Annotated in this window: 55 protein-coding genes (2 of these 55 cut by a window edge); 32 read left to right on the forward strand and 23 right to left on the reverse strand. The window is 55.0% G+C overall.

The window, feature by feature from the left end:
• A protein-coding gene (gene dpaA / locus NR302_RS04435) for a peptidoglycan meso-diaminopimelic acid protein amidase (protein WP_258144660.1) crosses the window boundary here: on the reverse strand, positions 1-143 show its start. It extends 601 nt beyond the left edge of the window; 143 of the gene's 744 nt are visible here — the first part of the coding sequence; the start codon lies at positions 141-143; the stop codon falls past the left edge of the window.
• 244 nt (positions 144-387) lie between these two features.
• Between dpaA and dinB the strand changes: the two genes are divergently transcribed.
• Positions 388-1443 carry a DNA polymerase IV gene (dinB, locus tag NR302_RS04440; RefSeq protein WP_258144661.1) on the forward strand — a complete coding sequence of 352 codons (1056 nt, stop codon included), beginning with the start codon at positions 388-390 and terminating at the stop codon, positions 1441-1443.
• A 107-nt stretch (positions 1444-1550) separates the two neighbouring features.
• On the opposite strand, the gene NR302_RS04445 is transcribed toward dinB, so the two are convergent.
• The 4 genes from NR302_RS04445 to pepD all read right to left on the reverse strand — a co-directional run bounded on the left by NR302_RS04445 (position 1551) and on the right by pepD (position 6935).
• Positions 1551-2615, reverse strand: a complete 1065-nt coding sequence (locus tag NR302_RS04445) for a sugar ABC transporter substrate-binding protein (protein WP_258144662.1) — start codon at positions 2613-2615, stop codon at positions 1551-1553.
• A 27-nt stretch (positions 2616-2642) separates the two neighbouring features.
• Entirely contained in the window at positions 2643-3641 is a 999-nt protein-coding gene (locus tag NR302_RS04450) for an ABC transporter permease (protein ID WP_256695713.1), read from the reverse strand.
• Positions 3638-5143 (reverse strand): sugar ABC transporter ATP-binding protein, encoded by a 1506-nt coding sequence (locus NR302_RS04455; protein ID WP_258144663.1) that lies wholly within the window; start codon positions 5141-5143, stop codon positions 3638-3640. Before NR302_RS04455 ends, NR302_RS04450 begins: the two co-directional genes overlap by 4 nt.
• Positions 5144-5474: 331 nt before the next feature.
• Positions 5475-6935 (reverse strand): beta-Ala-His dipeptidase, encoded by a 1461-nt coding sequence (gene pepD, locus NR302_RS04460; RefSeq protein WP_258145155.1) that lies wholly within the window; start codon positions 6933-6935, stop codon positions 5475-5477.
• Positions 6936-7190: 255 nt separating this feature from the next.
• On the opposite strand from pepD, the gene gpt reads away from it, so the two are divergent.
• From gpt to crl, 3 genes are all read left to right on the forward strand, one after another.
• Complete coding sequence (gpt, locus tag NR302_RS04465; RefSeq protein ID WP_008108942.1) at positions 7191-7652, forward strand: xanthine phosphoribosyltransferase; 462 nt, start codon at positions 7191-7193, stop codon at positions 7650-7652.
• 121 nt (positions 7653-7773) lie between these two features.
• Positions 7774-9021, forward strand: coding sequence for an esterase FrsA (gene frsA, locus NR302_RS04470; RefSeq protein ID WP_154191668.1), 1248 nt, complete (start codon positions 7774-7776; stop codon positions 9019-9021).
• Between the two features lie 103 nt (positions 9022-9124).
• Positions 9125-9526 (forward strand): sigma factor-binding protein Crl, encoded by a 402-nt coding sequence (gene crl, locus NR302_RS04475; protein WP_008108946.1) that lies wholly within the window; start codon positions 9125-9127, stop codon positions 9524-9526.
• 203 nt (positions 9527-9729) lie between these two features.
• Here the strand turns inward: crl and ompC are convergent, their stop codons facing one another.
• Positions 9730-10821 (reverse strand): porin OmpC, encoded by a 1092-nt coding sequence (ompC, locus tag NR302_RS04480; protein ID WP_008108948.1) that lies wholly within the window; start codon positions 10819-10821, stop codon positions 9730-9732.
• A 246-nt stretch (positions 10822-11067) separates the two neighbouring features.
• Between ompC and proB the strand changes: the two genes are divergently transcribed.
• From proB to NR302_RS04495, 3 genes are all read left to right on the forward strand, one after another.
• Positions 11068-12171 (forward strand): glutamate 5-kinase, encoded by a 1104-nt coding sequence (gene proB / locus NR302_RS04485; RefSeq protein ID WP_008108950.1) that lies wholly within the window; start codon positions 11068-11070, stop codon positions 12169-12171.
• Between the two features lie 10 nt (positions 12172-12181).
• A complete protein-coding gene (gene proA, locus NR302_RS04490; protein ID WP_258145156.1) occupies positions 12182-13435 on the forward strand; it encodes a glutamate-5-semialdehyde dehydrogenase in 1254 nt (417 codons plus the stop codon).
• A gap of 353 nt (positions 13436-13788) precedes the next feature.
• On the forward strand, positions 13789-14520 hold the full coding sequence (locus tag NR302_RS04495; protein WP_308713756.1) for a S24 family peptidase: 732 nt from the start codon (positions 13789-13791) through the stop codon (positions 14518-14520).
• 73 nt (positions 14521-14593) lie between these two features.
• On the opposite strand, the gene NR302_RS04500 is transcribed toward NR302_RS04495, so the two are convergent.
• The gene (locus NR302_RS04500) at positions 14594-14893 is read right to left on the reverse strand and encodes a hypothetical protein (protein WP_154153751.1); all 300 of its coding nucleotides are present in this window, start codon (positions 14891-14893) and stop codon (positions 14594-14596) included.
• A 42-nt stretch (positions 14894-14935) separates the two neighbouring features.
• On the opposite strand from NR302_RS04500, the gene NR302_RS04505 reads away from it, so the two are divergent.
• The 5 genes from NR302_RS04505 (at position 14936) to NR302_RS04525 (ending at position 18449) form a co-directional block, all read left to right on the forward strand.
• Positions 14936-15214, forward strand: coding sequence for a hypothetical protein (locus tag NR302_RS04505; RefSeq protein ID WP_258144665.1), 279 nt, complete (start codon positions 14936-14938; stop codon positions 15212-15214).
• A 182-nt stretch (positions 15215-15396) separates the two neighbouring features.
• Positions 15397-15864 carry a hypothetical protein gene (locus tag NR302_RS04510; RefSeq protein ID WP_061717525.1) on the forward strand — a complete coding sequence of 156 codons (468 nt, stop codon included), beginning with the start codon at positions 15397-15399 and terminating at the stop codon, positions 15862-15864.
• Positions 15861-16211, forward strand: a complete 351-nt coding sequence (locus tag NR302_RS04515; protein ID WP_008108960.1) for a hypothetical protein — start codon at positions 15861-15863, stop codon at positions 16209-16211. The genes NR302_RS04510 and NR302_RS04515 overlap by 4 nt, the downstream gene beginning before the upstream one ends.
• The gene (locus NR302_RS04520) at positions 16208-16501 is read left to right on the forward strand and encodes a hypothetical protein (protein WP_258144666.1); all 294 of its coding nucleotides are present in this window, start codon (positions 16208-16210) and stop codon (positions 16499-16501) included. Before NR302_RS04515 ends, NR302_RS04520 begins: the two co-directional genes overlap by 4 nt.
• A gap of 202 nt (positions 16502-16703) precedes the next feature.
• Entirely contained in the window at positions 16704-18449 is a 1746-nt protein-coding gene (locus NR302_RS04525) for a glycosyl hydrolase family 28-related protein (protein ID WP_258144667.1), read from the forward strand.
• 157 nt (positions 18450-18606) lie between these two features.
• Here the strand turns inward: NR302_RS04525 and NR302_RS04530 are convergent, their stop codons facing one another.
• The 5 genes from NR302_RS04530 to NR302_RS04550 all read right to left on the reverse strand — a co-directional run bounded on the left by NR302_RS04530 (position 18607) and on the right by NR302_RS04550 (position 25098).
• Positions 18607-19677, reverse strand: a complete 1071-nt coding sequence (locus tag NR302_RS04530; protein WP_258144668.1) for an ABC transporter ATP-binding protein — start codon at positions 19675-19677, stop codon at positions 18607-18609.
• Complete coding sequence (locus NR302_RS04535) at positions 19670-21439, reverse strand: iron ABC transporter permease (protein WP_154153740.1); 1770 nt, start codon at positions 21437-21439, stop codon at positions 19670-19672. Before NR302_RS04535 ends, NR302_RS04530 begins: the two co-directional genes overlap by 8 nt.
• A 74-nt stretch (positions 21440-21513) precedes the next feature.
• Entirely contained in the window at positions 21514-22602 is a 1089-nt protein-coding gene (locus NR302_RS04540; RefSeq protein ID WP_179451751.1) for an ABC transporter substrate-binding protein, read from the reverse strand.
• Between the two features lie 170 nt (positions 22603-22772).
• Positions 22773-23465, reverse strand: coding sequence for a response regulator (locus tag NR302_RS04545; protein WP_258144669.1), 693 nt, complete (start codon positions 23463-23465; stop codon positions 22773-22775).
• Entirely contained in the window at positions 23458-25098 is a 1641-nt protein-coding gene (locus NR302_RS04550; RefSeq protein ID WP_258144670.1) for a sensor histidine kinase, read from the reverse strand. Before NR302_RS04550 ends, NR302_RS04545 begins: the two co-directional genes overlap by 8 nt.
• Positions 25099-26123: 1025 nt before the next feature.
• Here NR302_RS04550 and NR302_RS04555 point away from each other — a divergent pair.
• The 4 genes from NR302_RS04555 to NR302_RS04570 all read left to right on the forward strand — a co-directional run bounded on the left by NR302_RS04555 (position 26124) and on the right by NR302_RS04570 (position 31088).
• The gene (locus NR302_RS04555) at positions 26124-27101 is read left to right on the forward strand and encodes a glycosyltransferase (RefSeq protein ID WP_258144671.1); all 978 of its coding nucleotides are present in this window, start codon (positions 26124-26126) and stop codon (positions 27099-27101) included.
• Positions 27102-27117: 16 nt separating this feature from the next.
• Entirely contained in the window at positions 27118-28425 is a 1308-nt protein-coding gene (locus NR302_RS04560; RefSeq protein WP_258144672.1) for an oligosaccharide flippase family protein, read from the forward strand.
• The gene (locus tag NR302_RS04565; RefSeq protein ID WP_008108972.1) at positions 28422-29417 is read left to right on the forward strand and encodes a glycosyltransferase family A protein; all 996 of its coding nucleotides are present in this window, start codon (positions 28422-28424) and stop codon (positions 29415-29417) included. The genes NR302_RS04560 and NR302_RS04565 overlap by 4 nt, the downstream gene beginning before the upstream one ends.
• A gap of 381 nt (positions 29418-29798) precedes the next feature.
• Positions 29799-31088, forward strand: coding sequence for an HAAAP family serine/threonine permease (locus NR302_RS04570; protein WP_258144673.1), 1290 nt, complete (start codon positions 29799-29801; stop codon positions 31086-31088).
• Positions 31089-31125: 37 nt separating this feature from the next.
• On the opposite strand, the gene NR302_RS04575 is transcribed toward NR302_RS04570, so the two are convergent.
• The 3 genes from NR302_RS04575 to dbpA form a co-directional block, all read right to left on the reverse strand.
• Positions 31126-32682, reverse strand: a complete 1557-nt coding sequence (locus tag NR302_RS04575; protein ID WP_008109601.1) for a methyl-accepting chemotaxis protein — start codon at positions 32680-32682, stop codon at positions 31126-31128.
• 844 nt (positions 32683-33526) lie between these two features.
• Complete coding sequence (locus NR302_RS04580) at positions 33527-34489, reverse strand: chemotaxis protein (RefSeq protein ID WP_008105989.1); 963 nt, start codon at positions 34487-34489, stop codon at positions 33527-33529.
• A 140-nt stretch (positions 34490-34629) separates the two neighbouring features.
• The gene (gene dbpA / locus NR302_RS04585; protein ID WP_008105991.1) at positions 34630-36009 is read right to left on the reverse strand and encodes an ATP-dependent RNA helicase DbpA; all 1380 of its coding nucleotides are present in this window, start codon (positions 36007-36009) and stop codon (positions 34630-34632) included.
• A 398-nt stretch (positions 36010-36407) separates the two neighbouring features.
• Between dbpA and NR302_RS04590 the strand changes: the two genes are divergently transcribed.
• Entirely contained in the window at positions 36408-36605 is a 198-nt protein-coding gene (locus NR302_RS04590; RefSeq protein WP_008105993.1) for a hypothetical protein, read from the forward strand.
• A 192-nt stretch (positions 36606-36797) separates the two neighbouring features.
• Here the strand turns inward: NR302_RS04590 and NR302_RS04595 are convergent, their stop codons facing one another.
• Together NR302_RS04595 and NR302_RS04600 are read right to left on the reverse strand one after the other, a co-directional pair.
• The gene (locus tag NR302_RS04595) at positions 36798-38159 is read right to left on the reverse strand and encodes an amidohydrolase family protein (RefSeq protein ID WP_258144674.1); all 1362 of its coding nucleotides are present in this window, start codon (positions 38157-38159) and stop codon (positions 36798-36800) included.
• A gap of 88 nt (positions 38160-38247) precedes the next feature.
• Complete coding sequence (locus tag NR302_RS04600; protein ID WP_258144675.1) at positions 38248-39108, reverse strand: LysR family transcriptional regulator; 861 nt, start codon at positions 39106-39108, stop codon at positions 38248-38250.
• An 87-nt stretch (positions 39109-39195) separates the two neighbouring features.
• Here NR302_RS04600 and NR302_RS04605 point away from each other — a divergent pair, with 87 nt between their 5' ends.
• The 5 genes from NR302_RS04605 (at position 39196) to yniD (ending at position 43180) form a co-directional block, all read left to right on the forward strand.
• Positions 39196-40368 carry a cyanate transporter gene (locus NR302_RS04605; RefSeq protein ID WP_258144676.1) on the forward strand — a complete coding sequence of 391 codons (1173 nt, stop codon included), beginning with the start codon at positions 39196-39198 and terminating at the stop codon, positions 40366-40368.
• A gap of 176 nt (positions 40369-40544) precedes the next feature.
• A complete protein-coding gene (lldR, locus tag NR302_RS04610; protein ID WP_258144677.1) occupies positions 40545-41288 on the forward strand; it encodes a transcriptional regulator LldR in 744 nt (247 codons plus the stop codon).
• 23 nt (positions 41289-41311) lie between these two features.
• The gene (gene lldD, locus NR302_RS04615; RefSeq protein WP_258144678.1) at positions 41312-42502 is read left to right on the forward strand and encodes an FMN-dependent L-lactate dehydrogenase LldD; all 1191 of its coding nucleotides are present in this window, start codon (positions 41312-41314) and stop codon (positions 42500-42502) included.
• A gap of 62 nt (positions 42503-42564) precedes the next feature.
• Positions 42565-42993, forward strand: a complete 429-nt coding sequence (locus tag NR302_RS04620; protein ID WP_154183140.1) for an OsmC family protein — start codon at positions 42565-42567, stop codon at positions 42991-42993.
• A 79-nt stretch (positions 42994-43072) separates the two neighbouring features.
• Positions 43073-43180, forward strand: coding sequence for a small membrane protein YniD (gene yniD, locus NR302_RS04625; RefSeq protein WP_021507251.1), 108 nt, complete (start codon positions 43073-43075; stop codon positions 43178-43180).
• 114 nt (positions 43181-43294) lie between these two features.
• On the opposite strand, the gene NR302_RS04630 is transcribed toward yniD, so the two are convergent.
• Together NR302_RS04630 and NR302_RS04635 are read right to left on the reverse strand one after the other, a co-directional pair.
• On the reverse strand, positions 43295-43528 hold the full coding sequence (locus NR302_RS04630) for a hypothetical protein (RefSeq protein ID WP_008106011.1): 234 nt from the start codon (positions 43526-43528) through the stop codon (positions 43295-43297).
• A gap of 111 nt (positions 43529-43639) precedes the next feature.
• Positions 43640-43810 carry a hypothetical protein gene (locus NR302_RS04635; RefSeq protein WP_007887091.1) on the reverse strand — a complete coding sequence of 57 codons (171 nt, stop codon included), beginning with the start codon at positions 43808-43810 and terminating at the stop codon, positions 43640-43642.
• Positions 43811-44022: 212 nt separating this feature from the next.
• Between NR302_RS04635 and NR302_RS04640 the strand changes: the two genes are divergently transcribed.
• A complete protein-coding gene (locus tag NR302_RS04640) occupies positions 44023-44190 on the forward strand; it encodes a hypothetical protein (protein WP_258144679.1) in 168 nt (55 codons plus the stop codon).
• Positions 44191-44361: 171 nt separating this feature from the next.
• Here the strand turns inward: NR302_RS04640 and NR302_RS04645 are convergent, their stop codons facing one another.
• Positions 44362-44742 (reverse strand): helix-turn-helix domain-containing protein, encoded by a 381-nt coding sequence (locus NR302_RS04645; protein WP_258144680.1) that lies wholly within the window; start codon positions 44740-44742, stop codon positions 44362-44364.
• A 99-nt stretch (positions 44743-44841) separates the two neighbouring features.
• On the opposite strand from NR302_RS04645, the gene NR302_RS04650 reads away from it, so the two are divergent.
• Complete coding sequence (locus NR302_RS04650; protein ID WP_258144681.1) at positions 44842-45573, forward strand: SDR family NAD(P)-dependent oxidoreductase; 732 nt, start codon at positions 44842-44844, stop codon at positions 45571-45573.
• A 41-nt stretch (positions 45574-45614) separates the two neighbouring features.
• On the opposite strand, the gene NR302_RS04655 is transcribed toward NR302_RS04650, so the two are convergent.
• Positions 45615-46262 carry a CPBP family intramembrane glutamic endopeptidase gene (locus tag NR302_RS04655; RefSeq protein WP_008106020.1) on the reverse strand — a complete coding sequence of 216 codons (648 nt, stop codon included), beginning with the start codon at positions 46260-46262 and terminating at the stop codon, positions 45615-45617.
• 218 nt (positions 46263-46480) lie between these two features.
• On the opposite strand from NR302_RS04655, the gene NR302_RS04660 reads away from it, so the two are divergent.
• From NR302_RS04660 to NR302_RS04670, 3 genes are all read left to right on the forward strand, one after another.
• Positions 46481-49066 carry an EAL domain-containing protein gene (locus tag NR302_RS04660; protein WP_258144682.1) on the forward strand — a complete coding sequence of 862 codons (2586 nt, stop codon included), beginning with the start codon at positions 46481-46483 and terminating at the stop codon, positions 49064-49066.
• Between the two features lie 341 nt (positions 49067-49407).
• On the forward strand, positions 49408-49707 hold the full coding sequence (locus tag NR302_RS04665) for an I78 family peptidase inhibitor (protein WP_008106024.1): 300 nt from the start codon (positions 49408-49410) through the stop codon (positions 49705-49707).
• Positions 49708-49878: 171 nt separating this feature from the next.
• Positions 49879-50196 (forward strand): hypothetical protein, encoded by a 318-nt coding sequence (locus tag NR302_RS04670; protein ID WP_008106025.1) that lies wholly within the window; start codon positions 49879-49881, stop codon positions 50194-50196.
• Between the two features lie 12 nt (positions 50197-50208).
• Here the strand turns inward: NR302_RS04670 and NR302_RS04675 are convergent, their stop codons facing one another.
• The gene (locus NR302_RS04675) at positions 50209-50460 is read right to left on the reverse strand and encodes a biofilm development regulator YmgB/AriR family protein (protein ID WP_258144683.1); all 252 of its coding nucleotides are present in this window, start codon (positions 50458-50460) and stop codon (positions 50209-50211) included.
• 392 nt (positions 50461-50852) lie between these two features.
• Between NR302_RS04675 and NR302_RS04680 the strand changes: the two genes are divergently transcribed.
• A complete protein-coding gene (locus NR302_RS04680; protein ID WP_308713761.1) occupies positions 50853-52157 on the forward strand; it encodes a multidrug efflux MFS transporter in 1305 nt (434 codons plus the stop codon).
• Here the strand turns inward: NR302_RS04680 and NR302_RS04685 are convergent.
• Positions 52096-55176, reverse strand: a complete 3081-nt coding sequence (locus NR302_RS04685; protein ID WP_258144684.1) for a beta-galactosidase — start codon at positions 55174-55176, stop codon at positions 52096-52098. The genes NR302_RS04680 and NR302_RS04685 overlap by 62 nt on opposite strands.
• Before the next feature lie 253 nt (positions 55177-55429).
• On the opposite strand from NR302_RS04685, the gene NR302_RS04690 reads away from it, so the two are divergent.
• The 4 genes from NR302_RS04690 to NR302_RS04705 form a co-directional block, all read left to right on the forward strand.
• On the forward strand, positions 55430-55573 hold the full coding sequence (locus NR302_RS04690; protein ID WP_008106033.1) for a hypothetical protein: 144 nt from the start codon (positions 55430-55432) through the stop codon (positions 55571-55573).
• Positions 55574-55885: 312 nt separating this feature from the next.
• The gene (iraP, locus tag NR302_RS04695) at positions 55886-56140 is read left to right on the forward strand and encodes an anti-adapter protein IraP (protein WP_008106035.1); all 255 of its coding nucleotides are present in this window, start codon (positions 55886-55888) and stop codon (positions 56138-56140) included.
• Positions 56141-56242: 102 nt separating this feature from the next.
• Complete coding sequence (locus tag NR302_RS04700) at positions 56243-56545, forward strand: PsiF family protein (protein WP_008106038.1); 303 nt, start codon at positions 56243-56245, stop codon at positions 56543-56545.
• Positions 56546-56831: 286 nt separating this feature from the next.
• On the forward strand, positions 56832-57671 hold the 5' portion of the coding sequence (locus tag NR302_RS04705) for a sodium:solute symporter family protein (RefSeq protein ID WP_154183124.1). It continues 684 nt past the right edge of the window; only the first 840 of its 1524 coding nucleotides appear in the window; its start codon is at positions 56832-56834; its stop codon lies beyond the right edge, outside the window.

The following is a 57671-nucleotide window of genomic DNA, read 5'->3' on the forward strand; positions in this document are numbered from 1 at the left end:
ATCTGAATAAAAACGGGGGTGCCAATTAGTTGTTTCTTTAACTCTTTGCTCACCGGAGCCAGCGGTTGCGTAGGCTCGGGGTTAATTGCCCAGCTAAGGAGCGGCATAAGAATCATCGCAAGCGTTAATGCGATTCTGCCCATTCTGTAGATACCTTGAATTGAAGAGAGACGATGACGCTGAGCGTCCGGGTATTGCATTATCGGAAATATCCGCTATCGCAGCGCAACATTAACATTGTCTGGCTTTTAATCAAGCCAGTGTCCGAGAAAATGGCGCGTTCCTAAAAGGAATACGACCACTAATTTGTAAACTTTAATCTCGCTATCAACAAATATTGCTGATATTTTTCGCTGCTGTATACTTATCCAGTATTCGGGAGGGCGTATGCGCAAAATTATTCATGTCGATATGGACTGCTTTTACGCAGCGGTTGAGATGCGCGACGATCCCTCTTTACGTGATATTCCAATCGCCATTGGCGGCAGTCGCGTGCAGCGCGGTGTGATCAGCACTGCCAACTATCCGGCGCGTAAATATGGCGTGCGCAGCGCAATGCCAACCGGCATGGCGCTCAAACTTTGTCCGCATCTGCGGCTGCTGCCTGGTCGCTTTGATGCCTATAAAGAAGCGTCCCGCCAAATTCGCGACATCTTCTCGCGCTACACCTCGCTGATTGAACCGCTGTCACTGGATGAAGCCTATTTAGATGTCACCGACAGCCTGCATTGTCACGGCTCGGCCACGCTGATGGCGCAGGCGATTCGCGCCGATATCCTGCGTGAAACCGGTTTAACCGCTTCAGCAGGAATCGCGCCGATCAAGTTCCTCGCCAAGATCGCTTCCGATCTCAACAAACCCAACGGGCAATATGTGATTACGCCTGACGCGATGTCTGATTTTTTACTGACGCTGCCGCTGAGCAAAATTCCTGGCGTCGGTAAAGTGGCGACTAAAAAGCTGGAAGAGATGGGATTGCGTACCTGCGCCGATGTGCAGCGTGCCGATTTGGCGCTGCTGCTTAAACGCTTTGGCAAGTTTGGCCGCATCTTATGGGAGCGCAGCAACGGTGTTGATGAGCGCAATGTGGTGGTTGAGCGCGAACGCAAATCGCTGGGCGTTGAACGCACGCTGATGGAAGATATTCACAGCTGGGAACAATGTTTGGAGATTATTGATTTTCTCTATGCCGAGCTGGATCGCCGCTTAACCGCCATCAAGCCGGATAAACAGATCGCCCGGCAAGGTGTGAAACTCAAGTTCAATGATTTCCAGCAAACCACGCAGGAGCATGTCTGGTCGGTGCTGAATAAAGACGACATGATCGCGGTGGCGCGTCAGGCGTGGGATGAACGCCGAGCAGGGCGCGGTGTACGGCTGGTGGGATTGCATGTCACGATGGTGGATCCGCAACTGGAGCGGCAGTTGGTGCTGGGATTGTGAGATTGTGCGCGCCTAAAAGCAAAACGCGCCGATCGGTTCCCTCTCCCACAAGTGGGAGAGGGTTAGGGTGAGGGGCAACCCGCACCGTTCACGTCAGTGGATGAAAACTACTTCTTCCCGTACTTCGCTTCCAGCGTCGCAAACCACGGCGCAATGAAATCGCTATTCTCGCCCCAGCCAGGAATGATCTTATTCAGCGACGCCACGTTGACCGCGCCTTGCTGGCTGTTCAGCTGCTGCTGGGAAATTGATGACGCTTTAAACTCGTAAGTCGCCGGTGTAGTTTCGCCCGCAATCTTGTTCGCCACCAGACGCATATTTACTGCGCCAATGGTTTTCGGATCCACTGCCACGGTTTGCACCCACGGACTGTTTTTCTCGTGCATCAACTGCAGATCCTGATTGGATACGTCGATGCTATACAATTTGATCTCGGTACGGCCATTCTCCTGCAGGGCTTTATACGCACCCTGGCTAAAGGCATCCCAGGCGCCCCAAATTGCATCAATCTTACCTTTCGGATATTTCGCCAGAATCGCGCCAATCTTATTGGCGGTGTCGCCTTGCACGTCAGAGGAAACGGCACCAATGGTTTCCAATTGATGAATGCCCGGATTCTCCTTGAGCACTTTTTCATACACTACCTGACGACGCTCCATCGGTGGGAAACCCGCCACCCACAGTTTGACGATGTTGGCTTTGCCGTTGAAATCTTTAACGATCTGTCCCAGCGATTCCTGAGCTAAAGAAGCATCATCCTGCGCCGTCACGGTGACACCTTCTACCGGTGTATTAACCGGCGTATCAAACACCGACAGCTTGATGCCCGCAGCGGCGATACGCTGCACCAGCGCAGTCGAGTAGGGATCTTTACCGTGCGACAAGATAATGCCGTCATATTTCTGGCTAATCGCCTGGTTAACGAAATCCTGGAAGCGCGCATCGTCGCCGTTGCTGAGGAAGGTGCTGACCTTAAAGCCCAACTGGCGGCCTTGCTGAATCGCACCGGCTACAAACTGCGTGGTGTTATCGTCGGAGCCAAGGTTGCGGATGATGGCGATGCGTACCGGGCCTTCATGGTTAGCGATCACCGCAGGCACTGTGGCATCGGCGAAGGCGGCGCTGGCGTTGAGCAGGCTTACCGCCAGCAGCGAAAGGGTAATTTTTTTCATTATGATCTCTTTCTGATTAAGCGCGCCTTAACGGCGCTGGATGTAAGTCATCGCTAGCGCCAGCGCCAGTACCAGACCTTTAATAATGTCCATCGCGTAATAGGGCACCGACAACATCACCAGCCCGTTCTGCAACACTCCTAGAATGATCGCGCCCACCAAGGTACCCAGCGCATTGGGTTTGCCCGAACCGGCCAGCGAGAAACCGATCCACGCTGCGGCTACGGCATCCATTAGATAACCGCCGCCGGCATTCACCTGTGAAGAGCCGATACGTGACGCCAGCAGAATGCCGCCCAAACCTGCCAGCAGCGAGGCCAGCACATACGCCAGCACGCGATAGCGCGTGGTGCGAATGCCGGAGAGACGCGCCGCTTCAGGATTGCCGCCCAGCGCATACATACGACGGCCGTGCTTGGTCAGCGACAGCGCCAGCTGCGCCACAATGGTGACCACCAGCATGATAATCACGATGGTCGGCACTTGGCCGAGCAGGCCAAAGGTTGCAGGAATGGTGCCTTCGGCCATGTCGCCGCTCGGCAGCACCATATTCTCGGTGATGGAACCGCCAAAGCTGTAGGTCATCGCCACGCCCTGAATTACAAACAGCGTAGCGAGGGTGGCGAGCATGTCGGGAATGCGCAGCACCACAATCAGGAAGCTGTTGAACAAGCCAACCAACGTACACAGCAGCAGCGTAATAATGATGGCTTCGGTGGTGCCAAAGCCGTGCCAGACGAACAATGAAATCACCAGCGCATTGGCCAGCGAGGCGGTTGATCCCACTGACAAATCAAAGCCGCCCACCGTCAGCGAAATCGACACGCCAATCGCAATTACCGTGACGATGGCAATGGAACGCAGGATGTTGATGATGTTGGTCGGTTCGAGGAAGCTGTCCGAAGCGAGACCAAATGCGGCAATCAGAATCACCACCGTCAGCAACATGCCCCACTTATAAAGGAAATCAAACAGCTGATGGCGCAGAGAAGGCTGCGGGTTTAGGGATAGTTCTTTGCTGCTCACGCAGGTGTTCCTCCGGTGGAATAAAGCAGAAGTGCCTCTTCTGTGGCTGCTGTGCCCTCCATCTCTGCCACAATGCGCCCATCCCAGAGCACACAAATGCGGTCGCACAGACCGACCAATTCAGAAAACTCGCCCGAGGCATAAATGATGCCTTTGCCTTCGCGCGCTAAGCCATCAATCAGTGTGAACAGATCGGTTTTGGCTTTGATATCGACGCCTTTCGTCGGCTCATCAAAAATCAGCACATCGGCGTTATTGCGTAGCCATTTGCCAATCGCCACTTTCTGCTGGTTGCCGCCCGACAGGCGACGCAGAATTTGCCCCGGTCCGGTGGTACGCACATTCAGGCGCTGAATCACCTCTTCCGCCCAGCGCCACGCCTGACGATGACCAAACAGGCTCCAGCGTGAGAAGCTGTTATCGGCGCTGATGCTCAGATTCATGCTCACCGGTTCATCGATGAAAATGCCCTCTTTGCGGCGCTCTTCCGGCACCAGCGCCATGCGGTTTTCAACCGAGTCGTGCGGTGAACGCGGTCGCCACGGTTTGCCGTGCAGTTCGCCCTGCGTTACACGGCTTTTGCTTGCACCAAACAGCGCTTTGCACAGCTCGGTTTTACCGGCACCCGCCATACCAGCAATGCCAAGGATTTCGCCTTTATGCAGACGCAGCGAAATATCCTGCAGTAATCGATCGTCGTGTAAGCCTTCCACCGACAGCAGCAGCGGCTGTGGCGAACGGGCGCGCCGCGGCGGAAAGACATCGTCGAGCCGATGTCCCAGCATTTTCTCCACGATCTGCTCGCCGCTCAGCGCTGCCATCGGGCTGCTTTCGATCAGACGACCATCGCGTAGCACCGTTAAGCGGTCGCAAATTGCTTTCAGTTCATGAATGCGGTGCGAGATAAACACCACGCCAATGCCGCTGGACTGCAAGCGGCGCACCACGGTAAACAGGCGCTCGCTCTCATGCTGGTCGAGCGGGGCGGTGGGTTCATCCAGGATCAGGAAGCGGCAGTGATGGGAGAGGGCGCGCGCCAGCAAAATTTGCTGTTTCTCCGCCAGCGAGCAGCGCTCGACCAAACGATTAACGTCGATGTTCACTTCCAGCTGCGCCAGTAACGCACGTGCCTGGCGGCGAATCTCGCGCCAGTTGTAGGCGTGGCCCGGTTCGGCTAAACGATCGAGCAGAATGTTTTCTGCCACGCTGAGCTGTGGCACCAGCGCCACATCCACTTCCTGTTGGACCAGATGAATGCCGAGCTTTTTGGCATCGCGCGGTGAGCGAATGGTTACCGGCACATCATCCAGCAGAATCTCACCGCTGTAATGATCGTGTGCGCCAGCCAGCACCGCCATCAGCGTGGATTTTCCGGCACCGTTAGCGCCGGTTAACGCGTGCACCGAGCCACCTTCGGTCAGAAAATCCACCTGCGCTAGCGCGGCGAAACCGCCAAAGGCAATGGAGATATTACGCATCTCCAGGCGGTTGATCGCACTCATTGAGCCGGGCCTTTAATTAGTTGAGTTGGGGGCATTTTTTCCTGAACCACCACGCTGGGCAACGAACGAAAGGGCATAAGCTAGCACGGAATGTTATTAGCCATCCAGACATCTGGATGTGATGGCGGCTAAATCTGGAGAGCAGGCAAGAGTTGGGGTAATTAGGAGGCGGCAATCAGGATTAGCAGGGGATTATGCTGTGGAACCAGGTCACCATAAATGGCGACCCTACGACAGTTTTGTAGGGTCGCCATTTATGGTGACCAAACAATCTTGACCCGCAGGCATAAAAAAACCCGACCGAAGCCGGGTTTGTCGCGAAATTCAAAACTTACGCTTTTTCTGGCACCACGCTGAGCAGCGCGGTCAGCAGCTTCCAGTACAGACCCACGCTTTCAATGTGAACCTGCTCATCCGGCGAATGCGGGCCGGTAATGGTTGGGCCAATCGAAACCATATCCATGTTCGGATACGGCTTCTTGAACAGACCACACTCCAGACCGGCGTGAATCACCTGAATGTTCGGCGTTTTGCCAAACAGCGCTTCGTAGGTTTTACGCGTCAGCGCCATCACCGGTGAATCGGCATCAGGCTGCCAGCCCGGATAGCCGCCTTTTGGTGCGCTTTTCGCTCCGGCCAGATCGGCCAGCGAGGTCAGCACTTCAACCACCCAATCTTTGCCGGTATCGATCAGTGAACGAATCAGGCAGATGATTTCGGCATTGCTCTGGTCCATAGTCACCACGCCGACGTTGAGCGAGGTTTCCACCACGCCTTTCGCCACGTCGGAGTTACGGATCACGCCGTTTGGTGTGGCGTTGAGCAGGTTGAGGAAACGATCGCGGCTGTCAGCGTTCAGCGCCTGGCCTTGATGCGCCAGCGACTCAGCGACGACGGCGATGTTCTTCTCTTTCACGCCCAGCTCGTTCAGCAGCGTTGCCTGGAAATGGGCCGCAGCCGATTTCAGTTCGTCAACTTTATGACTGTCGATCGCCAGCGTAGCAAAAGCTTCACGCGGGATAGCGTTACGCAGCGTACCGCCGGTGAATTCGATCAAACGCACATCGAGTTCACGCGCGTGCAGCGCGAGGAAGCGTGCCAGCAGTTTGTTGGCATTGCCAAGACCATGATGAATATCAGCACCGGAGTGACCGCCTTTCAGGCCTTTCAGCGTCAGCTTCAGGGTTTCATAGCCCGCAGGGATCGCTTCACGCGTCAGTAGTAAGGTGGTGATGAAGTCGATACCACCGGCGCAACCCATGTAGATCTCACCTTCCTCTTCCGAGTCGGTATTGATCAGAATGTCGGCCTGCAGCCAGTTCGGCTGTAAACCAAAGGCGCCATCCATACCCGATTCTTCGGTCATGGTCAGCAGCACTTCAATCGGGCCGTGGATTAGGCTGTTGTCAGCCAGCACCGCCAGCGCAGACGCCATACCAATGCCGTTATCGGCGCCCAGCGTGGTGCCGCGCGCTTTCACCCATTCGCCATCAACGTACGGCTGAATCGGATCTTTGGTGAAGTCATGCACCGTGTCATTGTTCTTCTGCGGCACCATATCGAGGTGCGCCTGCAGCGCCACCGGCGTGCGTTTTTCCATACCGGCGGTAGCGGGTTTACGAATCAGGATGTTGCCAACCTGATCGCGCTCAACCCAAAAACCTTGCTCTTTTGCCCAGCCGACAACGTATTCGGCCAGTGCTTCTTCGTGATAAGAAGGGTGCGGAATGGAACAGATTTTGGCAAAAATATCCCACAGCGGTTGGGGTGAAAGTTGCGACAATTCAGACACCATGCATCTCCTGTGTCAGCGTGGCGGACAGACCGCACGCACGCGGGTTTCCAGTAAAAATCGTCGTCAGAACATCTGACGTGATGGGCCTGAGAATATCACTGTTTCTCGCCGGGTGCGTAATCAGCCGCGCTAAAAACCTGCAACCAGTAAGACAGATGCTGGTTTTTAAGGCGTCAGATCCTTATAATCTCGCGCAACCTTTTCCCCCTTGCATATTTTTTAAGCCAAGTTTCTTGGCCGGGATTCCTTTATATGAGCGAAAAATACGTCGTAACCTGGGACATGTTGCAAATCCATGCCCGTAAACTGGCCCAGCGCCTGCTTCCTGTGGAACAGTGGAAAGGTATCATCGCGGTAAGCCGTGGTGGTCTGGTTCCGGCATCGCTGCTGGCGCGTGAACTCGGTATTCGCTACGTCGATACCGTGTGCATCTCCAGCTACGATCACGATCATCAGCGCGAAATGAAAGTGCTGAAGCGCGCCGAAGGCGACGGTGAAGGCTTCATCGTGATTGACGACCTGGTGGATACCGGCGGCACCGCGCAGGCGATTCGCGATATGTATCCAAAAGCGCGTTTCTGCACTATCTTCGCCAAGCCAGCTGGTCGTGCGCTGGTGGACGACTACATTGTCGATATCCCGCAGAACACCTGGATCGAGCAGCCTTGGGACATGGGCGTGGTCTACATCCCGCCAATCGTCAAAGGCGCCTGATTGATGCATCGCAAACAACGCCCGGTTATGCCGGGCGTTGTGCTTTCTGCGCCTCGCGCGCGTATCACGGGTGCAGTACACTCTTAGCCATCGCCACGTTGTTGGCAGGAGAATAGCTGAGATGTCTGATAAAAACCTGAGCGAAGAACTGTTCAAACCGCGTTTTAAACACCCGGAAACCTCCTCACTAGTGCACCGCCAGCATCACGCCGCCGTGCAGGTGCATAACGCCCTTGAAGGTGATACTCAGCGCGGCTGGTATCGCATGCTGAACAAGTTGCTGTGGACGTGGCGCGGGTTGTCGCCGCAGGAGATCAGCGAAGTGCTGGCGCGTATCGCGGTAAGCGAGTTTGAGCGTACCAATGAAGCCTTGCTCGATACCGTGATTGGTTATCGCGGTGGCAACTGGAATTACGAGTGGTCGAAGCAGGCGGCCATCTGGCAGCAGCGCGCGTTAGAAAGTGATAACCATGACGATGCAGGCCAGCATTGGCTGCACGCCGCCAATCTGTTCAGCCTCGCGGCTTATCCTTATATTAAAGGCGATGAGCTGGCGGACCAGGCGCAGGTGCTGGCCAATCGCGCCTACGAAGAGGCCACGCAGCGTCTGCCGGGCGAACTGAAATCCCTGACCTTCCCAATGAGCGGCGGCAGTCCGGTAACGGGCTTCCTGCACATGCCTGCGCAGGCTGAGGCGCCATATCCCACGGTGCTGCTGTGCGGCGGCCTTGATTCGCTGCAGAGCGATCACTATCGCCTGTTCCACGACTATCTCGCGCCGCGCGGTATCGCCATGCTGACGCTGGATATGCCGTCGGTAGGATTCAGTAGCAAATGGATGCTCAATCAGGACACCAGCCAGGTGCATCAGCAGGTGCTGCGTGAACTGAGCAATGTGCCGTGGATCGATCACACTCGCGTGGCGCTGCTGGGCTACCGTTTCGGTGCCAACGTGGCGACGCGTCTGGCCTATCTGGAAGTGCCGCGAGTGCGCGCGGTGGCGACGCTGGGTGCGATGGTGCACAGCGTGTTTGTCGATGCGCAACAGCAGCAGCAGTTGCCGGATATGTATATGGATATGCTGGCGAGCCGCCTGGGTATGTCGTCAACTTCGGACAGCAATCTGCGCATTGAGCTCAATCGCTACTCCCTGAAGGTGCAAGGCTTGCTCGGCCGCCGCACGCCAACGCCGATGCTGGCGGCTTATTGGCCCGATGATATTTTCGGTCCGGAAGCGGACGCGCAGTTGATCGCCAACTCCTCCTCGCAGGGCAAGACGCTGGCGATTCCTGCCAAGCCGGTTTTTGCCAGTTTTGACAAAGCGCTGAATCAAATTTGTGACTGGCTGGAAAAACAGTTGAAAAGCTAGCTGGCGAAATCCCTGAACTCTGCTACTACTTATATCCGGGATTTTCCATTTTTAGGTTTAATGGAAAGCTGGAAGTGCAATTTAAAGGGTTAAGGGAAAATAGATGACATTACCGAGTGGTCACCCCCGTAGTCGCCTGCTTAAGCGCTTCACCGAATTGGGGCCGTATATCCGTGAAGGCAAATGTGAAGAGACACGCTTCTTCTTCGATTGCCTGGCAGCGTGTGTCAACGTCAAGCCTGCACCAGAGCTACGTGAGTTTTGGGGCTGGTGGATGACGCTGGAAGCCTATGAAGATCACTTCACTTACGAATATCATTTTGGCCTGTTTGATAAAGCGGGTGATTGGGGCGCAGCAACCATCAAAGGCAAAGAGAACAATGCCAAAGTGGAAAGCACACTGCGTAATTTCCATGAGCGCTTGAAAGCGATGCTGCTGGAACAGAAACTCGATCTGCGACCGGCGGAAGGCTTTAAAGAAGAGCCGGTGAAACTGAGCGCCTGATAGGTATTTAAGGGTTTAAACAGGAAAGAGCCGGTGATGAGCCGGCTCTTTTTTTATAGACACAGCGAGGGTACAGCAATACTCGAATCATTCTCGCTGCAGGAAGGCGGCAAGTGTGTGAATCCCCAGGAGCTTACTGAAGTAAGTGACTGGGGTGAACACACGCAGCCAACGCCCCTGCAGCGTGAAGGATGAAGAGTATTTTAGAATTGGTAGGTTAGGCCAACTGCAACAACGTCATCGTTGTTCAGGTTCAGCTTGTTGTTGTCATCCAGCTGGTTGATTTTGTAATCCACGAAGGTCGACATGTTTTTGTTGAAGTAGTAAGTCATGCCCACGTCGATGTATTTAACCAGATCCTCGTCACCGATCCCTTCGATGTCTTTGCCTTTGGTCTGGATATAGCCGAGGGACGGACGCAGGCCGAAGTCGAACTGATACTGCGCGACCACTTCGAAGTTCTGCGCTTTGTTAGCAAAACCACGCGTGCCGATTGGCGTCATGTTGCGGGTTTCGGTGTAGATAGAAGCCAGGTAGATGCTGTTAGCGTCATACTTGATACCCGCGCCCCATGATTCCGCTTTATCACCGCTACCCAGCGCTTGCAGCTGCTGCTGGTTAGTACGGTCAGAAGAGGTGATGGCAGACATCAGGCTGATGCCGGTGTCAGCGATGGTGTAACCCAGTGACGCACCGTAACCGTCGCCGTTCTGGCGCGAAGTATCGGTGATGCTGCCACGGGCGTTGGCGCTGGTAGAGTCGTTTTTACCCTGATATTGCAGCGCGAAGCGCAGGCCATCAACCAGACCAAAGAAGTTGCTGTTGCGGTAAGTGGCCACGCCAGTTGCACGTGCAGTCATGAAGTTATCGGTACGCGCCGTACCGTCACCGCCGAACTCTGGGAATACGTCAGTCCAGGCTTCTACGTCGTACAGCACGCCGTAGTTACGACCGTAGTCGAATGAACCGTATTGACCGAATTTCAGACCGGCAAAGCCCAGACGGGTTTTGTTGCCTGCGTTGGCATCAGAACCTTCAGAGTTGTTTACGTTGTACTGATATTCCCACTGACCGTAACCGGTCATCAGGTCATTAATCTGCGTCTGGCCTTTGAAACCGATACGCACGTAAGATTTGTCGCCGTCGCTTGACGCGTTATCGCTGAAGTAGTGTTCAGCTTTAACACGGCCGTAGAAGTCCAGTTTATTACCATCTTTGTTATAAACTTCTGCGGCGTTTGCGGTGGAAGCCAGTGCCAGCGCTGATACAACTAATGCCAGTGTGCTCTTCTTCATTTTGCTATCAATCCCAATGAGTAAAATTTGTTGTACCCGTGAAAGGTTTTGTAAAACACGGAACTTTTTACCGGTAGGTGATGAAAGTTTTATGACAGTTTTTCGGATTTCTTGTTAATCGCGAACTTTTGGTCTACCGCATTGTCAGGGGATTTTTGTGCTTTTCCCCTTGCTGTTGTTGGCTTCCTTGCTCACTCCTGATAAAACGTCCCTTCGCAGATTTTTTTCTTACATGGCAGGAAAAACATGAGTGGCAGTCAGACCCTTGTGGTCAAGTTGGGTACTAGCGTCCTCACCGGCGGTTCACGTCGGTTGAATCGGGCGCACATGGTGGAGTTGGTTCGTCAGTGTGCGCAGTTGCACGCGGCAGGCCATCGCATTGTTATCGTCACCTCTGGCGCGATCGCTGCCGGACGCGAACACCTTGGTTACCCCGAACTGCCACCTACCATCGCCTCAAAGCAGCTGTTGGCTGCGGTGGGGCAGAGCCGTTTGATCCAGCTTTGGGAACAACTGTTCTCGATTTACGGCATTCACATCGGGCAGATGCTGCTGACGCGCGCCGATATGGAAGACCGCGAACGTTTCCTCTACGCGCGTGACATGCTGCGCGCGCTGCTCGACAACCACATCGTACCGGTGATTAACGAGAACGATGCGGTGGCGACCGCCGAAATTAAAGTGGGCGACAACGACAATCTGTCGGCGCTGGCGGCAATGCTCGGTGGCGCAGATAAGCTGCTGCTGCTGACCGATCAGCAAGGGCTGTTCACCGCCGATCCGCGCACCAATCCTGAAGCAGAGTTGATCAGCGACGTGCATCAAATTGATGATGCGTTACGCACGCTCGCGGGCGGCAGCGTATCTGGCCTGGGAACCGGCGGCATGGCGACCAAACTGCAGGCGGCGGACGTTGCTTGTCGCGCGGGGATCGATGTGATCATCGCTGCAGGCAGTCGTCCGGACGTGATCAGCGATGTGCTGCATGGCAAACCGGTCGGCACGCGTTTCCACGCGCAGCAGTCGCCGCTGGAGAACCGTAAGCGCTGGATCTTTGGCGCACCGCCGGCAGGCGAAATCACCATTGATGATGGCGCGCTGGCCGCGATGCTGGAGCGCGGCAGTTCGCTGCTGCCAAAAGGCATCCGTGACGTGCAGGGCAACTTCTCGCGCGGTGAAGTGATCCGGATTCGCAACCTGCAAGGGCGCGATATCGCCCACGGCGTCACGCGCTATAACAGCGATGCCATGCGCATGATCGCCGGTCATCACAGCCAGGAAATCGGCGAGATCCTCGGTTACGAATATGGCCCGGTAGCGGTACACCGCGACGACATGATCGTCAGTTAAGGAGCGGATGATGTTAGAAGAGATGGGTAAAGCGGCGCGTGCTGCGTCGTACAAACTGGCGGAACTCTCCACCGAACAAAAAAATCAGGTGCTGCTGAGCATAGCCGATCGTCTGGAAGCGGAAAGCGCGGACATTCTGGCGGCCAACGAGCAGGATCTGGCGGATGCGCGCCAAAACGGCATGAGCGAAGCGCTGCTCGATCGCCTGACGCTCAACCCACAGCGCCTGAAAGGCATTGCCGATGACGTGCGTCAGGTGTGTCGTTTGGCCGATCCGGTCGGTCAGCTGATTGACGGCGGCCAGCTTGATAGCGGCCTGCGCATTGAGCGTCGTCGCGTGCCGCTGGGCGTGGTTGGTGTGATTTATGAAGCGCGTCCTAACGTGACTGTTGATGTGGCATCGCTGTGCCTGAAAACCGGCAACGCGGCGATTCTGCGCGGCGGCAAAGAGACTTATCGCACCAACGCCGCCACGGTGCGCGTGATCCAGAATGCGCTGACGCAGCACGGTTTACCGGCGGGCGCGGTGCAGGCAATTGAAAACCCGGATCGCGAGCTGGTGAATCAGCTGCTGAAGCTCGATCGTTATGTCGATATGCTGATCCCACGCGGCGGCGCGGGTTTGCACAAGCTGTGCCGTGAAAACTCCACCATTCCGGTGATCACCGGCGGCATCGGCGTGTGCCATCTCTATCTCGATGAAACCATGGAGACTGAGGCGGCGCTGGAAGTGATCGTTAATGCCAAGAAGCAGCGTCCAAGCGCCTGCAACTCGCTCGAAACCTTGCTGATCCATCGCGATCAGGCGGACAACTTCATTCCGGCTTTCCTGCATCGCATGGCGCAGGAGAAGATTGCGCTGCACGCCGACGAAAATGTGCTGGCGCTGCTGCAAAACGGTGCTGCCGAGGTGGTGGCGGTGAAAGCAGAAAATTATGATGACGAATGGTTGTCCAACGATCTGAACGTCAAGCTGGTGGCGGATATCGATGAAGCCATCGCGCATATCCGTGAACACGGCACGCAGCACTCTGATGGCATTCTGACGCGCAGCATTGGCAACGCCAATCGCTTCGTCAACCAGGTTGACTCATCGGCGGTATACGTTAACGCCAGCACACGCTTCACCGACGGCGGCCAGTTTGGCCTGGGTGCCGAAGTGGCGGTGAGCACGCAGAAGCTGCACGCGCGCGGTCCAATGGGACTTGAAGCGTTGACCACCTACAAATGGATAGGTTGGGGCGACGATACGCTGCGTCGTTAATGTTCGCCTCTGCATGACAATGGGCACCGAAAACGGTGCCCATTTTTTTTGCTTTCGATCCACTCATTCCAAGAGCTTTTTGATTTATTTCTGTCATCTATGGCGGGCTCGCGGCTTTTCACCCATTTTTTCCTTTAGATGCTGGTCTTATAGCTACAGAACAATCCTGAAAACCCCTGTCAGAACAAGCGATATAGCACTGAACACTGGTTTCGGCCTAACCGAAAGGGATAATGATTGTCCAGCTTCATTGATAAAAGCGGTTGGGTAGTAAACTGCCGGTAATATAAAATGAACTGGTAGCAAAAATGAAAATAACATTCAGTCTTTTACTGAAGGCAGATTATTAACTGATGGTTAAAAAAGAGAGTACGAGACAAGCATTCACTGCCAGGCTGATTGCCGCATGCGAAAGCGCGGGAATTGTCGGACATGGACGAAACAAACAGGTTGCGCTTGCGCTGCAAGAGAGGGGATGCAAGATCTCAACGCCGGGGGTGTGGAAATGGTTTAACGGACAATCGATACCTGATGATAATAATTTACTGGCGCTTAGCCAGTTACTCGACGTGCGCGTTGAGTGGCTGCAATTTGGCATGGAAAAACCGGCCGTTTTGCTAACGCAGCGCAGTTTGGTGAATCCACAGCATCTGTTTCGCGTTGAAAGTTTGGATATCGGCCAGCACGGCGTGCGCAGTAGTTCTACGCGCGATGAACTGGTGGAGACCATTCAAGCCATTGAATATGGGCTGGAAGAGGCGCGGGTGCTGTTTAACGGCCGCCCGGCTGAAAACATTCGCCTCATCGCGCTCAACAGCGATTCGATGGCTGGCACCTTCGCGCCGCGCGATCAGCTGTTTGTCGATATCAGCGTGCATCGCTTCGACGGCGATGGCATTTATCTGTTCACGCTTGACGATCAGCTCTATCTCAAACGCCTGCAACTTCAGCACAAAAAAGTCGCGGTGATCTCCGATAACAAGCGCTATGAAACCTGGTATCTCACGCTGGAAGAAGCCAGGACGCTGCAAGTGGTGGCGCGGGTGATCATGAGCCAGGCGCGGGATTATCAAATTCTAGGCTGATCACAAAACGCCAGATTGCGACAAAAAAATATTTTGGCTGAAATCATAAATTTAACTGATGGTAAATAAAAAATTAACCATTGGTGTTTGCCAATGCATTAGAACCTGTTAATAATTTGAGCATGGATGGACAACATATCTGCTCACGGATGAGCCCGCTCTTAAACAATTGAGGCGCTGCACAAGCGCGATACATACCATCCAAAGTTAGTGAACTTTGGGATGGGGTGGATACGCACTTTGCAGCGTTGTCAGTTGCCCTCTGTTTTTCACTCTCCTCTACTTCACCCTGGTCGCGAATGCAGCCGGGCGAGTTGACGTCGAGTATTTTCCAGAGGAACAGCGAACGCGTCGGCATCAGCCGCATCGCCATGCCTGCCACCCCATCGCCAAAGACTCATTAACAGGAGGAGTTATGGCGATTATTCAGTACGGGAAGTCAGTATTTACCGGCAATGCACGCACGCGCCGCCATCGGCGACGCCAGTCCCTCAGCCGCCTTAAGCGCAGCATCGATAGCGCACTTGGCATCGAATACGAAAATGTCACCCTGCGTACTGCTGAGCGTATCTGCCAGCGCCAGACGCTGTCGCGCGTTGATTGCGCCGTGTTAGCGCCCGTTCGCGTTCAGCAGGAACAGGCGAGCGTTGATAACTGCTGTTTGCCCCATGTTTATTTGTACGCCGTGCGCTAAACCTGCATCACTTTCCCCAGTTTTAAACGGAACGTTTCATTGTTGCTCACTGTTTAACCATTCTTGAGCGTTTCGCTTATCTGATAACGCGCTCAATGTTTTAAACGATCAGCGGAATTTATGTTTTTTGCCGTTTTGCGCAGCCATTTTCGGACTGTTGCGCCCGTCAAAGAGGAATTTCTATGAGCCAGATTATTGCCATCCTGAATTTTGAAGAGGGTTACCGCGAAGCGCCTTATCTCGACACGCAGGGTTTCCCCACGGTCGCGGGCGGCATTCGCATTGGCCCCAAAGGTGCCTCGCTCAGCAACTACATCTTCCAGGTGCCGCGTCCGGTGGGCGATGTGTGGAAGCAGTGCATTGTCGAGGGCAAGGTGCAGCAGATGCATCAACGTGCGCTGGTGCAGCAGGCGCTGGCCAAATGCAATGAAGCGCGCTGCGATGTGCTGATCAGCATGGGCTATCAACTGGGTATCGATGGATTGGCGATGTTTCGCGGCATGCTCACCGCGATTACCCAGGGCGACTTCAACAGCGCGGCGAACGCCATGCTCGATAGCCTGTGGGCGCGTCAAACTTCGGGCCGCGCGCGGCGCCATGCCGAAGTGATGCGCAGCGGCACCTATGACATCTATCGGGGGCTGCTATGAATCTGAAATTGCTGATTTTTATCATTGCGGTGCTGCTGGTGATCATTGTGGTGTTGATCATGCAGCGCTTTACCACGCTGGAGTTCGTCAAACATGCGCGGCTGTTATTCAAAACCTGGTCGGTGTGGCTGGCGTCGCTTGGTTCGATGCTCAGTGCGTGGGTGCAATCGTTTCCCAGCGCTGCGCTTGATGCCTGGAACAGCATGCCGCCCGATGTGAAAGAGATTCTGCCGCATAACTATTTGGGGCTGATTGGGGCCTTTATGGTGGCGATGGGCGTGATTGCTCAGTTCGTCCGCCAGAAAGGCCTTAACCAGCAGAAAATCGCCATGGAGGAAAAAGCATGACACTTCTCACCACATTGCTCGGCGGCAGCTGGCATTGGCTGGCCTCGCTGGCGGGCGTGATTGCCGCGCTGGTCGCCAGCTACTTCGGTGGCAAGAAAATCGGCAAGGTGCAGCAAGCATCCAAATCCGCCGTCGAGCGCGCCGATAAAGCCGCGGCGCAAGCGGTAGCGGTTAACCAGCAGCAGCAACAGCTGCGCGAGGAGGCCAAACGTGTGGAAGCCAGCAACCTTAATCTTGATGACGCTGCTGCTCGCGACAAGTTGCAGCAGTCGAAATACCACCAGCCTTGAAGCTCCCGTCGTAATCGACTCAGCCTGCACCCTTTTTTCCCCGATTTACACCCACGGCAATGACGCCGAGCGCATGGACATTCGCACCGTGCGCGCCATCAACAATCACAACGATCTTTGGGATCAGCACTGCGGCCAACCAGCTCACTAACGCTGCTCTCTTGCATTTGCATTACCTACCCGAAAAGCCGAGGAGGCTATAATGATCGAAGTTAACTCTTACGCAGAACTGCGCACCACTGTTCCGGCCAAAAACGGCGATCTGGCATTCTTACGTCGTTACAACGCGGACTCCACCTTCCACGGTGGCGGTGATTTCACCGGTTTTATCGGCACCACAACGGCGGTCGAAGATGGCGGTACGCTGGTGATCGGTAACGGTTTTTACTGGAAACGCGTGATTAACGATCCGTCGGAGATCAACGTGTATCACTTCGGTGCCAAAGGCGATGGTTACGCCAACGATACCGATGCCTTTAACCGCATGCTGGCGTGGACGCAAAACTATTCGGGCAATATCACCGCGTTGCCGGTGCGTTTCCCTGGCGGTAAATTCCTGATCAGCCCAATCGATATCAGCGGCACCGAGCGCGCCTTCTTCGGTTTGCAAGGTGATGATGTGGAGCTGGGTTCGCTGCCGCGTACCACCATTATTTCCGACAAAAGTGCCAACACGGTGTTCAAGGTGAAGGCGCGTCGTACCTCCATTCGAGGTATCGCGTGGAACGGCCAGGCATCCGCCGATATCACCACCAACAAAAGCACCATCACCTCCGATATGTGCAGCAACGTGCAGCCGTTCTTCGAAAACACCTGCATCGAAGGCACCACCGTCAATATCTACTGTTTCCGCGCGCAGAATAACGGCGGTACGGTGATCAAAGTGCTGGATACCCTCGACAGTAAATTCGACCAGATTTACACCCTGTATACCTATGCGCGCGTATTTGATGTCGGCTGGTCAAACTCGCCGAAAGGCGCGTGGGATCACTCCACGGCGATTGAGCTGTGTAACTGTAACTTCCAGACCGGTTACGGCGACGCCACGCTCTACATGCCGCGTGTGACGCAGGGGATTATTCGCAACGTGTGGATCGAACACACGCGTAATCCGGGCGATCTCTCTGACGGCGGCTGGACGGTGGATACGCTGAACATTGAGGATTGCGGCACGCCGTTGAATCTCAACAATGCGCGTGTGGTGATCCGCCAACTCAACCTGCAATCCGGTGCGAAACTCAGTCTGGATGCTGCCGCCGGACGTTGGTTGTCCACCTTTGAATATGGCTATCGTCGCGACGAAAACTACGGCACCTTCATGACCGGATCGCTGCGCGCCGGCTATTACAGCGGCTACAAAATTACCAATAACACCGATACCGATAATTGGTACCGCGTCGGGCAGCTGTTCTTCCCGAACGCCAACCAGCAATGGGTAATGGAGTTTATTGGTAAAGCGGATGCCACTCAGCCCACCGGCACCGCCGGTTCGCCGGTTAACGTGGCGGCGACCGGTAAAACCTGGGTCAATCTGCAGCGCCTGGAAACGGTGTGGGCCGATGCCTATCACATGGGGCAACCTGCGGTGCTGGATATTCGCTACAGCCGCGTTGGCACCACCTATGCAGCGGTGTGGGTAAAACTGCGCGCCAACAGTGGCGATACCATGCTCAACCTGAAATGTACCGGTCCAACGCGTTTCGATACCGGTTCCTGCTCGCTGTTCCAGCAGGACTTCTCGGTGGTGACCGATACCACCAAAATGGGTGGATTCAAACCGGCGGCACGTTTTGGTCTGCATAACGGATTGGCGGGAATTGGGGCGAATGAGAAAGGGGTGCTAACTGTCGCGACGGCAGCCGGCACGCCGACCAACGCCACCGCGCCGACGGGCTTTGTGCTGGTCAACATTAACGGTGTCGATCGTAAACTTCCTTATTACGATTGAGGGCTGGCATCTTTTTGGCGAGGCTTCGGCCTCGCTTTTTTTTTGCAAAAATTTCCTGAATAGTGTGCGGTGATTTACCAGGTCGCCATGAATGGCGACCCTACAAAACCTTGCCTTATATCCGTAGGGTCGCCATTTATGGCGACCTGGTTGAACATCACCCTTTCGGGAAAATCCACACATGGTTTTCCGGCAGCGCCAGATGGCAGTGCTGTGGATCGCGCACCTCGGTGCCGTAGGCGCGAATCACAAAATCATCGCCGGAGGTGCGGAACAAATATTCCCAACGATCGCCGAGATACATGCTGGTGAGCAGCGGCAGTTCCAGCTGGTTTTCGCCCGGCCCCTCAACCAGTTTCACGCGCTCGACGCGGATCACTGCCGTGGCATCCTGGCCGTTTTGCACGCCCGCGCCCGCTAATCCCCACAACGCCCAGCCTTTGCCCTCGATGCACGCTTTGCCGTCGCGCAGCTCGGTGATTTTGCCGTGCAGCCGATTGTTGCTGCCCATGAACTCGGCGGTGAACAGGGTTTTCGGCGAGCCGTACATCTCCTGCGGCGTGCCTTGCTGTTCGATTTTGCCGTTATTGAGCAGCAAAATACGGTCTGAAATCGCCATCGCCTCATTTTGATCGTGCGTCACCATTAACGCCGACAAGCCCAGTTTGATGATCAACTCGCGCAGGAACACGCGCGCCTCTTCGCGTAGTTTGGCATCGAGGTTTGATAACGGTTCATCCAGCAGGATCACCGGCGGGTTGTACACCAGCGCCCGGCCAATCGCCACGCGCTGCTGCTGACCGCCAGAAAGCTGGTGCGGATGGCGTTTGCCAAGGTGGCCGAGGCCAAGCTGGTTCAACACATCCTGCACGCGTTGGGTGATCTCCGCCGCCGCCACTTTGCGCAGCTTCAGCGGATAGGCCACGTTCTCAAACACGGTTTTGTGCGGCCACAGCGCGTAGGACTGGAACACCAATCCCAGATTACGTTCTTCCGCTGGGATCTCGCTACGCGGCGTACCGGCGTAAACCGTATTGTTGCCAATCACAATGGTGCCCTGAGTTGGCTTCTCCAGCCCGGCAACCGCGCGCAGCAGCGTGGTTTTACCGCTGCCAGACGGCCCAAGCAGGGAAACCACTTCGCCGCGCTGCAAATTCATCGACACGCCTTTCAGCACCGGATTGTCGCCGTACGTTAAGTGCAGGTTCTCGACCGATAATTCAATCATGTAATTTGACTCCAAATCGCAGGGCAATACCCAAGCCAACCACTACCAGCAGGATGTTAATAAAGGAGAGCGCGGCAACGATATCAATCGCGCCCGCCGCCCACAGGGAAACCAGCATTGAGCCGATGGTTTCCGTGCCGGGTGAAAGCAGATACACGCCGGTGGAATATTCGCGCTCGAAAATCAGGAACATCAGCAGCCATGAGCCAATCAGGCCGTAGCGTGATAACGGAATGGTGACGTGACGCGTAATCTGTCCGCGCGTAGCGCCGGTGCTGCGCGCCGCTTCTTCCAGTTCTGGACCCACTTGTAATAGCGTTGAGGAGATCAGGCGCAGGCCATACGCCATCCACACCACGGTGTAGGCCAGCCAGACGCTGAAGATGGTGCTGCGCAGCGAACGCAGCCAGACGATCAGGTGATCGCGCAGCCACTGCGACCAGACGAAATCCGATAGCCAGCCCGATTTGAGCGAGTTATCCAGCCACATTGGCAGGAACAGAAACACCCAGAGAAACGCCAGACCGGCCAGCAAGCCCGGCACCGCACGCGGCACCAGCACGCTGTAATCGAGGAAGCGCGTAGTGTTATCGGGTTTACGGTGCATGGCGATACCGATAAACAGATAACAACCCACCGCCAGCGCGCCGCCGATCACGCCGATCGCCATTGAGTTGACGATTGCGCGCAGCAGGTTGGGCTGCGCCCAGATGGTCTGGAAGGTCTTGATCGACAGCTCATCCCAGATCGAAACGCCAACGCCCCAGTTAGAGATAAACGCACGCAGCACCACGCCCAGCAACGGCACGCCAATGGTCACTGTCAGCCAGAACGCCACAACTGCGCCCGCCACCCAGCGCCATTTTCCCAGCGGCAGCGCTCGCGCCTGCGAGGCTTTACCTTTCACGGTGACAAAGCGGTTAGCGGTGCGCATCAGGCGGCGTTGCAGCATCACCAGCGGAATGGTGATACAAATCAGCACCACCGCCACCGCAGCCATCAGGTGATAAGACGGCGTGCCGAGTTTATTGGTCAGCTGATAGAGATAAGTGGCCAGCACCATGTTGCCTTCAGGATCGCCCAGCACCAGCATCAAACCGAACACTTCCAGCCCAAGGAAGAACAGCAGCACGATGGCATACAGAATTGACGGGCGTACCATCGGCAAACTCACCGCCGTCATCACCTGTAACGGCGAAGCACCCGAAATACGCGCGGCTTCTTCCACATCCGATCCCACGCTGCGCAGGGCAGAAGAGATGTAAAGATAGGCGTGCGGGACGTGCGTCAGGCCAGCGATCACCACGATGCTCGACATGTCGTAGATATTCCACGGCACGAACCCGAGCAGTGATTGCGCCCACAGCGAGAAGAATCCCACCGGGCCCGCCGCCACCACATAACCAAAGCCCAGCACCATCGGCGAGACAAAAATTGGCACGAGGATCAGCGGCTCAATGATGCGTCTGCCGGGTAAATCGGTACGCACCATCAGGAACGCCAGAATACCGCCCAGCGGAATGGCGATGATCACCAGCCCAAAGGCGAGAATAAATCCGCTGCGCAGCGCTTTGTAGAAGTCGGGATCGGTGAAAATAAATTCAAACGATTCCAGGCTCCACTCTTTCGACGGCGCAAAGAACGGCGCGGACAAGAAACTTTGTATGACGATAAACGACAGCGGGATGTAGATAACCAGCGCGGTTATCAGCACCACAACGCCGCGCGGCAGGCTTTGCCACTTTCTATGCAATGCACGCATATTGAGACCCTGAATGGCGAAATCAGATAAGAGAAAGCTGAGCGCGGCGCAGTCGCCGCACTTGATAACTGCGGTTATTTACCGGCGGCTTCGCGCCACTGTTTGATGTAATCCAGACGTTTTTTCGGTTGCAGATATTCCAGCAGGCTTTCATCAACCGGGATCGGTTTCAGCGCGTTGCCCAACATTTTGGTCATGCCATCAATGTCGTTTTTGCCTTCAATATCGTTGCGCAGGGAAGGGATGTCGGCCTGATTAGCCAGAATGCTTTGTCCTTTCTCAGACAGCACATAATCGAGCCACAGTTTGGCGGCATGGCTGTTTTGCGCTTGCTGGCTGATGAACGAAACGCGTGATAGCACCAGCGTGTAATCCTTCGGATAAGAGATGCCCAGCGACGGATCGGTTTTAGCGCGCGCTTCAGCGTAAGAACCGAGGATGTTGAAGCCGATCAGGTTTTCGCCGGATGAGACCCTTTCCATCATGGTGCCGGTGGAGGACTGCACGGCTAAACCGCCTTTCGCCACGTCGGCCAGCGTTTTGAAGTAGTTGGGATCGGCTTTGTAATCCTGCACTGAAAGCATGAAACCAAGTCCCGATTTCTCAATATCGTAAGTGGTAACTTTGCTCTTGAATTTGTCGGTCTGGCTGGCGATCAGCTTGGCCAGCGCGGCGTGTGAATCGGGCACATCACCGGCCGGGATCAGACGCTTGTTATAGATGAACACCACCGGTTCGTAGGTGGTGCCGTAGGCTTTGTTGTTCCACACCGCCCACTTCGGCAGCTGCGCCAGTTCAGGTGATTTGTACTCCTGCGCGTAGTCGGTCGCCAGCTTCAGACCGGTATCCATTGAGGAGCTCCACACCACGTCGCCGCTGGTGCCGCCCGAGGCTTGTTCGCTGATAAAACGGTTGTACAGCTCGGTGCTGTTCATATCGTTATATTCAACTTTGATGCCGGGATAGGTTTCTTCAAAACCTTTGATCAGCGGCCCCGCAGCTTTGGTGTCGGTGGTGGAGTAAACCACCACTTTGCCTTCTTTCGTGGCGGCATCAATCACGCTTTGATAATCCGCTGGATAGCCTTGCGGCGGGGCAGCAACCGCTGACATAGAGACAAAAACAGTTGCAGCAATCAGAGACAGAGGGAAAGTGTTCGACATTATAATTAACCTTTTAGTTACATTTGAGGAACTAAAGGTCAACATAGCCTATCGACTTTTCCACACAAGAGGTGACGGATTGTTATCTTCACGAAGTGTGATTGTTGGCGTCGTTTAGGCAATTAACACCATAAAAACCACGACCGGCCGCGCGCGAAATCTGCGCAAGATCACAGGATTTTGCGGTACAGACGCCGCGGATGGCCGATGTTGCCGTACTGCATTTCGACGCCAATAAAACCGATCTCCACGCAATATTCCAGGTAACGACGACCGGTGGTTTTACTGATGCCAACGCGCTCAACCACCTGTTCAACTGACCAGCTACTCTCCGGTGCAGCGCTAAAAAAGCTCTTCACCCGATCGAGCGTAATGGTTTCAATCCCTTTGGTCGAAGGCGCTGACGGCACATCACTGGTTGGCAAATTAAACAGCTTATCCAGCGCCTGCTGATCAACGTTTTTCATCTGACGCATGGTCTGCACCTGCAGCATAAAGCGTTCCAGCGATGCGCGCAGGCGATGGAAAAACACCGGTTTCAGCAGGTAGTCGAATGCGCCGCTGCGCATCGCGTGGCTACAGGTTTGCATGTCGCTGGCGGCGGTGATGAAAATCACCGAGCACTCAAAGCGCTTCAGTAGCGGATCGTCAATCAGCGTAACGCCCTGACCATCCGGCAAATAGTTATCGAGCAGCAGCAGCCGTGGCTGATGTAATGTAATCAGCTCGCGCGCCTGTGCCAGCGTAGCGGCAATACCGACCACGCGCAGATGAAAGTTCTGCTCAATATATTCACGATGCAGATCGGCCAAATGCGGCTCATCTTCCACAATCACCACATCAAGCGGCTTAGCATTATTCATGAGAAAGTCCTGTTAACGCGGCGGGCTGGAACGGGATAAACACCGAGAAAATGGTGCCCTGCGGTGAGTTGTCGCTGATCTCAATGCTGCCGCCTGCCTGCTGTACATAACCCGCCGCCAGATAGAGGCCGATGCCGTGTTCTGCACCAAGCATATCGTCGCCGCTGTTGGGTTTACTGGTGACGCCTTGCTCAAACAAGTGCGGTTTGATGCTGTCATCAATGCCGCAACCCTGATCGGCCACTTCGATTAACAGCTCCTGATTACGACCAGAAATATATAACTCAATCGGTGTCGCGGGCGTTCTGGCGTTGAGCGTGGCGTCCACCGCGTTATCCAGCAGATTGCCGATCACCGACATCAACGCCGTTTCACTCAGCGCGGCAGGAATGCGATTTAGCTGACAGGCGGGATCGAATTTTAACTCAACGCCTTTTTCCCGCGCGCTGACATATTTCCCCAGCAGCAACCCACACAGTGCGGGCGAGGTGAAGCGCGCCGAGACAAAATCCAGCACCTGCTGCGCGCCGGCAGATTGCGCGTGGATGTAGCGCATCGCGTCGTCATAGCGCTGCATCTGCAGCAGGCCGACCAGCGTGGCGGTCCAGTTCAGCTGTTCATGCCGCATGATGCGTAGATTGTCCGCGTAGCGTTTCACCTGGCTGAGCTGGCTGCTCAATGTGTTGATGTCGTTTTTATCGCGGAAGCTGCACACCCAGCCGCCTGGCTCGCCGGGTTCCAGCTCAATCGCTACCCGGTTAACAATCACCTGACGCTGATTGAGCACGGTGATGTGGTCATGAGTTTTCACCTCATGCTGGCTTAAAAACGCCGGATGGATTTGCAGCACCTGATCCAGCGGTTTCCCCAGCAGTTCACTCTCACTCTGCTGGATATCCAGCAACTCGCGTGCAGCGCGGTTAATAAGAATTAGCTGCCGCTCCGCGTTCACCGCAAACACCCCTTCATACATCGCTTCCAGCAGCGCTTTTTGTTGCAGCACCAGCAGGGCGATATCTTTCGGCTCCAGCCAGAACATCTGTTTTTTCAGGTTGCGGCTAAACATCCACGAAAAGATAAACAGCAGCAGCAACAGCGCCACACCATACAAGCTGGCCTGCCACAGCAGGCTGACATTGATATTGGCAATATAGGAGGTGAGATAACCCACCGAAACAATGCCGATTACCTGATGATGCGTATTAAAGATCGGCGCTTTGCTGCGGAGCGATACGCCGATGCCGCCTTTGCGCACCGAGATGATGGTTTTGCCCTGCAGCACTTCGGCATTGTCGCCGCCAATCATCGGTAAATTGAGGCGCTCCGGTGATTCCGAGTGATAGAGATGCTGTTCCTGCGTGTCGCCAATCACGATGTAGCTGGCATCGCTTTGGTTGCGCAGCGGCTGGATCAACGCCGCGATGCCGGCGATGTCGCGGCGCGCCACTTTCTCCGCCAGACCGGGCATCAGCGCAATCTCACTGGCCTGCACCCGCGCGCGCTGTCCCAAATCGTGATGCAGTTGACGATCGATAAAATGAAACAGAATGGCGCCCAGCAAGGCGAGTAGCAGGCAGGAAAACAGCACCAGCGACAGGAAGAGTTTTACCTGAAAAGATAATCTGCGTTTCATACAACCTGCAGTAAAGGAAAACTGGAGAGAGGCATGGCTGGAGACTAGCACGCGAAAATGCGCGCTGTGACAGGCTAACATCAGAGTTGTGAGCTGGCTTCAATCCCGGCGCGGCTTAGGCGCTGGTTTCTGTTGGCACGATGTCAGAGATATTCCCATCTTATTCCTGGAGATCGCCTGCTGCGACGCTAATCAATGAATAAAAAACCAATTCACCACGGCTAATCTATGCGCCGCTATTTAATCCATCCTTTCTCTGAGTAAATTCCGTTTTAACCCGGCAGCCATTGACCTTATAACCCCGAGTGGTGAGAATGCCGGGAAAAGTTTTGAATTAGATCGCAAATTTTGGGCATCAAGCCTCTTGCAGTGCGGCTGCGATAGCCACACTGAATTAACGCCACTTGCACTTATCGGCGCGCGAATGACGCGCCAGCGTAATTAAAGTGCAGGGCATACAGCAAATATCGTTAATGTCGTGACGTTCGTTGAGAAGGCCCGTCTTTGGATGCACCTTCTCAGCCCCGGTCGGCATTTCTTGTTTTTGGTGATGAGCACGATAAAGACGCCAGCGTTTTTTAACGTTCATTACCAGGCAGATAAAAATTTAATTTAAGTACGTCATGATTGGCGTGGTAATGGCGTTAAGCCAAATTACCAAAAGAAAAAAACGTAACCGGCTGAAAATTAACTGAACTCTTATGAGCGCAGCGCAGCCTCTTTACGCCAAAAATAGGGGTTTCACTGTGGTCAGTATACAGGTAGCTGCAAGCCTGGGGCGGTAGCCTGCCTGGTTTAGCTGACGAAAACAGAATGAAACTGCACGGTTTATTTGGCGATTATCTTATTTAGTGAACTTTTTAGAGAGAATTAAAGGCCAGTTTTATTTGACCTGAGGAAACTCTGAAATAGACAAGCAACAAATGTTAAGCCGGGCGCAAGCAACGCGTAGTGTTAATCACTGCAATGTTCATAGATTACTTTTTTCGCCCGCAACTTTTACTCCGACAGAGTCCAGAGGTTATATGCAAAATCCCGTTAACGACGTTTTAATCAGCGTCATCGTGCCGGTGTATAACGCCGCGGCGTATCTGGAACGATGCATTGATAGCCTGCTTCAGCAGGAAGAGAACCGTTTTGAAGTGATATTTATTAACGACGGCTCCAGCGATAACTCGCTCGCGATATTACAGAATTACGCCCATTACCCGCATTTTCATATCATCGACCAAGCCAATGGCGGCGTCTCGTCGGCGCGCAATCAGGGCATTCGTGCCTCGCGCGGCAAACTGCTGTGCTTTTTAGACGCCGATGATTTTCTGCCAGCCAGCGCGTTTGCCACCTATGTGCGGTTGATGCACAACAACATCGCGATGGTGGGCGGCGAATCGCAGCACTTCACGCCGCAAGGCGAGCCGCTCGATTTCCCGGCCAACACGACTGACACGCGCCAGCTGAGCGCTTCAGCGGCGATCAACGATCTGCTCTATTTCAATCCGCGTCACGGTATCTGCGACAAGGTGTTTCGTGGTGATGTGATTCGTCAGCATCAGCTCAGTTTTAACGAAGAGATTTATAACTTCGAAGATCTGCTGTTCGTGATCAATTACCTGCATCTGCAACAGGATCGTCAGGTGGTCTTCACCCAGCAGGTGGTTTATCACTATGTGGAATCCACCAACTCCGCCACGCGATCGGCATTACGGGAAAAGCATTTCTCCTTTGCGCGTTCATTTAATGGCATGCAGGCGTTTTTATCCGCCCAGCATAGCCGCTGTTATTACCATCTCTATTTAAAAGTCACCTCATCTTATATCTATAAAGCGCTGCACAGCGACGGATTCAGCCGCGCCTTTATTGATGAATATATTTCGCTCTACCGTCGCAGCTTTAAGTCCTATTTCACATCAGGATTGATGTTCAATCCGTGGAGCCTGTACTTTGCGCTGTTTTTTGTCAGTCCACGACTGGTATCGCGTCTGCGCCGGCTGGCACAGAAATAAACGCTGAGGTTAAGTTGTGAAAGATAAATTAAAAAACTCCATGTGGATGATCGCTGAAAAGCTGATTGCGGTATTCGGCCTGATATTTGTCACCTCCTATGTGGCGAAATACGTTGGGCCCACCACTTTCGGCATTATCTCGATCTCGATGCTGGTATTTCAGTTCATCCAGAGCATCGCGTTAATGGGCAGCGATGTGATTCTGCTGAAACGCTTATCGCAAAATCATCACTCTGGCATGCGCTTAATGATGGCGACCTTTCTGCTGGTGCTGGTGATTTATGGCGTGCTGGCGGCCAGCGGCATGTTGATTATGGGCGAAGAGTGGAGCACTGAAGCGCTGGTGTTTATCTGCGCGGCGGCGATTGCCTGTCTTTTCTCTTCGCTGGATCTGGTCAATATCTACAACGAGGCGATGCTGAATGCGCGCCTGAATGTGATCGCTAATCTGGCGGGTTTGGCCATCAGTTTAACCGTACGTTTCTTTATTTCGTATTACGGTCTGGATCCGCAGTTGTTGTCGATTCCTATCGTGCTGGCGACCTTTATTCCGTTTGCCATCAAGCTGGCGATATTCCTGAAATATCACCGTCAGGTGCCGATTCCGGCACTGCGCCAGATGAAGAAATATTCACGCTATATGGTGGCGTCGGGTATTTCACTGGTGTTTTCCGTGATTGCGGTGGCGATTTATACCCGCGTTAATCAAATCAGCGTGTCGTATTTCCTTGGCGTGAAAGAGGCGGGGATTTTTTCCGTTGCGCTGACGCTCGCCACTGCGTGGGTATTTTTACCCAATGCATTGCTGGCTTCCTTTTTCCCGGCGTTCTTTGCCGAGCGTGACGATCGGCAATCAATTATCAAAGCACAGAAATTACATCTGCTGGTGATTGGTGTCTCGTCGCTGGTGATTCTGGCGATTTGGTTATTGTCCGGATGGTTTATCCGTGACTTCTACGGTGCGGAGTATCTCGATGCGGTCGCGCCAACGTTGTTACTCAGCGTCGGCGCGATGTGCGCGGTGCTGAGCAGCGTAATGGATCGTTTCATTATTAAGTACAACGGATATCGCTATTTAGTGAAGAAAACCTTCGTGGTGTTATTAATTTGCGTGGCCTCCTCTTTATTATTGGTTCCTTACTTCGGTTTAAATGGCGCGGCCATGAGCGTGGTATTAACCGAGTTTTTATCGTTCTCCCTGCTTAATTACTTTTTCCCTGCTCAACCGGTAATGCGTATTCATCAAATATTTATCAACCCCAGGAAACTATGGCTGTTATTCAACAATATCAAAACCTCAGACAGTAAAGAGAGTTTATCATGAATGAAAAACCACTATTTAGTCTTATCATTCCCGTCTATAACTCACAAAAAACCATTAAACGTACCTTGCTGAGCGTGCTTAAACAGACGTTCAGCAGTTACGAAGTGATTGTGGTTAATGATGGTAGCAGCGATACAACCGCAAATATTCTGCAGGAGTTCAGCGCATATTCGCAGGTCACGGTAATTCACCAAATTAATGCCGGTGTCAGCGCTGCTCGAAACAGCGGCATGCAGCAGGCCAGCGGTGAATATGTGTTATTCCTCGATGCGGATGATTGGGTGGACGATAACTTCCTGATGATCTTCAAACAGAATCTCGATGCCTGGCCAGCGGAATCAGTTGATTTGATGGTGGGAAACCTCAACGACAATCGCGTAGGGAAAGTGTCGCAGGCGGGCTTCTTCAGCAACGAGGACATTCCTTATGTGCTTGGTGAGCTGGAGATGAGTGATAACATCGGTTATCTGCATAACAAATGTTATCGCCGTCAGATTATTGAGGAGTTGAACCTGCGCTTTTTGGAGGGTATCTCCATGAGCGAGGATTTGTTGTTTAACCTTAAATTCTTCAGCTGCATTAGCAATTTCCTGGTCACGCCGGGCGCTGCTTATCATTATGAAGATGTGGAGGGTTCATTATCGAAGCGTAAAGTGCAATACAGTGAACTGAAAGTGCGTAAACAGTTTCTCACTGCACTGTATGATTCGATCATCAGTAAATATCAGTCCAGCAATCTCGATTATTTCCTCAAGGGCATTTCCAAACGTGTGCTCGCGCTGGATATGCAAATCGTGACGGCTATGTATCACTCTTCGTTTTCACCTGCGGATATTGCCCAGGAAATTAATGAAATAAAGCGGGGTAAATACTCAAAAGGTATTTTCATTCTGCTGAATAAAAATGAAAAATTGAAGTACATGATTATGAATTTGAATACACTCACAGCGTACTATTTTCTTTATGCACTCTACAGGATGCGCGCATTCTGATTTGAAATTCTCCCGGTGTTAGTCTCTGGACGCATTTGCTGTACAGAGGCTAGTTGCCGGGGGAGTTTCACCCGATGTTCTCAGCTCTACCCGTGGCAACAGCCCAGCGTTGCCACACCTTTCCACTCTCCGCACGTCTTTCTGCACACTCTCGGTTTCTCCTTCTTGCACTCATCCCGCGTCTCATGTCAAATAGCGCCCCATGCAATCGATTGCGCGCATGTTTCGTGCATTTAGTGCGGCGCAAAACATCAGGATGCGTGAATTTCATCTCATGAAGCGTCATCCTTTGCGTTCCGGCCGGGCGGAGCAGCCTACGCCATGATTAGTAGCCATCCTTGTGGCTGCGTGTTGATAAAGCTTGAAATTCTGGAGAGACAGATGGACAACTCACAAACCGGTACGCTTGGCACCGTAGAAACGGCGGCTAAGGGCTGGCGTAAGAGTGATACCGTGTGGATGCTGGGTCTGTACGGTACGGCGATTGGTGCGGGCGTGCTTTTTCTACCGATTAACGCCGGTGCAGGCGGGCTGATTCCGCTGATTATCATGGCGATTCTTGCCTTCCCGATGACCTATTACGCGCACCGCGCGTTAACGCGTTTTGTACTCTCCGGTAAAAATCCCGGCGAAGACATCACCGAAGTGGTGGAAGAGCACTTCGGCGTGGGCGCTGGCAAGGTCATCACTTTGCTCTACTTCTTTGCCATCTATCCGATCCTGCTGATGTACAGCGTGGCGATCACCAATACTGTTGATAGCTTTATCGTGCATCAGCTGGGGCTGGTTTCGCCGCCGCGTGTGCTGCTGTCGCTAATTCTGATCATTGGCATGATGACGGTGGTGCGCTTTGGCGAGCAGATGATTGTTAAAGCGATGAGCATTCTGGTGTTCCCGTTTGTGGCGGTGCTGATGCTGCTGGCGGCTTATCTGGTGCCGCACTGGCATGGCGCGGCGCTGGAAACGTTATCGTTGAACGCGAATGTAAGCGGCCACGGCATTCTGATGACGCTATGGTTGGCGATACCGGTGATGGTGTTCTCCTTCAACCATTCGCCGATCATCTCCTCTTTTGCCGTGGCTAAGCGCGATGAGTACGGCGCAGGTGCGGAGAAGAAGTGTTCGCGCATTCTGGCCAACGCCCATCTACTGATGGTAGTGACGGTGATGTTCTTTGTCTTCAGCTGCGTGCTGAGTCTGTCGCCGGCCGATCTGCAGGCGGCGAAAGATCAGAACATCACTATTCTGTCTTACTTAGCCAACCACTTTAATGTGCCGATGATTGCGTGGATGGGGCCGATTGTTGCGATGGTAGCGATCACCAAATCGTTCCTCGGGCATTATCTGGGAGCGCGTGAAGGTTTTAACGGCATGGTGGTGAAGTCACTGCGTAGTCGCGGAAAAACCGTCACGCCGCAGCGCCTGAATCGCCTGACCACCGCGTTTATGCTGCTGACCACCTGGCTGGTGGCGACGCTGAACCCCAGTATTCTGGGCATGATTGAAACACTGGGCGGGCCGATCATCGCGATGATTCTGTTCCTGATGCCGATGTACGCCATCCAGAAAGTGCCGGCGATGCGTCAGTACAGCGGGAAGATCAGTAACGTGTTTGTGGTGATTGTCGGCGTGCTGGCGATTTCGTCGATTGCCTGGTCGCTGGTGAGTTAGCATTGTAGGGTCGCCATTCATGGCGACCTGTTTATCTTTACACCGCCGCCGTTTTAAACACACTCATCGACTGCGCCAGGCGATCGGCCTGTTCCTGCAACGCCTGAGACGCCGCTGAGGCTTCCTGCACCAACGCGGCATTCTGCTGCGTCACCGCTTCCATCTGCGTAATCGCCGAGTTGATCTCGCTAATCCCGCTGCTCTGCTCGCTGCTGGCAATGGTGATTTCGCTCATGATATCCGCCACGCTTTTCACGCTGTTAACCACTTCACCAATGGTTGAACCGGCGTGCGTCACCAGACGGCTACCTTCATCCACCTGCGCCACAGAATCCTCGATCAACACCTTGATCTCTTTGGCCGCAGACGCCGAACGCGCCGCCAGATTACGCACTTCGGTAGCCACCACGGCGAAACCACGGCCTTGCTCACCGGCGCGTGCGGCTTCGACGGCGGCGTTAAGAGAAAGAATGTTGGTCTGGAAAGCAATGGAGTCGATCACGCTGATAATATCGACGATCTTCTTCGAAGAGAGCGTAATCGCTTCCATCTTCTCGATCACCTGTTCCATCACCACGCCGCCTTGCTTCGCCACGTTGGAGGTATTGGCCACCAGCTGATTGGCTTCACGCGCGTTCTCGGCGTTGTGCTTGACGGTGGCGGTCATCTGCTCCATCGCTGAAGCGGTCTCTTCCAGCGAGCTGGCCTGCTGTTCAGTACGCGACGAGAGATCGATGTTGCCACTGGAGATCTGATTTGATGCCACGGCGATGGTATCGGAACCGGCGCGTACATCGGAAACGATGGTCAGCAAGTTGTCGTTCATCGCCTGCAGCGCCTGCATCAGCACCGCCGTTTCATCTTTGCCGCTCACTTCTATATGTGAACTCAGATCGCCTGCCGCCACTTTCCCGGCGATTTCCACCGCTTCATTCAGCGGACGCACAATCGAACGCGTCAGCATAAAACCGAGCACGATGGCGGCCGCAATGGCGATGGCGGAGAAGATCAGCGTCATCTCAATGGCTGATGAGCCGTTATCAATAATTCGTGCGCCTTCCTGCTCCAACTGCTGTGACTGCGAGTTAGCAAATGCCACGGCGCTATCGAGAAAGGCATTCTGCGTGCTGGTAATGGATTTCAGCACATAAGCGCTGGCGGCATCAGCATCGCCCGCACGTACCAGATCCAGCAGCTCTTTCTTCTCGGCTTCAAACTTGTCGCTGGCGGCTAGCAGACCGGCAATCTTCTTTTTACCCACTTCAGTCACCTGCACCGCTTTGATTTTATTCATCGCGCTGTTGGTTTTATCGGTGGCGTCCGCCAACTGCTGGTAGCGTTTTTCGTTGAATTGCGGGCGCGTGGTATCAATTACGATGCCGCGCAGGTATTTGATCTGTTCGTTTACGCCGTCACGCACGTCAAAGCCGAGGCGTACTTTCATATAGCGATCTTCAACGATCGAGGTAATGCCGGTTTTGATGTTATTGATTTTGGTAATCGACGTGACGCCGACGATGACCAACAGTGCCACCACTAAACCAAAGGCGATGCCCAGACGGACGCCGACCTTCATATTTTTTAAGCTCAACATTGGATCTCCCCGTAATGCCAAAAATTGATGTTTTCAAGACGGACAAGCAGGCAAGGCGCCCGCATCAGGTTGATGTTTTGTAAGATGAAAATCGTTGCGCAGCGTGACAAAACTGGTATGGCAGCACCGGCGCAAGCGCTATCAGTTATCGGTTGTTAATGTTTTAACTTTAATTTTTTAGAGGTACGTCACAGTTTGGTTAATGACGTTAACATTGAGATTTGGCTGAACGGGAATGCTGGGGATTTTGTAGGGTGCGCATTCATGCGCACCTGGTTAACTGGTTGAGATGAATGGCGTAATACTGAAATCATGTTTCCCTGAATTTGGTGCGGGCTCTGACGCATCTGCTGCGTCACGGGCCGTCCTCGCGCCGCTAACGCGGTACCTTCGGCTTCCACGTTGTGCCAACGGACCGTTCGCGGATCGGCCGTCCAGGCCGGCCCCGAACTGCCTCACGCATCCATGCGTGAGGCTCCTGGCCCAACGTAAAAGCCTCAGCGCTGCGAATGCCCTTTTGCCGCAGCAGACGTGCCAGCGCCTCTGGAAATGTGCCCTTTTCAACAACACGCACTGAAGCTTACGAGCAGGCCGGGGACACTTTTGGGCAGGCAATCCGCAGCGCTGAACGGAACGAGGAAGCCAGGAGAGCCCGTAGGACGCGGGCGAAAGGCTGAGCCGGGACATGGAAGTCCCGTCTCAGCCGGTCCGTCAGGCAGACGAGCGAAGTGAAGGCACCGCGATAGCGGCGCGAGGACCGCCAGACCAAAAGTGTCCCGGGCCAGCGCAAGCGTCGTTGGCTTAACTGACAAGCATTACGCCATGAATGGTGGCGTTACGGTAATTAACGCGGCTTTTTCAACACGCCATGAATCACATTCGACAGCTCGTTGATTTCGAACTTCGCCACGTAACCATCGGCACCGACTTTACGCACGTGATCTTCGTTGGCACTGCCGGAGAGTGACGAGTGGATCACCACCGGAATCTGGCGCAGGTTGTTATCGCGCTTGATGTTGCGCGTTAAGGTAAAGCCATCCATTTCAGGCATTTCGAGATCGGTCAGCACCAGCGCGATCTTATCGTGGATCGATTCGCCGTTGGCAGCCGCTTCTTTCTGCATCTCATTAATTTTGATCCAGGCTTCCAAACCGGTGTTGTGCATAATCGCCGGGATGCCCATGCTTTTCAGGCCTTGCTCCAGCAGCTGACGCGCCACTTTGGAATCTTCCGCCACAATCGCCACCTGACCTGGCTTGAGATTGAAGTCTTTGGCGGTCTCTGCGCTCGGTTCAACGCCGCGCACCGAAGGAATGATGTCATACAGAATCTGCTCAACGTCCAGCACCATCGCCAAATTGTTGCTCTGACCATCGGTATCCAGACAAGCGATGCTGGTGATGTTGCGGCTGCCGATGCCCGCTTCAGCGGTATGCACCTGGCTCCAGTCGAGACGCACAATGTTCTCCACCGATTCCACGGCAAACGCCTGAGTGCTGCGTGCATATTCCGTCACCAGCAGCAGGTTAAGGCCGGTTTCCGGTTTGCAGCCGGTCACGGCAGGCAGATCGATAACCGGAATAAACTGGCCGCGAATACTCGCCATGCCGAGCAGCGGCGATTGCATGCCCGCGGCGCGGGTGATGGTTGGCATCGGCACGATTTCACGCAGTTTAAACACGTTGATGCCGTACAGCTCAGATTTGCCTTTCAGCTGATCGGAACCCAGTCGGAACAACAGCAGTTCGAATTTATTGGAAAGCGCAAGGTTGGCGCGTTCATCGATCTCTTTCTGAAAATTATCCATCATGGCCTCGGAGCAGATCTGGGCTGGGTAAAGGGCAGGGCAATATCGCCATGATTAACTTATCGGCAGAAGAGAAAAAAAATGAAGGGGAGATAACGGAAATTTTAGCGTGAGGGCGATCGCCCTCACGCGGGTACAACTTACTTCAGCAGAATGGCGCGCACGCTTTTGCCTTTGATCTTGCCCTCTTTCAGCTTGATCAGCGCTTTCTTCGCCTGAGCGGCGTCGATGGCCACATAGGCGTGGGTAGCGGTCATATCGATCTTGCCGATCTGATCGCCGCTGAAACCGGCTTCACCGGTCAATGCACCCAGAATATCGCCCGGACGGATTTTGGCTTTGCGGCCGCCATCAATGCACAACGTCATTTTGGTCGCCGGTAGCGATTTGGCGCTGGTACCTTTCAGCGTGCTGGAGGAAACCCAGTTGAGCTTCTGCTGCAGATACTCTTCCAGCGCATTGGCGCGCACCATTTCGTCGGGGGCGACAAAGCTCACCGCCAGACCTTTTTCACCGGCGCGACCGGTACGGCCAATACGGTGAATATGCACTTCCGGATCCCACGCCAGCTGGAAGTTCACTACCAGCGCCAGCGACTTAATATCCAAGCCGCGCGCGGCCACGTCAGTGGCGATCAATACGCGGATGCTGCCGTTGGCGAAGCGAATCAGCACGCGCTCACGATCGCGCTGTTCCAAATCGCCATGCAGTGCTAACGCACTGATATCACGTTCATTCAGCGCGGCGGCAACGTCGTCACATTCGCGCTTGGTGTTACAGAACACTACGCAGGAGGCCGGTTGCTGCTGACTGAGCAGCGCGCCGAGCAGGCTATGACGCTCTTTGGCGCTGGCTTCAATAAACTGCTGCTCGATGGTCGGCAACTCGGTTTTATCTTCGGTGGCGACCGCCAGCGCATCGCGCTGAAAACGCTGGCTAAGGCTGGCGATGGTGTCCGGCCAAGTGGCAGAGAACAGCAGCGTCTGGCGCGTTTCCGGCGTAAAGCCGATGATCGCTTCCATATCGTCGCGGAAACCCATCTCCAGCATGCGATCGGCTTCATCCAGCACCAGCGTTTGCAGCTGGCTGAGATCGAGGTTGTCGCGCTTCAGATGATCGAGCAAACGACCCGGCGTGCCGACCACAATGTGGGGCGCATGCACTAAGGAATCGCGCTGCGCGCTCATTGGCTGGCCGCCGCACAGCGTCAGAATTTTGATATTGCGGGTAAAACGCGCCAGCTGGCGCAGCACATTGCTGACCTGATCGGCGAGTTCACGCGTCGGGCACAGTATCAGCGCCTGGGTGTGGAACTGGCTGTTATCAATGCGGTTCAGCAAACCCACGCCAAAGGCGGCGGTTTTGCCACTGCCGGTTTTCGCCTGCGCACGCACGTCGCGCCCTTCCAGAATAGCGGGCAGGGAAGCGGCCTGAATCGGCGTCATGGCGTCGAAACCCATCTCGCGCAGGTTATCGAGTTGGCTGGCGGGCAGTTGCGTCAGGGTAGAAAAAGCAGTCACGGGAAAGTCTCTAATTGCGGGTAGGATTGCGGCGGTCAGTCTGGCAGAAAGGGGCGTGATCGGCAATGGCAAAAGCGCCGCTGGTTCCCACTTGAAATCAGTAAGCGTTATACCAGACTTGTCTCTTTTTTAGGCATTCAATGGTGCGAAGTTCTAATGCTTTTAAGGTTGATTTAATCCTGGGAAGTTGCGTTAAAAAAAGACATCTTTAACGAAAAGTGAGAATTAGCGTTATGAAACAACTGTTATCACGTCTTTTGGCACCCTTTTTAGAGGTGTCTCGCTAATGAATGGCTGCGGTTAGGTAAAATTCTGATTAAAACGAATGGCTGATTTGCTTTATATTTAGCGCGCCATTTGGCTAATTATTAAAAACCCATAATATTTCAGAGGTCATTTTGAGTCATTCTGTCCAGGGACAAAACGAAGACATTCTGAAAATCGTCGGCCGCGCCGTGTTAACGCTGCATGTGCATGGAGAAACCTTATCCTCGGATAAAGTGAGTTCCATGATTGCCTGTTATGCGGAAGAAGAGCCTGTCAGTGACGATGAAAACCAGCGGCTGTACGCGCTGGCGATTCAGATGCTTTCGTAAAATCCAGCACTCATCGGGTGTGCGCATGCCGCCCTGTTTATGTCGTACGTAAAGCCTCCTTGCGGAGGCTTTTTTGTTGGTGCGGATTTTGAGGCGGTCGCCATGTAAACGGTGCGTGCATTGAGATGGTCGCCATGTAAACGGTGCGTGCATTGAGACGGTCGCCATGAATGGCGACCCTACGGGGGAACATCAGGCGCTGAATACGGGCAATCCGCGGTGGAAGGTGGCGCGTACCGGGGAGATGCGGGCGACGGCTTCGGCGGAGCAGCTGGCATCGACCAGCATCATACTGGCTTCATCGTCGACCTTCGGCCATTGGCGTTCGCCCTGATTCGATAGCGGCAGAATCCCGCCGGTGGCGATATGCAGCGCGCGGCTCAAGCCGAACTCATCGGAACCGCGATACAGCTGCGCGTACAAGTTGGCTTTCTCCAGCATGCTGCCGGTGCCAAACGGTGACCAGTGATCGATCACGCTGTCGGTGCCAGTCATCACCGTGATGCCCGCCGCCTGCAACTGCGGCAGCGGCATGGTCAGTTTGCCAATCGGAATGGTCGAGGCCACGCTCATCTGCTGCTCGGCCATGCCGGCGATCATCTGATCCAGCGCTTTGCCTTCCAGCGTGCCAAGCGCAAATCCGTGGCTCAGCGTCACTTTGCCCTTGAGCTGCCGATTTTTCGCGATGGTATCGATCATGTACTGAATCGCCGCCACGCCGGATGGCGAGGTTTCATGCAGATGGATATCCACGCCGCGCTGGAAATCGAGAGCGATCTGGAACATCGCATCCAGCGACGCCTGCATTGCGCCATCCACGTTGGTGGGATCGAGTCCGCCAACAAACTGCACGCCCATCTGCATCGCTTCGCGCATCAAGCCATCGACCTTCGAGTGCAGCAAACCGTGCTGCGGGAAGGCAACGATTTCACACGGGAATTCCGGATGATTCGCCAGCGCCAGTTTGAGGTGCTCAAGGCTTTTCAGGCCGCTGACCGGATCGATATTGCAGTGGCTGCGCGCTTCGGTGGTGCCTTTGCTGTGCAGCAAACCAATGATCGCTTCGGCACGCGCCTGCGAGGTCGGCAGCAGTTGCGGGATCAATACCTGTTCGCGCGCAATCATATCCATGATGGTTTTACCCTGACGCGGACGCGGCGCTTCCCACGGGCCACCGTAAAAGGTTTTATCGAGATGGATATGCATGTCGCGGGTGCGCGGCAGCAGCAAGGCGCCGTTGGCGTCCCATTGTGGCAAGGCGGCGTTACGCGCTTTGCCTGCGGCATCAATCGCCGCAAAAGTGCCGTCTTTGATGGTGATGTCGTACAGCGCGGTGCGCGTGGCAATCACCTCTTTACCGTCGCGCTCAAAGCCCTCTTCGAGGCGGACATTGAGCAGTTGGTAATGGGCAACACGCGGTGGCGGCGTGTGCGGCTGCGTGCTGTTGGCGAGCAGCGGTGAAGCGGGCGCAGCATAGCTAATGCCGGCGGCCAGCAGGCTACCGGCGGCGGTCAGGCTAAGGAATTCGCGACGGCTGGGAGAGGTCAGTTGCATCAGAGGTTCCATCAAATGAGAAACGCTTAATCTGGCAAAACTCAACGCAGCGCGCTGCGATATTTGCCACTGGTTAGCAGTGGAAAAATCACTGCCATTGCAACTGACAAAAGGTTACCAGCGCGGCAGCTAACGCCTGCTGCAGATCGTCCTGCGGCGCACGGCAAAACAGCGCCAGTTCGAAATGGTTGATGGTGGGTAAACCATCGGCTTCGCCCAATACGCGATGTTCAGGCAAGCGGCAGCTGGCGGGCAGCAGCGTTAAGCCCAATCCGGCAGCGCTGGCGCTGGCGAGCGCCACCAAACTGGAGCTGCTGTAGCTTATACGCCAGCTGCGGCCGAGGCTATCCAGCGTCTGCGCCATCTCTTCACGATACAAACCGAGCTGCGGGAACACCACCAGCGGCACCGGTGTTTGCTCAAAACAGGGATATGCGGCGCTGTCCAGCCACAGCAGCGGTTCAGGGCGCGAAGCTAGCGGACGTTCGCCGCCCGGCTGCTTGATCAGCATGATATCCAGCTCCTCGCGCTGCCAGGCGCGATGCAGATCGACATACATGCCGCTCATCACATCGAGGCGCAGTTGTGGATGTTCGCGGCTAAATTCGGCCAGCAAACCGGCGGTCGGCGCGGCGAAATCTTCTGGCACGCCGAGGCGCAACACGCCGTCGCGCCATTTGTCGCTCAGCACGTCGTGCGCTTCGCCATTCAGCGCGATGATGCGGCGCGCATAGCCCAGCAGTTTCTCGCCCTCTTCAGTGAGTGCCACCTGATGCGACGTGCGCTGCAGCAATGGTTTACCGATCATCTCTTCCAGCCGACGCACCTGCTGGCTGACGGTGGATTGCGACAGATGCACGCGATCGGCGGCGCGGGTAAAGCTGGCGGTTTCGCACACTGCGACAAAACTCAGCAGTTGCTGCGGGGTAAACATCGGCTGACGATTCATTTTTCCACTGGTCGTTATGGTGTTATTTCATTTCCAAATAGTAACCACTACTGCGATGCTGACAATCTCTTTGCAGCAGGATTGTGTATGAATCGACATTATGACGGATTAACGCTCGGCGCTTTGGTGTTGGCTGGGCTGAATATGCGACCGTTACTCACTTCTATTAGTCCATTACTCGGCCAGCTTCGCCAGACGATGGGACTCTCTTCACTGGCGGCCTCGCTGCTGCCTGCGGTACCGATGGTGATGATGGGCGCGGTCGCGCTGCTGAGCGCTTCGCTGATGCAGCGCGTGCCGCTGCAACGCTTACTGTTGGCCGGATTGACGCTGCTGCTGCTGGCGCTGGCGGCGCGTGGCGTGATCCACAGCGGCAGTTGGCTGGTGGTTAGCGCGCTGTTTGGCGGGCTCGGCGTGGGCGTGGTGCAAATGGCGATGCCGGGCCTGATTCGTCAGCGCTTTGCGCAGCGCAGCGCGCCAGTCACCGGATTATGGGCCGGCGCGCTAATGGGCGGCGGCGGTTTGGGGGCGGCATTATCGCCGTGGCTGAGCGAGCATTTTGGCTGGTCGCTGGCGCTAACCGGCTGGGCGCTGCCGGTACTGCTGGCGATTGGATTGTGGTTGTATGTGCGCGTGCCAACCGCAGCCAGCACGGAAAACGTTGCGCTGCCGTCATTGTGGCGCACGCCGCGCGCCTGGACGCTGGCGATCAGTTTTGGCCTGGTGAACGGCGGTTACGCCACCTGCGTTGCCTGGCTGCCGGATGCTTATCATCATCTTGGCTGGTCGGCGCAGGCTGGCGGATCGCTGCTCGGTGCGATGATTATGTGTCAGGTTGCGGGTGCGCTGTTGATGCCGCTACTGGCGCGTAAGGCGGATCGGCGTCCACAGCTGATTATCAGCCTGGTTTGCCAGCTGATCGGTATGAGCGGCTTTCTGTTTGCTCCGCTGCTTGCGCCGTGGTTGTGGGCGGCAATTGCCGGATTTGGACTAGGCGCGGCGTTTCCGCTGGCGATGGTGCTGGCGCTCGATCACCTGCCGCATCCGCAGGCCGGTGCGCGGCTGGTGGCGTTTATGCAGGGCGCAGGTTTTATCATCGCGGGTTGCATGCCGTTTATCGCCGGTCAGCTGCAGGCGTTAACGCACAGTTTCTCGAGCGTCTGGATGATGCAGACGGCGGTGACTGTCGGACTGATCGTGCTGAATCTGCGCTTTCACCCACGCAGTTATGGTCGGGCCTTTGGTCGGACTACGGCGTAATTGGTCCTACCGCAAGGCGCAATTGTGGCCGCGTCGTCACATAACATGAAAAATCCCACCTGTTTCGTTGCATCGAAATAACAAAGCATTAACCATTCTCCTCCACGAAGCCCGCCACGCTGCATTTTGGTCCTACCAATTCAGCGTGACGGGCATGCTTCACACAGGATAATGCGATGACGGAAAACACGCTGCGGGCGCGGCTCTGCGCCTGGATCACAGAACACCAGCTGGAGCCGGGCATGCGGCTGCCGTCCGAACGCGCGCTGGCTGCGGAGTTCGGTTCATCGCGCTCGTCACTGCGCGAGGCGATCCAGCAACTGATCAGCAGCGGCGTGTTAATCAGTAAACGCGGCGGCGGCACCTGGCTGTGTCAGCCGCAACAGCCGTGGTCGGAACAGCGCATCGTTGAGCCGATTCGTCAGCTGCTGGCGGAGGATCCCGATTATCGTTATGACATCCTCGAAGCGCGTCACGCAATAGAAGCCAGCACCGCGTGGCACGCGGCGTTGCGCGCCACCGAATCGGATAAAGAGAAACTGAGCTTCGCTTTTGATGCATTGCTGAAGATTAAGCAAAGTGACGATGCCGATCTCGCGGCGCAGGCCGACCTGCGTTTTCACCTCGCCATCGCCGAAGCCTCGCACAACGTGGTGCTGCTGCAGACCATGCGCGGCTTTTTCGATCTGCTGCAATCCTCGGTGCTGCACAGCCGCCAGCGCATGTATACCCATCCGGTGATTTTCAATCGTCTTAACGAACAGCATCAGGCGATATTTGATGCGGTGATGGCCGGTGACGCGGAAGCAGCGCGCCAGGCGGCGATGGATCACCTTGGTTTTGTTCACACCACCATGAAAACCCTGCATGAAGATGAGGCGCGCCAGGCGCGCATTACGCGTCTGCCGGGCCACCAATGACCTCAGCACAAGGAAAATAAGGGATGATCATTTCTGCTGCCAGTGACTATCGCGCCGCGGCGCAACGCATCTTGCCACCGTTTTTGTTTCACTATCTGGATGGCGGCGCCTACGCCGAGCACACGCTGAAGCGTAATGTAGCCGATCTTTCCGACGTGGCGCTGCGCCAGCGTGTATTGAAAAACATGTCGGAACTGAGCCTTGAAACCAAACTGTTCAACGAAACCCTGTCGATGCCGGTGGCATTAGCGCCGGTCGGCTTATGCGGCATGTATGCGCGACGCGGTGAAGTGCAGGCGGCGCGCGCAGCGGCGCTGAAAGGGATTCCGTTTACGCTCTCCACCGTGTCGGTTTGCCCCATCGAGGAAGTCGCGCCAGCGATTAATCGTCCGATGTGGTTCCAGCTCTATGTGCTGCGCGATCGCGGTTTTATGCGCAATGCGCTGGAGCGCGCCAAAGCCGCCGGCTGTACCACGCTGGTGTTCACCGTCGATATGCCGACGCCGGGCGCACGCTATCGTGATGCGCACTCCGGCATGAGCGGCCCAAATGCGGCGCTGCGTCGTTACTGGCAGGCGGCAACGCATCCGCAATGGGCGTGGGACGTCGGTTTACATGGCCGTCCGCACGATCTCGGCAATATCTCCACTTATCTCGGCAAACCGACCGGGCTGGAAGATTACATAGGCTGGCTGGCGAACAACTTCGATCCGTCGATTTCCTGGAAAGATCTGGAGTGGATTCGTGAATTCTGGGATGGCCCGATGGTGATCAAAGGCATTCTTGATGCGGAAGATGCGCGCGATGCGGTGCGTTTTGGTGCCGATGGCATTGTGGTGTCGAATCACGGCGGGCGACAGCTGGATGGCGTGCTGTCGTCGGCGCGCGCATTACCGGCAATTGCCGATGCGGTAAAAGGTGATATCACGATTCTCGCCGACAGCGGCATTCGCAGCGGGTTGGATGTGGTGCGCATGATCGCTCTCGGTGCCGACAGCGTGCTGCTGGGACGCGCGTTTGTCTATGCGCTGGCAACGCACGGTCAGCGTGGCGTCGAAAATCTGCTCAATTTGATTGAGAAAGAGATGAAAGTGGCGATGACGCTGACCGGCGCGAAATCGATCAAAGAGATTACCCAGGCTTCGCTGGTGCAGGCTAACGCGCTGTTGAGCGAGGCGGGCTTGAGTCCGGCACGTCCTCGCGCGGTGAGCTAATCCAGCAGAATGAGTCATGTTGTCTATACTCAGTACCTGTCGAACACAACAGGAGGAATGACATGACCATTCATAAGAAAGGATCGGCCCATTGGGAAGGCGACATTAAAGGCAAAGGTACGGTAAGTACCGAAAGCGGCGTGTTGAGCAATCAACCCTACGGTTTCAATACCCGCTTTGAAGGCGAAAAGGGCACCAACCCGGAAGAGCTGATTGGTGCCGCGCATGCCGCTTGCTTCTCCATGGCGTTGTCATTGATGTTGGGCAATGAAGGACATCCGCCAACAAGCATTGATACCACCGCTGATGTGTCGCTGGATAAAAAGGGCGACGGTTTTGCCATTACTAAAATCGCACTGACCAGCGCCATCGTGTTACCCGGCATTGATGAGGCGAAGTTTGATGAGATTATCCAGAAAGCCAAAGCGGGCTGCCCGGTATCTCAGGTGTTGAATGCTGAAATCACGCTCGACTACACGCTGAATAAATAATCGCCCAAATGGGTGACCAGCGTTAGAATCAACGGTGCGCCTTAGGGCGCATCGTTGCTTTCTGTCGTCTGGAGGATGCGTGGCAAAAAAACTGGCTGCAACCAAACATTGGAAAATGATCGTGGTGCTGTTGTGCATCTGCGGGGCGCTGATGCTAATTCGCTGGGCGGCGATGATATGGGGATGAAAGAGTGGATCAGCAGTCACAAGCTTGGTGTGTTGGTGATGGTGATTTTGGTACTGGAGTTACTGCATTATCTGCTTACGGCGTCGTGGTTCCCATGGCAGATTGGCTAATCAATCAGGCGAATTCACCGTCTGTCTGGCGTACGTTACGCACGCTGCTGCGCGCAATGCGATAGGCCTTGCGTGGATCGCCCGCCACGAACTCAAAAGTGGGCGAGAAATAGAATGGCAGCCAGCCGCCGAAGCCGCTCTCCCATTCCCAACGTACGGGGCAGGGCCAGAGAATGCCATCATACAAAATGTAGTAAACCCAGCGTCCGTTTGGACGACGGGGGCGAGATGTTTTCATTGGATTCACAACGGTGATAGTGAAAAGCAGCTTATATTTTGAACGCTACAACCCATTCTTGCAATGCCGTTTGGCTAATATTTGCGCGACTGTAATAAAACTGGCACCGAATTAACGGTGCACTTCGCCACAAAGTAAGACCACGTTTGGCCGCACTTTATGGATGCGATCGGCCATTTGCTCACAGGCCACTTTGGTCGGATAGATACGCTCTGAAACCGGCAAGGCATCACAGGCATCATGCCCACACGCGCTCACTAACAAAACAAAACCAATCAGCATAATCAGACTCCTTTAACACCTTCTCGCTGGTACGGAATGTGTGGCTGGTCGTTCCCTTTTTTTGATCCAGTATAGCTAAACGCCTTGAGAGTCAATTATCACCCTGAGCGGCTTTCGTGTCCGCTTGCAAGATTATACGCATCGCGGCGCGCAACCGTAGCTCAATCTGGGCTAAACTATGCGGCCCTGATAAAAACGATGAGTGAGTTAACATGTCGAACGAAATTGCCCAGCCAGCCAGCAACCCAAAACAAGCCGCCTTGCAGCTGGTGATTGAACTGGTGCGCGCCGGAAAACTGAGCCCGCTGCAGGGTGATGCTTCTAACATGATTTCGATCTACGAGCAGTTCAAAAACCATTTCGAAGCGGAAAAAGAGTAATTTTTTTGCCAGCGGTCGCCATTAATGGCGACCCTGCAACACCGCAGCACGATTTTCGTAGGGTGCGCATTAATGCGCACCTGGCCGCCATGAATGGCGACCCTACAACACCGCAGCACGATTTTCGTAGGGTGCGCATTCATGCGCACCTGGTCGCCATGAATGGCGACCCTACGCGGGCTCATCTGCGTGGTTGCGATCGTACTCTTCCTGCGCGCGTTCCAGTGATGGACCATGCTCCAGCGCCCAGTCATACAGCGCGATAAACGGTTGCTGCAGCGTCTGCGCCAGCGGCGTCAGGCTGTATTCCACACCGATTGGCGCTGTGTTTAACACTTCACGATTCACCAGCCCATTGCGCTCCAGCCGCTTTAACGCATCCGCCAACGCTTTATGGGTGATGCCATCCAACCGACGACGAATTTCGTTAAAACGCGACGGCTTAGTACAAAGCACGGTGAGAATTAAAATCGACCATTTATTGGTGATGTGCTCCAGCACCGGCCGGGTTTTTCCTACATCTCTCAAGCTGTTACCGTCGATCTCCGCCATGGCGATATACTCCGCGATATCTGGTATAAACAAAGTGCGTAATTGTTATTAAGTATAAAATATATACCATCGGCTTTCTACCCAAACAGGAGAGAGCAGATGAGCAGACTGGATAACAAAGTGGCGGTGGTGCTGGGCGGCGCAAAGGGAATTGGTCTGGCGATCAGCCAGCGTTTCGCCAGTGAGGGCGCGACAACCTGGTTTACTTCGCGCCGCGAAGAAGAGTTACAGGCCGCCAGCAGCAGCATCACCGGCAACGCGCATCCGCTGCGTGCCGACGTGAGCCAGCAGAGTGAACTAACGCGCATTATCGAGACGATCAGGCGCGAATCCGGCCAGCTGGATGTGTTGGTAATCAACGCTGGCATGGCGGAGTACGCCACCATTGATGAGATTAGCGCCGGGCATTTTGACCAAATCTTCGGCCTTAATGTGCGCTCGCCGGTGTTTGCCTTGCAGGCAGCATTGCCACTGCTGAAGCCCGGCGCCAGCGTGGTATTGATGGGTTCGATTGCCGATGTGATTGGCACCCAGGGTTACGGCGTTTACAGCGCCAGCAAAGCCGCGCTGCGATCCTTTGCCCGCACCTGGACGCGCGAGCTCTCCGCGCGCGGCATCCGTATTAATGTGGTGGCGCCCGGCCCCATCGATACCGATATGATGCAGGCGGCTTCTGAAGAGGTGCGCAACGGCATCACCAGCACTATTCCGCTCAGCAGAATGGGCAAACCCGAAGAAGTGGCCAACGTCGCGCTGTTCCTCGCCAGTGACGAGAGCAGCTACATTGCAGGCGCAGAATTCTGTGTGGATGGCGGTTTGACGCAGGTGTGAGGATCATTCACGGCCATCTCAGGATGGCTGTTTTTGCTTGATCAGGCGAAATACCAGGCGGGCAGGATAGCGATCAAATTATTCAGCGTGTGCAGGAAAATCGGCAGCGCCAGACTGTTACTGCGCAAACGCGCATAACACAGCAGCAGGGAAAACAGCGTTAAGGCGACCAGCGTTTCCCAGTGCACATATTGAGTATGCATCACGGCGAACAGCAGGGAAGTGAGCAGCATGCAGGCAAAACGACTTCTCGGCGCCCACAGCAGAAAACCTTGCAGTAAAAATCCGCGGAACAGCACTTCTTCAAACACCGGCGCCAGCAATACAGCGGTGAGCAGCAGAATCAGCATCGAGCTGCGTCCCTGCTGCGATTGCGCAATCAGCCAGCCTTCCGGTTGCAGAAACTGCGTCTGCGCCACCATCAATGCAAACAGCAAACCGATAAACAGCAGCGCCTGCATCGGACGCACATACCCCAGCGGAATATCGCTGCGACGCTGACAGTAAAAACGGTACAGCGGATAGATCACCGCAAACTCCACCAGGCAAAGCACCGGCATCAGCAAGCCGTTGGTGCGCAGCATCCCGTAATTGGGAAACAGCGTAACCAACATGGTCACAAGGTAATAGACCACAAAGCTACCAACGTAAAACAGCGTCAACGTAACTTTGTCGGATTGGGTGTCCATAGGCGACTCAGCGAGCAGAGGAGAGCGCATAGTAGCAACGCCGATCAACGCTGTCGAGGTGGCGTGCTGCACATTTGCGCTGCTCAAATATTCCACCAACAAGACTAAATCTGCGGCACTCCGGGCCGATAACCTTTCAAACCCTTACAGGGTGGAGATGTGCGCAGTCTGCGTTGTCATCCGCCTTTTTTGCTGCCTGTATTTCGCGAGCATTGCGCATGAATTCTGAGTTTCACCGGCACGCGGCACTGGCCGCCAGGGCCAACATGGAAGCACACACGGTACAGGTAACGCGGCGCAGCCTGCGCACCTTGTCCTCGCTGCTGTTTGGCGTGCTGCTTCTCTCTGTAGTGATGGTGCTGGTTATCGCCCATCGACAAAATATCGACGCCATCCAGCAGGATGCCAATTTGCTGCGTCAGGCGTGGCAGCAACAGCAGCAGGAGATGATCGTCGATGCGCGCGATTACGCAAACTGGGGCGAAGGCTGGAAAAACCTGCATCTGACGGTCAATAAGGTTTGGGCGTGGGATGAAGAGAACTTTGGTCCGGGGCTCTACAAGGAGTATCACTACGATGGCGTGTTCGTGGTCGATGGCAAGGGGAAAACCCGTTACGCGGTGATTCGCGGCAAATTATCCGATGTCACGTTAGAAAGCTGGTTAGGCGCACAAAGTGACCTTTTAGTGAGCACGGCACGTACGCTGCATGATGCCGTGGCACGCAATGCCAAGGTGGAGAACCATCCGGCCATTCTGGTAGCGGCGCCGATTACGCCGGGCAAAGTGCCGGATTTGCCGACTATTCCCGGCCCCGCTTCGGTGATGGTGTTCGTTAACATTTTCAGCCCAGACAAACTGCAAGCGTTGGGCAAATCCCTGAATGTGATTGAACCGCGTATCGCTAGCGGTTTGAACGATGCGCTGTTTGAACCTCGGCTGGTGGAGCCGGTGCTGCAGGGCGAACCGCTGGTGCTGCGCTGGCAGCCAAAAAATCCGGGTTTCGGCGTGATCTGGCTGATGATGCCGCTGCTGCTGTTCACCGCGCTGGCGGTGGCGCTGGTGACGCGTCGCGTGCTGCGTCATGCGCTGCATAATGCGGTGATCTCCGATCGGCGCTTTGAAATGCTGGCGATCAGTCAGCGTGAATTAGCCAACAGCGAAGAGCGTTTTCGCGATTTGGCGGAAGCAGCCTCGGACTGGATCTGGGAAATCGACGATCAGGGCCGTCTGTGTTATCTCTCGTCGCGCTTTGCCGCGGTCACCGGCCATGAAGTGAAAAGCTGGATGGGGCGTCCGCTCGATCAACTGCTCAGCCATCCCAGCCATTCCCTGGTCTCGTGGCTGATGCGCCAGGGTGAAGAGGTGCAGCACGTGCCGCTGCGCTGCCAGTTTATGTCGGCGAATGGCGAGCGACGCATTGGACAGTTAATGGCGAAAGCCATTCGGCGTAACGGCCTGCGCTCGGGTTTTCGCGGCACGGTTTCGGATATCACCCACGAAGTGGATGCCGAAGCGCGCATTCAGTTTCTGTCACGCCATGACATGCTGACCGGCCTCGCCAACCGCATGCAGCTGCAGGAGTATTTAACCGCCTATCTGGAGAGCGTTAGCGAGGATGATCCGCTGTTTGTTATCAGTTTCGATCTCGATCAGTTCAAACCGATCAACGATACGTGGGGCCACGCGGTCGGCGATGAAGTACTGAATGAGATCTCGAAACGGCTGAAAAGCCTGCTGGCGCCGAATGAACTGGCGGCCCGGCTCGGCGGCGATGCCTTTATTTTGTTGCTGCGCGAAAGTACGCGCGCTGGCGTTGAATATCGCTGTCGTGCGCTGCAGCGCATGGTGCATCAACCGATTATCAGCGGCTCGCATCAGATCAGCCTTACCGCCAGCATGGGCATCGTTTCGGCACCGCAGGATGCAGCGCATCCGGAAGCGCTGTTACGCCTGGCCGATATTGCGTTGGCTCAGGCGCGCAGTGCCGGACGCGATCAGTGGGTGTGGTACTCCAGCGATATGGCGAACCATCTGCAGTCAAAACGCGATATGGTGCAGGCGATTGAAGCTGCGCTGCACAATCACGCCTTCACGCTGCATTATCAGCCGCGCTATCAGTTACAAAGTGGGCAACTGGCCGGTGCGGAAGCGCTGATTCGCTGGCAGATAGCCGACGATCAGTGGATCACGCCCGATCGCTTTATTCCGTTAGCGGAAGAGAACGGCCTGATTGCGGCGATCAGCGATTGGGTGCTGATGCGTGCTTGCGTGGACGCCCGCGACTGGGGCGAGCAGCGCTATGTTTCCGTCAACATTTCGCCGGTTGAGTTTCGTAATAACGATCTGGTGCAGCGCGTGGCGCATGCGCTGGAGGTGAGTGGATTACCGGCCACGCGGCTGGAACTGGAGATCACTGAAAACGTCACTTTTGAAAATCCGGATCGTGCACTGGAGATCATGCAAGGCCTGCGCACGCTTGGCGTGCGGCTGACGGTGGATGATTTTGGTACCGGCTATGCGGCGTTGGGTTATCTGAAAACCTTCCCGTTCAACGGTCTGAAGATCGATCGTTCATGGATGAAGGAGTTCCCGGAATCGCAGCAGGCGCAATCGGTGGTCGCGGGTATTGTCGGTCTGGCACGCGCGTTTGCGCTGACCATTACCGCAGAAGGGATTGAAACCGAAGCACAGCTGAAAGAGCTAAAAGCGCTGTCGTGCGAGGAAGGGCAGGGATATTTCCTTGGGCGGCCTATGCCGCTGGCGGCGTTTAATGCGCGGTTGCAGGAAGAAGTTACATCGTAGGGTGCGCATAAATGCGTCAATCCTTTGTAGGGTCGCCATTTATGGCGACCATCCTTTGAAATCGCTTAACGCACTCTGATCGCAACAAACGTCATCAGCGCCGCGAAGCCAACAAAAATCACCAGTTCCATAACGCCTCCTAACTAAGAAAATTCTTAGTTAATTGTAGTGTTCCGACGCGTGATGTTTAGACAGTGCGTGCGATTAATCCTAACTTTTGAGAGGAAGATCGTGCTTTAGAGCGAATTTATGCGACCAATCTGCTGTAAATATTTCCGCTTCACGGTCACGCTTTGCTACTCTCAAAAACCGGTTGTCTATTAATCCAGGAGGAGAAACTTGTGACCCATTATGGAAAAGCGCTACTGGTAACGGCCTTATTTGCCCTCAGCGCCTGCCAGTCCGCCAGCAAACCTGACACCAGCGCTGCTGCCAGCCACGATCCGGAAACCGATCAGTGCGGCGCATCGCAATATCAAAACTACGTTGGTCAGCCATTATCAACACTCGACAGCAAACGCTTCGCGGTGCCGGTGCGCGCCATTCCGTGGAATTCAGCGGTAACGATGGATTTCAATCTGCGCCGCATAAATTTCGCAGCGGATCAAAGCGGTAAGATTTCCCGGGTTTACTGCGGATAACACCAAAACGACATTGCATTGTCATCTGGCTGTCACAGCGCCGGGCGAGGATAACTGCGCACTACGGAGATTTCCTCGTCACTCTCGAATATGCAATGCTCGTCTTATTTCTTCCCGCTTCGGCGGGAATTTTTTTATCTTTCGGCCTGTAAGGCTGATAGAGGAGTGATGATGAGAAAGAGTGCAAAATTGCTGCTGTTAACGCTGATGTTAAGCCCGCTGGCGCAGGCATCGAGCGAAGCGGCGTGGCAGCAAAACGACAAGAACATGCAGCAAAGCTGTCTCAAGGCCAGCGGCCTGAAGTCAGTGAAAGTGGTGGGCAAGCCGATTCAGTATGACGATAGCGTGGGCTTTGATGCGCTACTGCTGGAAGGTCGCTATCCGCAGAAGCATATGAAGAACCAGGTCGGGCGCGAACTCTGCCTGTACCAGCGTCAGAGCGGTAAGGCGTTTGTCAGCGAAGCCGACCATCTGCGTACGGTAAAATAATGGCGTGGGCCGCTATTGCTGCGGCCCCGATTCCAGCAGTTTTGCCAGTAAGTTGCGATAGCTTTGCAGCTGCTGTTCATCCCCTTCAAATTCCAGCTTATCAATCACGCGCGCAATAATCGCTTTGCTGGTGGCAGGCTGTCCGTCATCCATCAGTTCGCGCATGATCGCCGCCAACATGTCGCTCTCATGCGGTGCATGCCAGGCTGGGCTATTGAAGTAGTCGGTAATCGCCCGACTGGCGCTGTTAGGCTGGGTTCTCATAGCTGACCTCCGCAGAGACAACGATGCCCACCGCCGGATAATGGCAGCATGGGGAAATAAAGGTTAATCATGCGGACTGTCCAGAACAGACAGCGCGTCGCCAGTGATGACTGGTGGTTTTTTAAACATAGATGCGGTGTGGAATATTGTCAGTAACGTGTAGACATATTTTTTCACGTTTGCCTGCAGTCGCGATGCGCTTATCTTGCGGCAAGCATTGTTTCAGCACATAAAGACACTAAAAAACGGCCCTCAGACATGATTTGCTGTGAGCAGAATCACGCTCGACAGTGTAAAACTGCGTTTTTTCGCCCATGCCATGTTTTGCCGTCCGGTAATGTTATGAGATTGTTAGACTGAACCCTCGTTTCATTCTTCTGATGCCCGCGCCCATGTTACGCTCCATCGAGTCCTGGAAAGTTAATCTGATATCCGTCTGGTTTGGCTGCTTTTTTACCGGTCTCGCCATCAGTCAGATCATTCCCTTCCTGCCGCTGTACGTTGAAGAACTCGGGATTCGTGGCGGTAACGCGCTCAGCGTTTGGTCTGGACTCACTTTCAGCGTCACCTTCATTGTTTCTGCCGCCGTCGCGCCGTTGTGGGGCAGCCTTGCCGACCGCAAAGGGCGCAAGCTGATGCTGCTGCGCGCTTCGTTCGGCATGGGCGCGGTGATTCTGCTACAGGCGTTTGTCACCCAGGCGTGGCAGCTATTGCTGCTGCGCGCGCTAATGGGCCTCACTTCCGGCTATATTCCCAATGCGATGGCGCTGGTGGCGGCGCAGGTACCGCGCGAACGCAGCGGCTGGGCGCTGAGTTGTGTCTCCACCGGGCAGATCAGCGGCGTGATCCTCGGGCCGATGATTGGCGGTTTGCTGGCAGACTGGCTCGGTTTGCGCATGGTGTTTATCGTCACGGCGGTGCTGCTGATGGTGAGCTTCCTCGTCACCTTGTTCCTGATAAAAGAGACCGGTTATACGCCGGTCAGCAAGCAGGACAAGTTGAGCGGGCGCGAAGTGTTTCGCAGCCTCGATAATCCGCGCTTAATGATCTGCCTGTTCTTCACCACCATGGTGATTCAGATGTGTAACGGCTCGGTGAATCCGATCCTGACGCTGTTTGTGCGCGAGCTGGCACCGAATGCGCAGAACATCGCGTTTCTCAGCGGGGTGATTGCCGCGCTGCCGGGCGTATCGGCGCTGATCTCCGCGCCACGGCTGGGTAAACTCGGCGATCGTATTGGCACGCAACGCATTCTGATCGCCACCATGATTGTGTCGTTGCTGCTGCTGGTGGCGATGTCGTTTGTCACCAGCGCGACGCAGTTGGGCGTGCTGCGCTTCCTGCTGGGATTTGCTGATGGCGCGATGATGCCAGCGGTGCAAACGCTGCTGGTGCGGCATTCACGCGATAACGTCACCGGGCGTATTTTCGGCTACAACCAATCGTTTATGTATCTGGGGAATGTGGCAGGTCCGCTGCTGGGCGCGGCGGTATCGGCGGCAACCGGTTATCGCTGGGTGTTCTTCGCCACGGCGATGGTGGTGTTGGTCAACGTGATCTTCCTGCGCCGTTTCTATCGCCGCCCGAAAACCACGCTGACTCCCCCTTTGAGCCACCGTGACAGCTCGGAAAAACCTACTGACGCAACGTCAGCGCGTAGTGCCAGCGCTGCTGAGAAAGCAAAAACTCCGGGCTAACGCTTGGACTCCATGAATCGTCACCGCCGACGCCCATGTGGAAGCCGTCGAGGTGCAGCCAGCAGCCATCCTCTGGTTGCAGTAAGTGACGATGCGAGGTCGCACGCAGTTGTTCAAGGCTGAAGCGACTGAGCGAGAAGGCGAAATCACCGCGGACCTGCAAGCCATTGCTTTGTAACTGACGCGTGCCGCAGCGCAAGCCATTTTCACCGGGGAACACATACGCGGTGTTGAGCGCCGCCAGCGGCAGCTGCCAGCCTGAGAACTGCGCCGCCAGCTGGCGATCCGGATAGTTCTCGTGCGGGCCCAAACCAAGCCAGCTCACCTGCTGCGGTGACTTGACCAGTTGGCAGCGCAGCCCGATGCGTGCCGGCGGCGGCAGACCGGCGGCCTGTTCCACATTGACGCTGATAGACAACTCACCGTTCGCGCTGATCTGATAGCGTTTGTGACTGGTAAAAGCCAGTTGGCTGTTGGCGTGCCACTGATGCCAGGTTTCAATCAGCACGCTGTGTTTCAGGCTATCGACCTGCATATCCACCAACACCGCATCCAACTCATCGTAGCCCGCACGCTTCCAGCGCTCGACCCACGCATTAGGATCAACATTGGCGGCTTCGCTGGTGCCGATATCATTATCAATCGGTGCACGAATAAAGCACTCTTGCAGCGGCGTGAGCAGGGTTTCTTCATCATCGACAAACCATTGCACCAGCTCACCGCTGCGGCGCGAGAAGTGCCAGCGCTGCTGCGGCAGCACCACCGCCACCAGATCGTGATTGGCGATCAGTTCCGGCGCGGTGGCACCGGTCTCTATAACGCGCACCGGCAGCGCAGCGGGCAGCGGCCACTGATCCCAGGCAACGCGCGCATTCGCTTCGGACCACGGCGTGGCGTTGACCTGATGCACCGCGAGATTCAGCCACGCGTTGCCCTGCAAATCTTCCCTCGCCGGCAGCGTAAACGTCTGGCTACCTTGTGCGGCGAGATCGAGCGGCAATTCACCGCTGGCGATGGCAACGCCATCCTGCTCAATCGACCAGCGCAGCACTTCGTTATCACTGCGGCGGAACAGATATTCGCTGCTGACGGTAAAGCGATACGGCTGGTTAGCGTCACGCTGGAACTGGAAGAACTGCTGCGCGCGCTGGGCTTCAAACAGCGCCGGATGCGGGGAGCGGTCGGCAAAAACCAGCCCGTTCATGCAGAACTGACGATCGTTTGGCGTATCGCCAAAATCCCCGCCGTAGGCTTGCCAGGCTTCGCCGTGATCGTCATAGCGCGTCAGGCTTTGATCAACCCAATCCCAGACGAAACCGCCCTGCAAGCGTGGGAACTGGCGGAAGGCCTGCCAGTATTTAGCGAAACCGCCAAAGCTGTTGCCCATCGCGTGCGCGTATTCGCACAGGATCAGTGGACGCGTTTCGCCCGGCAGACCAATCCACTTTTTCAGCGACCACTTGGGTACCGCTGGGAAAGGCTGATCCTGATCGACGCGCGCGTACATCGGGCAGACGATATCGGTGGCGGCCGTGTTGGCGCCGCCGCCTTCGTACTGCACCGGACGCGTTGGATCGCTGCTTTTCACCCATTGATAGAGCGCATCATGCGTGCTGCCGTGACCGGATTCGTTGCCCAGCGACCAGATAATGATGCAGGCATGATTGCGGTCGCGCTGCACCATGCGCGTGACGCGCTCGCTGTAGGCGGCGAACCAGCGCGGATCGCTGGAGAGGCGATTCATTGGCTGCATGCCGTGCGTTTCGATATTGGCTTCATCCACCACATACAAACCGTATTGATCGCACAGGCGATACCACAGCGGATGATTGGGATAGTGCGCGCAACGCACGGCGTTGAAGTTGTGGCGTTTCATCAGCTCGATGTCGCGGCGCATGCTGGCTTCATCCACCACCTGACCGTTTTCCGGGTGATGTTCATGGCGGTTCACACCGCGAATCAGCAGCGGCTTACCGTTCAGGCACAGTTGCCCTTTTTCAATGCTGACGCGGCGAAAACCAACGTCGTAAGCTTCGGCTTCGAGCACGTTGCCATTTTCATCCAGCAGCGTCACCACCGCGCGATAAAGATGTGGCGTTTCGGCGCTCCACAGCAGCGGCTGGTTGACCGGCAAGATCAGCAAGGCGCGTTCAGGATAATGTCCGCGTTCGTCGATGATGTCGCTGCCAGGTGCCTGTTCCTGCTCGCCAATGCAGTTCTCACCGCGCCACAAGCTGACGCGCAAGCGGCATTGTGTGGGCTGACGATCGCCAGCGTGGATTTTGACGCTAACGCGCAGATCGCCGCGCAGGTATTCCGGGCTCAGCGCGGTTTCTATCTGCACATCGGCCAGTTGCGTTTCCGGCTTATGCAGCAAGCTGACATCACGGAAGATGCCGCTCATGCGCCACATATCCTGATCTTCCAGATAGCTGCCATCGCTCCAGCGCAGCACCATCACGGCTAAACGGTTCTGGCCGGGCTGCAACGCGTTGCTGAGATCAAATTCGGCGGGCAGGCGACTGTCCTGCGAATAGCCGATCCACTGGCCGTTACACCACAGGAAGAAGGCCGAATTCACGCCATCGAAGATAATGCGCGTCTGGCCCTGTTGCAGCCAGTTAGCATCGACTTTGAATGTGAGCGAGTAACATCCAGTAGGATTCTCTTGCGGCACTAAAGGTGGCGTAACCGGAATCGGGTACTGCACGTTGGTATAAATCGGCGCGTCAAAACCGTGCAGCTGCCAGTTAGCGGGCACCGGCAGCGCATCGGCGCCGGGCAGATCCTGCAGCAGCCAGCTTTGTGGCACCGCCTCAGGCTGCGTGAAGTAGCTGAAGGTCCATTGGCCATTTAATGACTGGCGCGAAGGCGAAGGGCGATCGTCGCGCGCGCTGGTTTCATCGCGCCAGCTGGCAAACGGCGGATGCGCATCCAACCGATTAAGGCTGGTTATCACCGGGTTTTCCCAGTCACGGCGCGCCAGAATTTCACTCAGGGATACAGCAGATAAGCTCATGATGAGATCTCATTTATTGTAATGCGCTCACATTGCGTGAAATTACACCGGCTGTAAAGTGTTCGACGGCAATTTTGCGCAGCATGTTGGCACCAATCGACGCCGCCTGTGTGATGTTTTTGCCGCTTTAGTGCCAGTGAATTGTTAAGCGTGGTGAGCAGAGATGAATAGCGCCTTGTTGCGGAGAATTCTGTATTGTCGCGCCCGATGCGGCCTCATACACTCAGCCCGATTTCACCATTCCGAGGTAATTATGGTCCGTATTATTAAAATCGCCGCAGTTGTGGCACTGGTCACCGCGCTGAGCGGTTGTATTTTCCCACCTCCGGGCGGCGGCGGTTGGGGCGGCGGTCATGGTGGTGGCGGTCCGGGACGCGGATTTATGGGCCCACATTAATACCCGTCATACTTCAAGCTGCAGGTGCGTTGGCTGCGTGCATTCACCTTCAGTCACTTACTGAAGTAAGCTCCTGAGGATGATTGCACTTGCCGCCTTCCTGCAACTCGAATTATTTAGGGTATAGGTAAGCGAAACGTTTCAATAAATCTTTAAACGTCCAGTGAAACGTTTCGCTATTACATATTGAAATCTAGCCGGTTTTTTTATTCTGCCGTTTGGCTGTTTTTTTCTGAAAACCCTTAAAAATCCTTGTTGTTTTATTCTGCGCAATGCTAACGTCTGTTTTTCTTCTCTCATTGAGCTTGTCGCATGAAAAACCTGATTGCGGAACTCCTTCTAAAGCTGGCTGAAAAAGAAGAAGAGTCTAAAGAATTAGTGGTTCAGGTTGAGGCGTTAGAAATCGTGTTAACCGCGATGCTGCGCAAACTGAATCCCGAACAATTCCACGACATTGAGGCCGCTATTAAATTAGCCATGCCGCCCGTCGCCCCCGCTGCTGAAACGCCCGATACCACCATGTTGCGTAATTACGTAGAGAAGTTGCTGCATCATCCCCGCGTTTAACGGCTATCGCCTGTTTTTTCAGGCGAATGTCATTATCGATTTCTCGTATTTGCTTATTCCGTGCCATGCTTAGGTGGCAATAATGCTATGGAGAATCCGGTAATGAAATCGTGTCTTTTGGCAATAATGACAGCAGGCTTGCTGATCGCAGGTGGTGCGAGTGCGGCTGAGAAAACCGCACAGCAGGAAAAAATGACCATGTGTAACCAGAGCGCCGGTACACAAAATCTGAAAGGCGATGCGCGTAAAAGCTTTATGAGTGACTGTCTGAAAAAAGACAGCAAAATGGGCAACATGACGCCGCAACAAATGAAGATGAAAACCTGTAATGCTGATGCGGGCGATAAAAAGCTCACCGGCGATGCACGTAAAACGTTTATGAGTTCGTGCCTGAAGAAAAGCTGATTTAATTAACGGTTAGCCCCGTTTTATTAAATCAAACCTGCGTGAAAAGTAATAAGGGTTCATGTTTAGCGTGAACCCTTTTTTTATTGCTGTAAGCTGCAGCGCAGTGGTATTTAATTTTACTTATCACGTCAGAGGAAAAACTCATATCAGGATCCTCATCACAAAACTGCACCGATAACGCTGCCAGGATGCTTTAGTCCTAAATAATGACTAATTATTCTGAACGCCTAATCCCCGCGAAGCCGGACCGTTCGTTGGGCAGCCTTTACCTGTGGAGTCTGCTATGAATGTGCTTGATTATGCTGTGATGGCGCTTTATGCGCTGATGATTGTGGCTATAACCTTGTGGGCGATGCGCAAGGTGGGCAGCACGCGTGATTTCTTTGCCGCCGGCGGCAAAATGCCGTGGTGGCTGTCGGGCGTGTCGCATCATATGTCGGGCTACAGCGCGGCGGTGTTTGTCGCCTATGCGGCGGTGGCCTACAACATGGGCATCACCATCTATTTTTGGTGGGCGTTTCCCATCGCTATCGCGGTGTTGATCGGTTCACGCCTGTTCGCGCCGCGCTGGGCGCGCTTGCGTATCTATATGAACATCGAATCGCCGATGGAATATCTCGCCACGCGCTACAACCTGCCCACGCAAATGGTGCTGGCGTGGAGCGGCGTGCTGCTGAAAACCTTTGACGTTGGCGCGAAGTGGGCGGCAATTGCGGTGATTATTAACGTCTTCACCGGACTCGATCCGCTGATCGGCATCTGTGTTTCCGGCGCGCTGAGTTTGTTTTACACCGTGATGGGCGGATTGTGGGCAGATGCCTGCAACGACTTCGGTCAGTTCGTGGTGCAGTTTGTCGCCGCGATTGTGATGGTGATAGCGGTGGCGGTGCATCTCGGCGGTTTTGCTGAGCTGTTCACCATCTGGCAGAAGCTGCCGTCAACCCACACGCAGATTATTCAGGAGCCGTACAGCATCGGCTTTATTCTCGCCTATTTTGTCATCTACACGCTGAGCTACAACGGTGGCACCTGGAATCTGGCGCAGCGCTTTATTGCCGCGCCCGCTGGCCGCGATGCGCGCAAAGCGGCGCGTCTCTCAGCCGCGCTCTATCTGATCTGGCCG

This window comes from Pantoea sp. SOD02, from assembly GCF_024707505.1.
In the GTDB taxonomy this organism is placed as follows: Bacteria; Pseudomonadota; Gammaproteobacteria; order Enterobacterales; family Enterobacteriaceae; genus Pantoea; species Pantoea symbiotica.

What these genes read in the sequence shown, in the direction of transcription:
- NR302_RS04575 (WP_008109601.1), bottom strand. Translation starts at nt 32,682, where the DNA reads ATGTTGAGCTTAAAAAATATGAAGGTCGGCGTCCGTCTGGGCATCGCC.
- NR302_RS04505 (WP_258144665.1), top strand. Translation starts at nt 14,936, where the DNA reads ATGGCGATTATTCAGTACGGGAAGTCAGTATTTACCGGCAATGCACGC.
- NR302_RS04495 (WP_308713756.1), top strand. Translation starts at nt 13,789, where the DNA reads ATGGTTAAAAAAGAGAGTACGAGACAAGCATTCACTGCCAGGCTGATT.
- gpt (WP_008108942.1), top strand. Translation starts at nt 7,191, where the DNA reads ATGAGCGAAAAATACGTCGTAACCTGGGACATGTTGCAAATCCATGCC.
- NR302_RS04520 (WP_258144666.1), top strand. Translation starts at nt 16,208, where the DNA reads ATGACACTTCTCACCACATTGCTCGGCGGCAGCTGGCATTGGCTGGCC.
- lldD (WP_258144678.1), top strand. Translation starts at nt 41,312, where the DNA reads ATGATCATTTCTGCTGCCAGTGACTATCGCGCCGCGGCGCAACGCATC.
- NR302_RS04630 (WP_008106011.1), bottom strand. Translation starts at nt 43,528, where the DNA reads ATGAAAACATCTCGCCCCCGTCGTCCAAACGGACGCTGGGTTTACTAC.
- NR302_RS04530 (WP_258144668.1), bottom strand. Translation starts at nt 19,677, where the DNA reads ATGATTGAATTATCGGTCGAGAACCTGCACTTAACGTACGGCGACAAT.
- NR302_RS04685 (WP_258144684.1), bottom strand. Translation starts at nt 55,176, where the DNA reads ATGAGCTTATCTGCTGTATCCCTGAGTGAAATTCTGGCGCGCCGTGAC.
- NR302_RS04675 (WP_258144683.1), bottom strand. Translation starts at nt 50,460, where the DNA reads ATGAGAACCCAGCCTAACAGCGCCAGTCGGGCGATTACCGACTACTTC.
- NR302_RS04650 (WP_258144681.1), top strand. Translation starts at nt 44,842, where the DNA reads ATGAGCAGACTGGATAACAAAGTGGCGGTGGTGCTGGGCGGCGCAAAG.
- crl (WP_008108946.1), top strand. Translation starts at nt 9,125, where the DNA reads ATGACATTACCGAGTGGTCACCCCCGTAGTCGCCTGCTTAAGCGCTTC.
- ompC (WP_008108948.1), bottom strand. Translation starts at nt 10,821, where the DNA reads ATGAAGAAGAGCACACTGGCATTAGTTGTATCAGCGCTGGCACTGGCT.
- iraP (WP_008106035.1), top strand. Translation starts at nt 55,886, where the DNA reads ATGAAAAACCTGATTGCGGAACTCCTTCTAAAGCTGGCTGAAAAAGAA.
- NR302_RS04655 (WP_008106020.1), bottom strand. Translation starts at nt 46,262, where the DNA reads ATGGACACCCAATCCGACAAAGTTACGTTGACGCTGTTTTACGTTGGT.
- lldR (WP_258144677.1), top strand. Translation starts at nt 40,545, where the DNA reads ATGACGGAAAACACGCTGCGGGCGCGGCTCTGCGCCTGGATCACAGAA.
- NR302_RS04580 (WP_008105989.1), bottom strand. Translation starts at nt 34,489, where the DNA reads ATGGATAATTTTCAGAAAGAGATCGATGAACGCGCCAACCTTGCGCTT.
- NR302_RS04515 (WP_008108960.1), top strand. Translation starts at nt 15,861, where the DNA reads ATGAATCTGAAATTGCTGATTTTTATCATTGCGGTGCTGCTGGTGATC.
- NR302_RS04525 (WP_258144667.1), top strand. Translation starts at nt 16,704, where the DNA reads ATGATCGAAGTTAACTCTTACGCAGAACTGCGCACCACTGTTCCGGCC.
- NR302_RS04445 (WP_258144662.1), bottom strand. Translation starts at nt 2,615, where the DNA reads ATGAAAAAAATTACCCTTTCGCTGCTGGCGGTAAGCCTGCTCAACGCC.
- NR302_RS04600 (WP_258144675.1), bottom strand. Translation starts at nt 39,108, where the DNA reads ATGAATCGTCAGCCGATGTTTACCCCGCAGCAACTGCTGAGTTTTGTC.
- NR302_RS04500 (WP_154153751.1), bottom strand. Translation starts at nt 14,893, where the DNA reads ATGGCGATGCGGCTGATGCCGACGCGTTCGCTGTTCCTCTGGAAAATA.
- NR302_RS04700 (WP_008106038.1), top strand. Translation starts at nt 56,243, where the DNA reads ATGAAATCGTGTCTTTTGGCAATAATGACAGCAGGCTTGCTGATCGCA.
- frsA (WP_154191668.1), top strand. Translation starts at nt 7,774, where the DNA reads ATGTCTGATAAAAACCTGAGCGAAGAACTGTTCAAACCGCGTTTTAAA.
- NR302_RS04570 (WP_258144673.1), top strand. Translation starts at nt 29,799, where the DNA reads ATGGACAACTCACAAACCGGTACGCTTGGCACCGTAGAAACGGCGGCT.
- NR302_RS04660 (WP_258144682.1), top strand. Translation starts at nt 46,481, where the DNA reads ATGAATTCTGAGTTTCACCGGCACGCGGCACTGGCCGCCAGGGCCAAC.
- NR302_RS04680 (WP_308713761.1), top strand. Translation starts at nt 50,853, where the DNA reads ATGTTACGCTCCATCGAGTCCTGGAAAGTTAATCTGATATCCGTCTGG.
- dinB (WP_258144661.1), top strand. Translation starts at nt 388, where the DNA reads ATGCGCAAAATTATTCATGTCGATATGGACTGCTTTTACGCAGCGGTT.
- proB (WP_008108950.1), top strand. Translation starts at nt 11,068, where the DNA reads ATGAGTGGCAGTCAGACCCTTGTGGTCAAGTTGGGTACTAGCGTCCTC.
- NR302_RS04535 (WP_154153740.1), bottom strand. Translation starts at nt 21,439, where the DNA reads ATGCGTGCATTGCATAGAAAGTGGCAAAGCCTGCCGCGCGGCGTTGTG.
- NR302_RS04550 (WP_258144670.1), bottom strand. Translation starts at nt 25,098, where the DNA reads ATGAAACGCAGATTATCTTTTCAGGTAAAACTCTTCCTGTCGCTGGTG.
- NR302_RS04645 (WP_258144680.1), bottom strand. Translation starts at nt 44,742, where the DNA reads ATGGCGGAGATCGACGGTAACAGCTTGAGAGATGTAGGAAAAACCCGG.
- NR302_RS04620 (WP_154183140.1), top strand. Translation starts at nt 42,565, where the DNA reads ATGACCATTCATAAGAAAGGATCGGCCCATTGGGAAGGCGACATTAAA.
- NR302_RS04595 (WP_258144674.1), bottom strand. Translation starts at nt 38,159, where the DNA reads ATGCAACTGACCTCTCCCAGCCGTCGCGAATTCCTTAGCCTGACCGCC.
- NR302_RS04640 (WP_258144679.1), top strand. Translation starts at nt 44,023, where the DNA reads ATGTCGAACGAAATTGCCCAGCCAGCCAGCAACCCAAAACAAGCCGCC.
- NR302_RS04670 (WP_008106025.1), top strand. Translation starts at nt 49,879, where the DNA reads ATGAGAAAGAGTGCAAAATTGCTGCTGTTAACGCTGATGTTAAGCCCG.
- NR302_RS04455 (WP_258144663.1), bottom strand. Translation starts at nt 5,143, where the DNA reads ATGAGTGCGATCAACCGCCTGGAGATGCGTAATATCTCCATTGCCTTT.
- NR302_RS04565 (WP_008108972.1), top strand. Translation starts at nt 28,422, where the DNA reads ATGAATGAAAAACCACTATTTAGTCTTATCATTCCCGTCTATAACTCA.
- NR302_RS04540 (WP_179451751.1), bottom strand. Translation starts at nt 22,602, where the DNA reads ATGTCGAACACTTTCCCTCTGTCTCTGATTGCTGCAACTGTTTTTGTC.
- NR302_RS04605 (WP_258144676.1), top strand. Translation starts at nt 39,196, where the DNA reads ATGAATCGACATTATGACGGATTAACGCTCGGCGCTTTGGTGTTGGCT.
- NR302_RS04555 (WP_258144671.1), top strand. Translation starts at nt 26,124, where the DNA reads ATGCAAAATCCCGTTAACGACGTTTTAATCAGCGTCATCGTGCCGGTG.
- NR302_RS04690 (WP_008106033.1), top strand. Translation starts at nt 55,430, where the DNA reads ATGGTCCGTATTATTAAAATCGCCGCAGTTGTGGCACTGGTCACCGCG.
- NR302_RS04545 (WP_258144669.1), bottom strand. Translation starts at nt 23,465, where the DNA reads ATGAATAATGCTAAGCCGCTTGATGTGGTGATTGTGGAAGATGAGCCG.
- NR302_RS04635 (WP_007887091.1), bottom strand. Translation starts at nt 43,810, where the DNA reads ATGCTGATTGGTTTTGTTTTGTTAGTGAGCGCGTGTGGGCATGATGCC.
- NR302_RS04510 (WP_061717525.1), top strand. Translation starts at nt 15,397, where the DNA reads ATGAGCCAGATTATTGCCATCCTGAATTTTGAAGAGGGTTACCGCGAA.
- proA (WP_258145156.1), top strand. Translation starts at nt 12,182, where the DNA reads ATGTTAGAAGAGATGGGTAAAGCGGCGCGTGCTGCGTCGTACAAACTG.